Origin of the sequence: Paenarthrobacter sp. PH39-S1 (assembly GCF_030063245.1) — a bacterium.
GTDB lineage: Bacteria > Actinomycetota > Actinomycetes > Actinomycetales > Micrococcaceae > Arthrobacter_M.
In genome coordinates, this window is the sequence record NZ_JASISR010000010.1 from 1 (window position 1) to 57,671 (window position 57,671).

A 57,671-nucleotide genomic window follows, 5' to 3' on the forward strand; every position below is an offset into this window, starting at 1 on the left:
AGATCTGCGCAACTGGATCAAGGGGTGGAACGAGAATCCCAAACCGTTTATCTGGACGAAGACCGCCGAGGAGATCCTCGAATCACTGGGACGACTATTAAAACGAATTAACGGCGCGAGACACTAGAAGCATTCTCAACTCGGCAAATCTCGCGCAGGTGTCGATGTAGATGATCACCGCTCGTCACGTTCCGACGACACGAGGCCCGAGGCGTAGCCGGGAGCCGTCGCCCGCCAAGTACTGAAACCCTCACTCCTTGCACTCACTGCATAACTTGCACCGAGTGCACCTTTGCCTTATCGTGGAGACGTGACAATCGTAGCGGAAGCCGCCATCCCGTCCCGGCGCGAGTTGAACAAGGCCGCCACCCGGGAGGCCATAGCGACGGCCGCGCTGGAGCTGCTGCGGGCCAAAGGCATGAACGGCTTCACCGCCGATGACGTCGCCAATGCGGCAGGTGTTTCGCGCCGCACTTTCTTCAATTACTTCTCCAGCCCGGAAGCGGCCATCGCCAGCTTCACGCAGAAATATCTGGACACCGTCATCGAGCAGCTCCTCCTGCGTCCGCGGGACGAGGCATTGCTGGAATCCGCGCAACATGCGCTGACCGCCGTCGAACCCAAGGATCTGGCCACTCTGGCCGAAACCTTCGCGCTCACCCAAGGCGACGCGCAACTCTCCCGCTTCCAACTCGAGGCCTGGGATAACTGCAGCAGCAAAATCATCACCGCAATCGGGAGCCGCCTCGGCGGACTCGACGCGGCGGGTGCCGCGCCAGGCTCCACCCCCCTGGATGCCAATGGCGAGCTCTACCTGCATGCCCTCGTCCAGTCGGTGATTGCCTGCGGTCGCGCGGCGGTCGAGGTTTGGTTCCGACGTCACGGTGAGGACATCAGCCCCGCCTCGCTCGCACAGCTTCGGGAGCTTCTCGTCAGCGCCATCGGCCACCTGCGGACCGGCTTCCACAGCTGACTTCTGCTTCAGTGCAGGCAACATCCACCGCAGCTGAACATCCACCCATCAAGAAACGGAACCATCATGGCCATGCTGCTCTACCGCCTCGGCAAATTCTCTGCCCGACGCCACTGGTGGGTGATATCCGCATGGGCGCTTATTGTGGTGCTGGTGGGCGGTTCCGCACTGCTTTTCCACGGCCAGACGTCCAACAGCTTCAAGATCCCCGGCACCGAAACCCAACAGGTGGCCGACAAGCTCAAGGCAGATCTGCCCCAGTCCTCCGGCGGCAGCGGCAGCGTTGTCTTCGCCAGTGCCGGCGGAACTCCCTTCACGCAGGCGCAGAAGGACGCCATCAGCGTCGCCCTGAAAAAGGCCGCGACGGTCCAGGACATCCGCGGCGTCACGGATCCCTTCAGCACGCAGGCCACCCTCGACGGCGCCGCCGGACAGATTGCCGACGGCGAAGCGAAGCTCACCGATGCCCAGGCCAAGCTTGATGCCGGCAAACCGCAGCTTGACGCCGCCGCGGCCCAGCTGACCGCCACGGCGCAGAAGCTGGACGCGACCCAGCAGCTGGTGGACCAGCAGAAGGCGGCCGCAGCAGCATCGGGCCTCCCCAGCACCGCCGCCCAGCAGGCCCAGCTGGCCGCCTCGCAGGCCCGGATCGACGCGGGCCGGCAGCAGCTGGCAGCGGGGCAGGCCAGCTACGACCAGAACAAAAAAGCGTACGACGACGGCGTGGCCGAAGTTTCGCGGCAGCGCGCCACCCTCGATTTGAGCAAGCAGCAGGCCACGGCCTCGCAGGCCATCCGTTTTGTCTCCGCCAACGGACAGGCCGCGATCGCCCAGATCCAGTTCACCGGTTCGATCGACGGCATAACCCCCGAAGTCCGCACCCAACTCCGGGCTGCCGTGCGGCAGGCCGCGGCATCGGGCGTACAGGTGTATCCGAGCAAGGAAATCACCCAGGACGTCTCGGAAATCTTCGGCACCGCCGAGGTCATTGGTATCGCCGTGGCCGCTGCCGTGCTGATCCTCATGCTGGGCACCATGGTCGCCGCCGGGCTGCCGCTCATCATGGCCATTATCGGAGTCGCCGTCGGGGTGGGCGGCGGCTTTGCCCTCAGCGGCGTGGTCGAGATGTCCTCCATCTCGCCCATCCTCGCGCTGATGCTCGGCTTGGCCGTCGGAATCGATTATTCGCTGTTTATCGTCAACCGGCACCGGCAACAACTGCTGACTGGAATGGCTCTTGAGGAGTCCGTGGCCAAGGCCACCGGCACCTCGGGTAACGCCGTGCTGTTTGCCGGACTGACGGTGGTCATTGCACTCTCCGCCCTGACCGTCTCCGGGCTGCCGTTCCTGGGCGTGATGGGCGTCGCAGCCGCGGCCACCGTCGCCGTTGCGGTCATTGTGGCCTTGACCCTTACCCCGGCACTGCTGGGCCTGATCGGGACCAAACTGATCTCCAAACGTGCCTGGGCCAAAGCCACGGCGCAGCATGGAAGACACGTCGCGGCGGACGACGCCACTGCGGACACGGCCAAGAGCGGCAAGGGCTGGGGCGGGTTCGTTACCCGGCACCCCGTGCTCACCCTCGTCACGGCCGTCGTCGCGCTCGGCATTGTCGCCCTCCCGGCAGCCGGCCTGCGGCTGGCCCTGCCGGATGGCGGCTCGGAGCCCGTGGATTCCAGCGCCTATCAGGCCTACCAGCTGACCGGGAAGAACTTCGGCGAGGGCGTTAACGGGCCCATCATCGTCGTTGGCTCGCTGCCTGCAGGGCTGAATGCCACCGACGCCCAGGCACTGGAGCTGAAGGTGGCCGACGAACTGCGCTCGGTCCCTAATGTCGTTGCGGCGGTACCGGCTGCCCTCAGCGAGAACCGCCGGACCGCGGTGTTCCAGGTCGTCCCCACCGAGGGGCCGGCCAGCGCCAGCACCGTCCAGGTCATCGCCGATCTGCGGGCCAAGGGCGCTCAGATCAGCAAAGATACAGGTGTCACCATCGGGCTGACCGGACAGACGGCTGCCAACGTGGACGTCTCCAACAAGCTCGGTGACGCCCTTCCGCTGTACCTGGTCGTCGTCGTCGGCCTCTCGCTGGTGCTGCTGCTGCTGGTCTTCCGCTCCATCCTGGTGCCGATCCTGGCCACCGCCGGCTTCCTGCTGTCCCTCGCGGCGGCGTTCGGAGGCGTGGTGGCGGTGTATCAGTGGGGCTGGCTCAGTGCCATCTTCGACGTTCCGAACCCGGGGGCGGTGCTCAGCTTCCTGCCCATCATTCTGATTGGCGTGCTCTTCGGCCTGGCGATGGATTATCAGGTGTTCATTGTCTCCGGCATGCGTGAGGCGTACGTCCACGGTCAGAGCGCCAAGGCGGCGGTGCGGACCGGTTTCAGCCACGCCGCCCGGGTGGTGGTGGCCGCCGCCATCATCATGACCAGCGTCTTCGCCGGTTTCATCTTCAGCCACCTGACCATGGTCCGGCCGCTGGGCTTCGCGATGGCCTTCGGTGTGCTGCTGGATGCCTTCGTGGTCCGGATGACCATCATCCCGGCGGCCATGCACCTGCTGGACAAGAGCGCCTGGTGGATCCCGCGCTGGCTGGACAGGATTCTGCCGGACGTGGATGTTGAGGGCGCCAAGCTGGAGAAATCCACGGTCCGCACCGCCGGGACACGCCCGGGCGACGCCGCCGATGGGGCGGCCGAGAGGGCGCCCGGCGAGTTGGTGGACACCACGTCCTGAGCCGTCCTCTCCACACTCACCCGCCCGCTGGGGCGAGTGTGGAGACCCGCCGCTAAAATCCTCCGTGGAGGGGCAGATCTCCACACTGGATTAGGTGTCTGAGGATGGGCGAGTCCTAGCCAGGCGGACAACGACGGCGGATACTGAGGACATGTCCGAAACTCAGGCGGGCGCGAATCCGTCCGCAACCACCCCTGCAGCCGTCCCCGCCCCGAATGTCTGGCCGGCCCTGCAGGCCCGCGACGCCGTCGCCCTGATCGATTACCTCGTGGACTGCTTCGGTTTCCTCCGAACGGCCGTCTATATGGACGGGGAGGCCGTGGCCCACGCCCAGCTGGACTGGCCCGAGGGCGGGGGCATCATGCTGGGCAGCTATAAGCCGGCGGGCCCCTTCACCCTGGAACCGGGCACCTTTGCCGCCTATGTGGTGTGCTCGGATATCCCTTCCCTGCATCGGCGGGTGCTGGACCACGGCGGCCTGGCGGTGACGGAACCGGTGCAAACGGACTATGGCAGCCTGGATTTCTCGGCCAGTGACACCGAGGGAAACCACTGGACCTTTGGCACCTACCGGGGCGAACCTCGGACTCCGCCGGCAGAGTCCTGAAGCCGCGGATGGAATCACAGCGCCGCCCGTTCACATGGGCTGCCATTGAGCCCGGTGCGTTCGCCGCGCACGAGAACTTCCCGGCGGCCATCGGTGACCAGCACGGCAGGCTGCTGTGGGTGCAAGGCGACCAGGATTCACGGGCCAAGGCGACCCGGATCAACTTCGTCGAAGGGGCGGACTGGTCCGAGGCCGCCGTCGGCACCAGTGCGCCGGCCGCGACAGCCTCCACATCCTCGGCCGGGACCAAGGTGTGCTCAACCTCAACGGGCGCCCGGTCAAGCTCAGTGAACGGCACACGGAAATCCTTACGGTCCTGGCCCTGAACCCGGCCGGTCTTCCCGCGGACGAGCTGGCCGCCATGGTTTACCCGCAGGGTACGCCCGTGACCACGGTCCGCGCCGAGCTGGTGCCACATCGGGGGCAGCCCGGAGTCACTGAGCCTACTGAGCAGCAGCCGCTCCGCCAACACCCTGAGCAGCGGCCCCGCGCAGCATGCCGGTGCCGACCTGCGGCTACGCTTGAACGCGTGACTGAACTTCGCCTCATTCTGGCCTCCGCGTCCCCCGCCCGCACCAAGCTTCTCCGTGAAGCCGGCATCTCCCACGAGGTGCTGATTTCGGATGTCGATGAGGACGCGGTGACGGCCCGCTACGGCATCACCGATCCGCACGACACGGCCCTGCTCCTGGCCCGGGCCAAGGCGGAGGCCGTCGCGGCGCTCCCGGAGGCCGCGGGCGCGCTGGTGCTCGGCTGCGATTCGGTCTTCGAACTCGACGGTCAGGCGTACGGAAAGCCATACGAGGCCCACGTTGCGCGCGAGCGGCTGACGCTCATGAGCGGCAATTCGGGCGTCCTGCACACCGGCCACTGGTTGGTGGACAACAGGGAGACCGCTGCCGGCGGAGGCTCGGGCGCCACGATCGGGGCGGTCGCCTCCGCTGAGGTTCACTTCGCGGCGATGACGGAGAAGGAAATGGACGCCTATATCGCCACCGGAGAGCCACTGCAGGTGGCTGGCTCCTTCACCATCGACAGCCTGGGCGGCGCTTTTATCACCCGCATCGACGGTGACCCGCACGCCGTCGTCGGGCTGTCTGTGTCCACGCTGCGAAGCCTGCTCGCCAGCGCCGGCGTCGGCATCACCGAACTCTGGCGGTAACGCCGCCACACCGCAGGGGCGGCGCGGAACGAGTCGTCACAGTCTACGCATGGGCTATCGGCCCGGAGTGGTTTATAGTCCTCCTATCTTTGGCTCTGCCGCTCCGCACCCGGCACTGAGACTGTCAGAGTGATTTAGGGGAGAAACGATGCTCAATCTATGGATTGCCGCCGCTGCCGACATTGCAGCCATTAGTGTTTTGGTTTTCGCTGTCTACTTCCGCCGGCACTTCCGCCGCGACCTGGTCCTGGCGTATGTGTCCTTGAATGTGGGCATCATGGCGGTGACCATGCTGCTCTCCGGCAACGATGCCGGACTTGGATTGGGCTTGGGGCTGTTCGGTATCCTGTCCATCATCCGGCTCCGCTCGGACACGCTCACCCAGGAAGAGGTCGCGTACTACTTTATGTCGCTCGCGATCGGGCTGATCAACGGACTGCATCCGGATCCCTTCTGGTTCTCACCGTCGGTATCGTTCGCTCTGGTGATGATCATGTTCTTCGCCGATCATCCCCGGTTCGCTGCCAACACCCGGCGCCAGACAGTGACGTTGGATGCGGCGTATCCGGTGGAACAGCAGCTGCACGCTGCCCTCGGGAGGCTGCTGAACGCCAAAATCCTTCGCACCGTGGTGCTCGAGCTGGACACCGTCCGTGACCTCACGGTGGTGGACGTCCGGTTCAGGTCAGCCCCGTCCTGCGCCGTCGATCTGGCCGCCGGTCCGCGTCCGCTGTCCACCCAACTTCTTCTGGAGCCGGACAGGATCCGGCAGTGACGGCCGATCTCGGTTCCCCGACCGTCACCGCGGTGGAGGCCTACCCAATCGGGCAGGCCGCCACGACGGCGCAGTCCGACCTGACGGTGCTGCCCGACCTGACGGTGCTGTCCGACCTGACGGTGCTGCCCGACCTGACGGCACAGCCCGACCTGACGGTGCAGCCCGACAGTTCCAGGTCGCTCCTTGTTCTGGCCGCGGTGACGGCAGAGCGCGACCCGATCCTTTTGAACGAGGTGATGAGCGAGGCGGCTCTGCAGACCCGGGTGGACCGCAAGTTCCTGCTCGCCCCCGACGAGCTCGCCCGGCTGGCGGCCTCGCTCGGTCAGGACTTCCGGGCCCTGGAGATCGGCACGCGACGGGTGTTCGAATACGAATCGGTGTATTTTGACACCCCGGAGTTGGAGCAATTTCGGGCTCATCGGCAGGGACGACGCCGGCGCTTCAAGGTGCGCACCCGAACCTATGTGAACAGCGGCCTGTGCATGTTCGAAGTGAAATTCAAAGGTCACCGGGGCGAAACCGTCAAGCACCGGATGCCCTATCGGATGCAGGACAGTTCCGGACTGACGGAAGCGGCGGAGGAATTTTTGGCCGCGCAACTCGAGGCCGACTACGGGCTGACGCTGCCCATCCTTGAACCGTCGCTGAGCACCGACTACACCCGGGGAACCCTGGTAAACCCGCTGACCCGGGAGCGTCTGACCTGCGACGTGGATCTGGTTTTCGGCAACCTGGAACGGACGGTACGGGCTCCCGACCTGGTGGTGGTGGAAACCAAAACGATGGATGGCTTCGGTGTGGCGGATCAGGCGCTGGCCGCCATGGGAATCCGGCCGGTGAGCATGAGTAAATACTGTCTGGGCATCGCCCTGCTGCACCCAGATCTGCCTGCCAACCGGTGGAACCGCCTGCTTCGGGACAGCTTCGGCTGGTGCCGGGAACTGCCAGGGCAAGCGGACCAGGGTCACTGACGGCAGCAAGTAGTTAATTCTGCTCCTTGGTCAAAGCAGGTTCAGCCCGGCCCCATGATGCCCTGCCTTGACGCCCGAGCGACCGCCACTTTGTAGGATACCTACAAACAACACGCCACTCGTGCGCAGAAACGGCATGGTGCTTGGGCGAAAACCTCAAAACCGCGCTAGGCTCCCAAGAGAATAGAAGGAGTCCTGTGTGAGCATTTCACCACCCCCCACCGCTATCGGTCCAGTTACCAAGGTCATGACCAAAGTATTGGTCGCCAACCGCGGCGAGATCGCCGTCCGCATCGTCCGCGCCGCCCGTGACGAAGGAATCGCCTCCGTCGCCGTGTATGCAGAACCGGATCGCGAGGCCCTGCATGTACGGCTCGCGGATGAGGCCTACGCATTGGGCGGCAGCACGGGCGCGGAGTCCTACCTGGTCATCGAGAAGATTCTCGACGCTGCGGCCCGCTCCGGGGCGGACTCCATCCATCCCGGCTACGGCTTCCTCGCCGAGAACGCCAATTTTGCCCGCAAGGTGATCGACGCCGGTCTCATCTGGATCGGCCCGTCACCGGAAGCCATCGCGGCTTTGGGGGACAAGGTGCAGGCGCGGCACATTGCGGAAAAGGTCGGCGCACCGCTGGTCCCGGGGACGAAGGATCCCATCGGTTCGGCCCAGGAAGTGCTGGATTTTGCTGACGAGTTCGGCCTACCGCTGGCCATCAAGGCCGCCTATGGGGGCGGTGGCCGCGGCATCAAGGTGATACGGGACCGCGGGGAAATCCCGGAGGCCTATGACTCCGCCGTCCGGGAGGCCATCGCGGCATTCGGGCGCGGCGAATGCTTCGTGGAACGGTTCCTGGACTCCCCCCGCCATGTCGAAACCCAGTGCCTCGCGGACGCCGCGGGCAACGTCGTCGTCATTTCCACCCGTGACTGCTCACTGCAGCGCCGCAACCAAAAACTGGTCGAGGAGGCGCCCGCGCCCTTCCTGAGCAAGGACCAGAACGCTCGTCTGTACGAGGCATCCAAGGCCATCCTCAAGGAAGCGCGGTATCAGGGCGCCGGCACGTGCGAATTCCTGGTCGGCACCGACGGCACCATCTCGTTCCTGGAGGTCAACACGCGCCTGCAGGTGGAGCACCCGGTATCCGAGGAGGTGTCCGGTATTGACCTGGTCCGCGAGCAATTCCGGCTGGCCCGCGGCGAGGACCTCGGCTACCCGGATCCGGAAATCCGCGGCCACGCCTTCGAATTCCGCATCAACGGCGAGGATCCCGGCCGCAATTTCATGCCCGCGCCCGGCCGGGTTGAGACGATGACGCTTCCCACCGGCCCCGGCGTGCGCGTCGATTCGGGCATCGAGGCCGGCGAGGTGATCGGCGGCAACTTCGATTCGCTGCTGGCCAAGCTGATCATCACCGGCGCCAGCCGGGAGCAGGCCCTGCAGCGTGCCGGCCGCGCGCTGGCCGAGATGCACATCACGGGCATGCCCACCGTGCTCCCGTTCCATCGTGCCGTCGTCGCGGACCCGGCCTTCGCGCCGTCGGACGGTTCGCCGTTCACCGTGCACACGCGCTGGATCGAAACCGAATACAACAACACCATTCCCGCGTTCATCCCTGGCGGTTCCGCGGGCACAAGGTCAGCTGCCGGCACGGGAACGGACGACGACGGCGGCAACCGCCAGCGGGTCACCGTCGAGGTCGGCGGGAAGCGCCTTGAGGTCGTGCTCCCCGCATCCCTGGTGGGCAGCTCCCGGTCCTCGGGTGCCGGGTCATCGGCTGCCAACGGCAAGTCGAAGAAGAAGTCCGCCCGCCGCAGCTCCGCCGCCCCGGCCGCCAACGGAAATTCGCTGACCTCACCGATGCAGGGCACCATCGTCAAGGTGGCCGTTGCGGACGGTGACGTGGTCTCCGAAGGAGATCTGATGGTGGTCCTGGAGGCGATGAAGATGGAACAGCCGCTCACCGCGCACCGCGCCGGCACCGTCACCGGGCTGGCCGCCCTCCCCGGAGATACCGTCTCCGCCGGCGCCGTACTGGCCACCATCGAGGACTGACCCGGGACAATGACCCAAAATGACGGCGATCCCGCAAAATGACGTTACTAAGCCCTCGTCATTTTGCGGGATCGCCGTCATTTTCGCGCAGCGGAGCACGGCCATCGCACTGAGGTAGACGCCCGCCAGGAACGTGCTGCCGTGCGCGGCTTGCCAAAGGGCAACGGCAATGAACGGCGCCATCGCTGCGCCCAGGACACTGGACATGTTGTAGCTGACGGCCGAGCCGGTGCAGCGGACATTGTTTGGAAACAACTCCGGCAGCAGCGCACCCATGGGCCCGAGGGTAAGACCACTTGCCGTCTTGGCGGTACTCATAGGACCGGCTTTCAGGCAGGCCGGACACGCCCGAAGCGGCCCGACGATGCGTGAGGATCAGATGAACAATCGTAGGACTGACCGGCCGTTCAGTGGACGAACGTCTCAGCATGCGGGCTTCTTCAGTGGCGCCGGAGCGTGCCTCACCGGGGGAACGCAACGGCGGACAGGTGGATGTCACAGCCCGTTTACGCCCGGCGTCCGTGCCGGAAACGCACCCTCGGTAACTTGGAGGCGTACCGGAAAGCACCGATAGTGGAGGCCCTTGTGACTGTTGACCGCGTTGACCATCCTACGGCGGCTGCCCCGATGGCTGCCTTTCCCGCCCTCGTCTCACGCCCCGGCCGCTGGATCGACAATTGGAGTCCCGAGGACTCCGCCCAATGGGCCGGCCCCGGCCGTGGTATTGCCCGACGGAACCTGAACTGGTCCATCGGATGCGAGTTCCTTGGCTTTGTGATCTGGCAGCTGTGGTCGATCGTCGTCGTCTTTCTGCCCGCCGCCGGCTTCCGCTTCAGCTCCTCCGAGCTGTTCTGGCTGATCTCCATGCCGTCCCTGGTCGGCGCCACCCTGCGGATCCCCTACACATTTATGGTGGCCCGGTTCGGTGGCCGCAACTGGACGGTCGTTTCCGCTCTATTGCTGCTGCTGCCCGCCACCGGACTGGCATGGTGCGTTGCCGATCCGCGGACACCGTTCGCCGTGATGCTCGGCGTCGCGGCCCTGGCGGGGCTTGGCGGCGGGAACTTTGCCAGTTCGATGGCCAACATTACGTATTTCTTCCCTGTCCGGGAAAAAGGCTGGGCGCTGGGGCTCAACGCTGCCGGCGGGAACCTGGGGGCCGCCGTCGCCCAACTGGCCGTGCCGGTGGTGGTCACCGCCGGCGCCGCAGCCGCCGGCGCCGCCGGCAGCCTCCCGCTGGCCGGCCTGATCTGGATTCCGCTGATCCTGCTCGCGGCGTTCGGTGCATGGAAGTTCATGAACAATATCTCCAGTGCCACTTCCGACATTGCCGGCTCGCTGGCGTGCCTGCGGGAACCGCACCTGTGGATACTGGCCTTGCTGTACATCGGCACCTTCGGCTCGTTTATCGGCTTCTCCGGCGTGTTCCCCAGGCTGCTGGCCGACACGTTCGGTCCCTCCACAGGGTTCACGCTGGGTGCGGCGACCATTTCGCTGGCCTTCCTGGGCGCCCTGGTCGGCTCCCTGGTCCGGCCCTACGGTGGCCGGCTGGCTGACCGCTGGGGCGGCGCCCGCATCACGATGGTCTGCTTCGCCGCCTTGGCCGTCATCACGCTGGTCCAGGTCTGGACCCTTCCCTTGCACAGTTTCGGCATCTTCCTGGGCCTGTTCCTGCTGCTCTTCGCCGCTGCCGGGGCCGGGAACGGATCAACGTACCGTATGATTCCCGTGGTCTTTGCCCTCCGTTCCCGGGACCGTTGCCAGGGCCATGGGACGGACGACGGCGCCGAGGTAAGTTCCGCGCGGAAGGCTTCCGCCGCGCTGGGCATCATTTCCGCCATCGGCGCCTCTGGCGGATTCCTGGTCCCGCAGGTGCTCAATGCTTCGCGTACCGCTTCGGGCGGTTACGAGTCCGCATTCTATGGTTTCGTGGCCGGCTACCTGCTGCTGATGGTTGTCACCTGGTTCTGCTATCTGCGGCGGTCCTCGCGCGCCGGTTTGGCCGGTGCCTGATGGGGAGAACAGGCGATCTGCTGCGCAGTACGGACACGCACTGCCCCTACTGTGCTTTGCAGTGTGCCATGACGCTGACGCCGGGCGCGGCCGTTGAAACGACAGCCGCGGAGTCACCCCCCAACGTTGCCGGACGCGAGTTCCCCACCAATCGCGGCGGCCTGTGCCGCAAGGGCTGGACCTCAACCACACTGCTGCAGCATCCGGGGCGGGTCACCGAACCGCTGCTGCGCGGCGCGGACGGCGTGCACCGGCCGGTCAGCTGGGACGAGGCGCTGGGCCGGATTGCGGATGCCGTCCGCAGCACGCGCCGGCTGCACGGGCCCGACGGGGTGGGCGTGTTCGGCGGAGGCGGGCTGACCAATGAAAAGGCGTACCAGCTCGGCAAATTCGCCCGCCTGGCCCTGGGAACCTCCCGGATCGATTACAACGGCCGGTTCTGCATGTCCTCCGCCGCGGCCGCGGGTAACCGATCCTTCGGCCTGGACCGTGGGCTGCCGTTCCCTGTCGCGGATCTGGACACCGCCGCCACCATCATGCTGCTCGGCTCCAATGTGGCAGACACCATGCCCCCATTCATGGTGCACCTGCAGGGCGCCCGCGACGCCGGGGGCCTGATCGTGGTGGATCCGCGCCGATCGGCCACCGCGGCGTTCACCGCGGACGGCGCAGGCATCCACCTCCAGCCGGTCCCCGCGACGGACCTCACGCTGCTGCTGGGGCTGACCCACATCGTCATCCATGAGGGCCTGGCGGACCACGCCTTCATCAATGCCCGCACCAGCGGCTTCGAGGAAATTTCCCGTAGCGTCGCCGGCTGGTGGCCCGAACGTGCGCAGTCCGTGACTGGCGTCCCCGCAGCCACGCTGCGGAAAACGGCACGGCTGCTCGCGGCGGGGGCTGCCGGAGCCGGCTGCTACATTCTGACCGGGCGCGGCGTGGAGCAGCATGTGGACGGAACGGACACGGCCACGTCTGCCATCAATCTGAGTCTGCTGCTGGGGCTGCCCGGCAGCGCCCGGAGCGGCTACGGAACACTCACCGGACAAGGCAACGGGCAGGGCGGCCGCGAGCACGGCCAAAAGGCCGACCAGCTCCCGGGCTACCGCAAAATCACCGATCCGGCCGCCCGGAAGCACGTCGCCGGGGTCTGGGGCGTCGACGAGTCCCTCATTCCCTGGGCCCGGCCTGCCCGCCGTCGAACTCCTCATGAACTTGGGCCAGCCAGGCGGCGTGCGCTGCCTGTTCGTGCACGGCGCCAATGTGGCAGTCTCCGCCCCGGACGCGTCCGCCGTCATCGCCGGGCTGCGCCGGCTGGATTTCCTGGTCCTCTGTGATTTCTTCGTCTCCGAGACGGCTGCCGAGGCGGATCTGATCCTACCGGTGACGCAGTGGGCGGAGGAGGAAGGGACGATGACCAATCTTGAGGGACGCGTGCTGCGCCGCCGCGCCGCAGTGACCCCGCCGCCGGGGGTCCGCACCGAATTGTGGATCATGGCTCGGCTGACCGAGGCGCTCGCTGCACCGGCGGCGTGGTGATCGGAGAGGATTGTGCCACCACGGTGTCCAACGTCTGGGCGATCGGGGAGGTCGCGAACTTCGGCGGCATGTGCCTGGGCCTGGTGGCCCCGGCCACTACGATGGCCGAGATCGTCGCGGACCGACTGCACGGCGGCGCCGCAACTTTCCCAGGCTTCGACACCGCAACCAAGCTCAAGCTTTCCGGCGTCGACGTCGCCAGCTTCGGCGACGCCTTTGGCCGCACCGAAAGCAGCCTGGAAATCGTCTACGCCGACCCCGCGCGCGGCATCTACCAGAAGATCGTCACCACCGATGATGCCAAGACGCTGCTGGGCGGCATCTTCGTCGGCGATGCCACCCCGTACACCAGTCTGCGCCCGCTGCTGGGCCGCGCCCTTCCCGCCGAGCCCGGAGCGTATCTTTTCGCCGCCGGCGGCGATGCCCCGGAAACGGAGTTGCCCTACGATGCGATCCTTTGCTCGTGCAACAACGTCCCGGCCGGCACCATCCGGGACGCCGTGCACGGGACCGGCTGCTGCGAGGGAAACGGACCGGTCCAGGACGTGCCGGGTTTGAAGGCCTGCACCCGGGCCGGCACCCAGTGCGGTTCCTGTGTACCGCTGTTGAAGAAGCTGCTGGAGAGCGAGTTGACCAAGTCCGGCGTCGCCGTCTCCAAAGCGCTCTGCGAGCACTTTGGCATGTCCCGGGCGGGGCTGTTCGAGGCCGTGCGCGCCCTGGAGCTGACCTCTTTCGAGCAGATCCTGGCCCGCTTCGGCACGGTCGAGCCGGCCGCCGGCAGCGCCGGCTGCGACATCTGCAAGCCCACGGTGGCCTCCATCCTGGCCAGCCAGCACAGCGCCTACGTGCTCGACGACGGCCGCGGTGCGCTGCAGGACACCAATGACCGGGCGCTGGCGAATATGCAAAAGGACGGCACCTACTCGGTGGTCCCGCGCATCCCCGGCGGTGAAATCACGCCCGAGAAACTCGGCGTGATCGCCCAGGTGGCACAGGATTACGGCCCCTACACCAAGATCACCGGCGGCCAGCGGATCGATCTCTTCGGTGCCCGGCTGGAGCAGCTGCCGGATATCTGGAAGATCCTGGTGGAGGCCGGCTTCGAATCCGGCCAGGCCTACGGCAAGTCCCTGCGCACGGTGAAGTCCTGCGTCGGGTCTACCTGGTGCCGCTTCGGTGTGCAGGACGCGGTGTCCATGGCGATCAACCTGGAGCTGCGTTACCGCGGGCTGCGCAGCCCGCACAAACTCAAGATGGGCGTCTCCGGTTGTGCCCGCGAGTGCGCGGAGGCGCGCGGCAAGGACGTCGGCGTGATCGCCACGGCGGACGGCTGGAACCTTTATGTCGGCGGCAACGGCGGCGCACAGCCCGCGCATGCGCAGCTGCTCGCCAAGGACCTCGATGACGCCACCTTGATCAGTTACATCGACCGCTACCTGATGTACTACATCCGCGTCGCGGACCGGCTGCAGCGCACGGCACGCTGGCAGGAAGAGCTCGACGGCGGCCTCGCCCATGTGGTCGACGTGGTGATCAACGATTCGCTGGGCATCGCCGCAGACCTGGAAACCGCGATGGAACGGCATGTGGGCAACTACGAGGATGAATGGGACGCCACACTGGCGGACCCGGATCGGCTGCGCCGCTTCCGCTCCTTCGTCAATGCCCCCACCACCGCCGATGACTCCATCGCCTTCGTCCCCGAGCGCGGCCAGATCCGGGCCGCCACGGCGGCAGAGAAGCAGAGCGTGCTGATCGCCACCAGCATCGGCATCCGCCCCGGCGGCTTCGCAACCTCCCCGGACGGAGCCTGACATGGACCTGGACGCCGATCTCACTGGACATCCGTGCTGATCACCGGTTCCGCCGTCGCAGCGCGGCGTGCCGTGCGGCGCTACCGAGCGGCTGCCGCGGACGTGCGCACCGTCGACTGCCCGGCGAATTTCCGCACCTCGGTCTTGGACGAGGTGCTTCTCGTCGTGGCCGTGGACGACGGCGATCCCGGCTGGGCTCCGTTGGTGCAAGCCTGCCGGCTGCACAGCGTCCTGCTGGTCCGTGAGCAGGCCGCCAGTCCCGGCCGCCACATCGCCTTGGTGGGTGGTGGACCCGGGCCGGCCGATCTGCTCACGGTGCGCGGCCGCGGCGCCCTGCGCGAGGCCGACGTGGTCTTTTACGACCGGCTGGAACCGGTCGCCGACCTGGCCCAGCTGGCCCCCGGCGCGCAGCTCATCGATGTCGGCAAAACGCCCGGCCACCACCCCGTCAGCCAGACCGAGATCCAGGCGCAGATGATCGCGAGCGCCCGGATGGGCAACCGCGTGGTCCGGCTCAAGGGCGGCGATCCGTACGTCTTCGGCCGCGGCGGAGAGGAAGTCGCGGCCTGCGCGGAGGCCGGCATCCCCGTCACCGTGGTGCCCGGTGTCAGCAGCGCCATCTCCGTCCCCGGCGCCGCCGGTATCCCGGTCACGCACCGCACGGTCAGCCACCTGTTCACCGTCGTCTCCGGCCACGCACCGCTGACCGACCCCGAACTGGAACACCTGGCGGGACTGGGCGGGACCATCGTGGTGCTGATGGGCATCGGCACGCTGCCGCAGCTCACGAACGGTCTGCTCCAGGCGGGCCTGCGCCGGGACATGCCAGTCGCCGTCGTCGAACGCGGTTTCAGCCCGCACCAGCGCACCACCATCTCAGATTTGAGTAACATTGTCAGTGCAGCATCAAAGTGCAGCAACCCGGCCGTGGTGGTGATCGGTGAGGTGGTTGCCGTGGGGCGGGCCGCCGGCGTGCAGAGCGAAATCGCCGATTTAACGGCCGCCATGCTGCGGTCATGAGGGAGATGCAATTGTCCAAACACGACGATCCGGCAGCCGGCGAATCAAGCCCGGTCGGGTCAACAGCAGGGTCAATGCTGGGGCCAACACTGACCGATCCTGGACCGACCGCTTCAGCAGCGCCCGACGTAGATCACTCGGCGGGCGCCGCGGAACTGGCGTTGACCGGATTCCGCGTCGGCGTGACCTCGCACCGGCGGTCCCGGGACCTGATCGAGGCGCTGGAGCGGCGCGGCGCCGACGTTTTGTACGCCCCGGCCCTGAAAATCGCACCAGTGGAGGAAGACCTGCCGCTGGCCGAGGACACCCTGGCCATCATCGCCGCCCGGCCGGATATCCTGATCGTGACCACCGCCTACGGCATGCGGCGCTGGTGCGAGGCCGCGGACGCCTCGGGCATCGGGGAAGAGCTGCTCGGCACCCTGGGGAATTGCCGGATCTTCGTCCGCGGCCCCAAGGCCCGGGGAGCCGTACGCGCGGCCGGCCTTAATGACGTCGGCATCAGCAGCGACGAAACCACGGCCACCCTGGTCGATCTGGTGTACGCCGAGGGGGTCAGAGACGTCGGGCCCCCACTGGCCGGGAAGACCATAGCCGTGCAGCTGCACGGCTACACCGATGTGAAGCAGCTCGACCGGCTGCGCGCTGCCGGGGCCACCGTGCTGACGGTTACGCCCTACCGCTGGGTCCGGCCGGAAGGCGAGGACCTGCTGCCCAAACTCATCGACGCGGTCTGCCAGCAGGAATTGGATGTTGTCACCTTCACCAGCGCCCCGGCCGTGGACGCCCTCTGGAGCACAGCGCACGAGATGGGCAGGTACCATGCGCTCATCGACAGTTTCAAGACCTCGGTGGTGGCCGCCGCCGTTGGGCCCGTCACTGCCAAACCCCTGCTGGACGCCGGCATCACTGCGCTGATTCCGGAGCGGTTCCGGATGGGTGCCCTGATCCGTCTGGTCTGCGAGCATTTGGAACGGACCGGTGTCCGGACGCTGCAGACCCAGGCCGGCCAGCTGGAATTGCGCGGGCGTGCGCTGCGCGTCAACGGCATGCCGGTGGAGCTGGCGCCCGCTCCGCTGCTCCTTATTCGTGCCCTGCTGGAGGCCGGCGGTTCGGTGCTCCCGCGTGACACTCTGGTCAGACTGTTGGATCAGCGTGGTGCCGAGCACGCGTTGGACATGACGGTCAGCCGGCTGCGGGCCGCTCTCCCGGACGCCGCCATGATCGAAACTGTTCTCAAGCGCGGCTACCGGCTCCGCGTCTGACCCGTGCCGCGTCTTCGCTTCCCGTCACTACTGCCGGGCGTCGTCGCCCGTGGACGTCGTCGTGGTCGGGCCGCCGTCAACATCGTCGTCCTCCCCTTCCGCCGCAATCTGTGAATGCCGGCGGTCATCCGTGTCTTGGTCGTCCCCTTCCTCACCTTCCGCGGGCGCCTGCCCGTGCACCCGGTCCGCATCTTGTCCCGCTTCATTCCGTTTCATCACATTCTCCTTGCGCATCACGATTCTTCACGGCCGGAAGTTGCTGTTGAGCCTTCATCAGCGCTGTTAATTTCCGGTCCGCAGCGCCTTAACAAGCATACTTAGTGTTAGCGTTGAATGACCGCTTTCGCCTACGGGTTTCAGCTCCGGGCTTGTTCGAAACTCCGGGACCCCGGCTGAGCATGATGAGGAGGAATCTGCCATGGCCGAACGAGGCAGCAGCAAACACGGCGCCAGGCTCGACGACGAGATGAAGCAGGAAGCCCAGAGTATGACGAAGGGTCATCGGGCGGCCCATGTCGAAGAGGGCCGGGAATCCGAGCCGTTCCCGGACAGCACAGACGGCGCCGAGGTTCAGGAAGCCATTGGCCTGACCGCAGATCCGGAGGAGGAAGAGGAAGCGTGAGCCGGTATGACCAGACGGACCGCCGCGCAGTGGGCACTGCCGCAGGATAATCCGGACCCGGAACTTGAGGTCTTGATCCCCACCCGGGGCCGGCCCGCCGAGTTGGCCGTGGTCTTAGCCGGCTTGGCTGCCCAGGACGAGCCGGACTTTTCTGTGATCATCAACGACCAAAGCGACGCGACGGTGGACTGGGGGCACCCCGCTGTCGCCGCAATGATCCGCGTCCTGCGAGCCCAGGGCCGCGCAGTGCGAACCAGCAGGCACCTGCCGAGCCGCGGCCTGGCAGAACACCGCCAGTACCTGCTGGCTCTGGCCGTGGCACGCCGCGTACTCTTTCTGGACAACGACGTTTGGCTTGAACCCGACTCCATGAACCGTAGGAATGAGGCGCTGCAGGATCTGGGTTGCGGTTTCGTCGGCGTGGCGGTTCAGGGCCTGAGCCACTTGGCGGACATCCGGCCCGATGAGCAGACCGCTTTTGAACCATGGGAGGGTCGGGTGCAAGCGGAGCGGATCCGCCGCGCGGAACCGTCCTTCCGGCGATGGCCCCTGCATAATGCTGCCAACCCCGCCCACATGGCCGCCTCCCTGAAGCTTGGTCCGGATCAGTGGCTTGCCTACCGGATCGCGTGGGTGGGTGGCTGTGTGCTCTTTGACCGCCTGGCGCTGGTGGCCTGGAGGCTTTGACTTCTGGCCGCTACTGCCCCTGGACCATTCAGGCGAAGACGTTGCGGCGCAGTGGAAAGTCATGGATGTATGCGGCGGCGCGGCGATGCTGCCATCCGGTGCCGTGCATCTGGAATCCCCGACCACTGTCCCGGAACGGCGGGTGGAAGCCTTCGACGTGGTCTTCCCTCCCGATGGATCTTCTCCAGGCAAGCCCTCTTCAAACATCCCAACCCGGGACAGCACCCATGCAGCCGAACACCTCTGAAAGGCAAATATCATGTCCAATTCACCCAATCCGATTCAGATCCAGAAGTTCCTCGGCGGCATGGACTACCCGGCGAGCCGCGCCCAACTGGTCAGCAAGGCCGAGGACTCCGGTGCAGACGAGCCCGTCCTTGAAGCCCTGCGCAATATACCGGACCGGGAGTTCATCGGCCCCAATGCGGTCAGCCAGGCCGTGTCAGAAGGCTCAAAAGATGTTTGAGAAACTGACCACCGCCCACGAATTGTTCATTTTCAAGCTGGGCTCGGCTCTCAGCATGGAGCAGGACTCGCTGCAGATGCTCGAGGACCTGACCAGCAGGGCGCAGCGGGTGGAACTCAAGGAACTGCTGGAGGAACACACCGCAGAAACCCGCCAGCAACTCGCCAACCTGCAACGCGCCTTTGAGCTCCTCGGCGAAGATATTGATGATTCCCCGTCGCCAACCACTGCGGGACTTGCCAAGGAGGGAAAGACCACCCTGCGGAAAACCATTCCGCAACTGGCGGACCAGGTAATCCTGGCCGGCGCGCTGGAGACCGAACACTATGAGATCGCGGTGTACGAGACCCTGGTTGCCGCAGCGCTGGCGGAAGGCAGGACCGAGCTGGTCTCTATCTTTGAGCAGAATCTCGGCCAGGAGAAAGCCGCGGCGGAAAAGCTTCGTGCCGCCTCCCGCGAAGTCGCGGCCCAGGGGCCGGTGCATTCGCCGGAAGACGAGACGATCTGACCGGAAGGGAACCCGCCTCATCTGCCCCGAGGCTCACGGCCGTATCTCGCAGGGAGTCTGCGGTGTCATCTGGGCGGAGTCGGCAGTGTTCTGGGGCCGTCGATTGTGTGCCGTGGATATGGATGAGTGCCACGGGAATTCCCATGGCACTCATCCATATCCACGGCATCCGGCTGAAAACAGCGGTATGTCTAGTGCTCAAACGCCGTGACGCGCTACATATGGACGTGCAGGCGCCGCGCAGCCTCGGAAATCGACCCGCTGAGCGACGGGTAGACGGTGAACGTGCTGGCCACGTCGTCCACGTGCAGCTTCTGCGTCACGGCGAGCGCGATCGGGAAGATCAATTCGGAAGCGCCGGGACCCACCACGACACCGCCAATCACGGTGCCGGAGCCCTTTCGCGCAATGATCTTGACGAACCCGTCCTTGAAATTACGCATCTTGGCGCGGGCGTTGGTGCGCAGCGACAGCTTAACCACGTCGCCCTGGTACTTACCGGAGGCCAGATCCGCCTCGGACACCCCCACTGAAGCAATTTCCGGCGAGGTGAAGATATTGGAGGACACCTGCAGCAGTTTCAGCGGCCGTACGCCGTCACCGAGCAGATGCGCCACGGCAATCCGGCCCTGCATGGCCGCCACCGAGGCCAGCGCGAACACTCCCGTGCAGTCGCCCGCCGCGTAAACGTTGGACGCCGTCGTCCGGGAGACGCCGTCGACCTTAATATGGCCGCCCTCGGTGAGCGCAACGCCGGCCTCTTCGAGCCCGATTCCCGCGGTATTGGGGATGGAGCCGACGCAGACCAGGCAGTGGCTGCCGGTCACCCTCCGGCCGTCGCCGAGGGTCACGACGACGCCGTCCTCGGTCCGGTCGACGGCGGCGGCTCTGGAGCGGGAGAGCACGGTCATCCCGCGGCGCTCGAAGACATTTTCCAGCACCTGCGCGGCATCCGAGTCCTCCCCCGGCAGCACCTGGTCGCGGCTGGAAATCAGTGTGACCTTGGAGCCCAGCCCATTGTAGGCGGAAGCAAATTCCGCCCCTGTCACCCCGGATCCCACCACGATCAGCTCCGGCGGTACCTCCTGCAGGTGGTACAGCTGAGTCCAGTTAAGGATCCGCTCGCCGTCCGGCTTGGCCGTGGGCAGCTCGCGCGGGTGCGCCCCGACGGAGACCAGAATCGCGTCCGCCGTGATCGTTTCGGTGCTGGCGTCAGCCCCCTCGCCGGTTGTCGCTTCGATCGTATTGTTGTCCAGTATCCTGCCGGTGCCCGGAATAATCCGCACCCCGACCCGCTCCAGGCCAGCATGGATGTCCGCGGATTGTTCGCCGGCCAGGCGCAGCACGCGCTCGTTGACCGCCTTGAGGTCAGCGCGCATCAGGGGCACGTAATCGCCCTCGTCATCGACGTCGAAGCGCACGCCCAGCGCGGCCGCGTCGGTCATCCGGGTCATCGTGTCCGCCGTCGCGATCAGCGTCTTGGATGGGACGACGTCGGTCAGCACCGCGGAGCCGCCGAGGCCGGCCCGCTCCACGATGGTCACCTGCGCGCCCAGGGAGGCGGCAACGATCGCGGCCTCGTACCCGCCGGGGCCGCCGCCCAGAATCGCGATGCTCGGAGCGGACTGGGTGGAAAAAAGATTATGTTGGCTGGTCACAGTAGTTCATTCTCGCCTATCGCGGCCATCCTCACCAAGCCGGTAGGTTATTCTAATGCACACATTTGAATCCTCCGCTGCCCCTGAACCCGCCGCCGATGCCCGCGACGCTGACGCATTAAGGCCGACGACGGCGGCTCCCGGCGCTGCTGCGGCAGAGCCGTTCGCTGCGGTCCCGACCGGCACGGATCCCTTCGAGCTGGCGCGGGCGGCGGCGGACTACATTTCGGAGCATACCGGGGTTGCCACGCACGACATCGCTTTGGTGCTCGGCTCCGGCTGGGGCGAGGCCGCCGGATTGATCGGCGAAACCACCGCCACCCTCAACGCGACGGACATCCCGGGCTTCTCCGCGACTGCGGTGGCAGGCCATGTGGGGACCGTCCGCTCCATCCTGACACCGACCGGCAAACGTGCCCTGGTGCTGGGTGCGCGCACCCACTTTTACGAGGGCAAGGGCGTGCGTGCCGTGGTGCACGGCGTCCGGACCGCCGCTGCCGCCGGGGCCGCCACCCTGGTGCTGACCAACGGCTGCGGCGGTCTCAACGAGGCCTGGGACCCGGGCACTCCCGTGCTGATCAGCGACCACATCAACCTCACGGCCGCGTCCCCGCTGGAAGGCGCCACCTTCGTGGACCTCACCGATCTCTATTCCGCCCGGCTGCGTGCACTGGCTCGCGAAGTGGACCCGAAGCTGGATGAAGGTGTCTACGCGCAATTCACCGGTCCGCATTACGAGACCCCTGCAGAGGTCCAGTACGCCAAGCGGATCGGGGCGGATCTGGTGGGAATGTCCACCGCTCTGGAGGCGATCGCCGCCCGGCACGCGGGGATGGAGGTCTTCGGGATTTCGCTCGTCACCAACCTCGCGGCCGGGATCAGCCCGGTCCCCCTCGACCATCAGGAAGTGCTGGCAGCGGGCCACGCCGCCGGGCCGCGGATCTCCCGGCTGCTGGCGGACATCATCGCCCGGCTGTAGCGCGGCTTCCGCCGTGCCCCCGTACGCCGGCGGACCGTTCTGCGCACCTCCCGGTGCCAGCCCGCGCAGGACGCCCTCCTGCGCAAGGTTCACACCCTAGTCCGCGCAGCTTCCGCCGTATACCCGCTTACGGGCTGAGCCGTTCCCCGGGCCACGATAGGTTGGATCCATGACGCTTCCGGACACCGAACTCCAGCCGCTGCTGCACGCCGCCCGGGCGTGGGCGGATCAGGACCCGGATCCGGTGACCGCCGCGCAGCTGAGGGCACTGATGGTCTGTGCCGGCGGCGCCGACGCCGGGGGCACCGATGCCGGGGGTGCCGACGCAGGGGGCGCCCAGGCAGGGGGCGCCGACGCGGAAGCTGCCCGCCAGGAAGCCGCGCAGCAGGAACTCGCCGACAGCTTCAGCGGCAATCTGCAGTTCGGCACCGCCGGCCTGCGGGCCGCCATGGGGCCCGGACCCAACCGAATGAACCGCGTCGTCGTCCGCCGTGCAGCGGCGGGGCTTGCTGCGTTTCTGCTGAAACGGGCATCCACGGATCCGGCTGCTGCCTCCAAGGGCCAGGACAGCACCACCACCGACAGCACCCTGACCAGAAGCACAGTCCCTGCAACCCCTGCAACCCCGCCCACCACTGCAACCCCTGTAACCCCTGCAACCACAACGATCCACGCCACGACGGACCGCACGCCGTCCTATACCCCCCGCGCCGTCGTCGGCTTCGATGCACGGCACAACTCCGATATTTTTGCGACCGAAAGCGCCGCCATCTTCACCGCGGCCGGCATTGAAACCTTCCTGCTGCCGTGCGCCCTGCCCACACCCTTGCTGGCTTACGCAGTCCGGGCGCTGGACTGCGACGGCGGCGTCATGGTCACGGCCAGCCACAATCACGCCCAAGACAACGGCTACAAGGTGTACCTGGGCGGACGCACCGTGACGGACGCCGGTCAGGGTGCGCAGATCGTTGCACCCTTCGACGAGCTGATCGCCGCGGAAATTGCCGCAATCGGCCCGTTGGCAAGCATCGAACTCGCGGACTCGGGCTGGACCGTTGTGGACGCCGGCTTCACCACCGGGTACCAGGGCGAGGTGCGCTCCCTCGCCGATTCCAAGGCGTTTCCCGCCCGGGATCTGAAGATTGTCTACACCCCGATGCACGGCGTCGGGGGCATGACCGCCGTCGAGGTCCTGAACGGTGCCGGCTTTGAGGATATATCCGTGGTGGCCGCCCAGGCGTTGCCGGATCCGGATTTCCCCACCGTGGCCTTCCCGAACCCGGAGGAGCCCGGTGCACTGGATCTGGCCTTGGAACTGGCGCGGGAGAGCGGCGCGGACATCGTACTGGCGAACGATCCGGATGCGGACCGTGCCGCCGTCGCCGCATTGGATCCCGCCACCGGGTCCTGGCGGATGCTGCGCGGTGACGAAGTGGGAGCCCTGCTCGGGGCCCATATCGCGGCGCGGCTTTCCACCGGGCATTCCGTCTCAAATCAGGCCGACGACGGCGGAACGCGGGCCGGCGGCTCGGGGGCTGGCGACTCGCGGGCAGGCGGCTCGGGGGCCGACGACTCGGGGGCTGGGGGCTGGCCGGTCACCGCTGGCGTCGACTCGAACGTCGGCGCGGACTTCGCCACGCCCGTCTTCGCCAACTCCATCGTTTCCTCCCGGCTGCTGGCCAGGATTTCCGCCGCCCATGGTCTTGCCCACACAGAAACGCTGACGGGTTTCAAATGGATCTCCCGGGTACCGGGCCTTGTCTACGGTTATGAAGAAGCACTGGGATACTGCATCGCGCCGAAACTGGTCCGGGACAAGGATGGCATCTCCGCGGCGCTCCTCATCGCGGAACTTGCGGCGGAGGAGAAAGCACGGGGCCGGACAATCTTCGACACGCTCGATGACCTTGCACTGGAGCACGGCCTGCATGCGGGCGACCAGCTCAGCCTCCGGGTTCCGGATCTGGCGCAGCTGGCAACGATGATGACGGCGCTCCGCCGGGAGCCGCCGGCACAACTGGGCGGATCCGCCGTCGAACATTTAATTGATCTGGCTCAGGGCTCCGACGCGCTGCCGCCCACGGACGGTCTGCTCTTCCTGACGGCTGACGGCAGACGCGTGATCATCCGGCCCAGCGGGACCGAACCCAAGCTCAAGTGTTATCTGGAGGTCATCATCGCGGTGGACGCCGCAGCGGATCTCCCCGAAGCGCGGCGCCGGGCACGTTCGGCCCTGGACTCCACACTCGCGGACCTGCGCGGAATCTTGGCGCCCTGATTCCAAAAATGACGCCCATCCCGCAAAATGACGTGCGCGCCCCGCGTCATTTTGCGGGATGGGCGTCATAAATCTCGGCGTCCACATCAGGACGTCCGCTTCGGGTGCGGCAAGGATTCCGGACGGGGTTATCCACATTCTCTCAGGGTGCTGTTCCCTTGGGCAGCGGCGAAATCCATGCTGGAAAGATGGATTATCACGGATTGATCTTTTGCTCCGAGGTGGCCGCCGTCGGGCAGGATCCGAGGAACCTCGCGCGTCGCGCCAAGGCCGGGCAACTGGTCCGCGTCCGGCGCGGAGTGTATGTGGACGGCGGGACTTGGAAAGGCGCCGATACCTGGCAGCGCTATGGCCTGCGAGCCGAGGCCTTCAACCGCACTGTGGCGGTAGCACCGACGTTTTCCCTGCAGACGTCCGGGCTGCTCTGGGGCCTGGCTCTCCTGGGCTGCCCGAAGGACCTCCATGTGCTGACGTCATTCCAGCAGGGCGGGCGGTCCCTTGCCGGCGTTAAACGTCACTTCGGGTCCATGGACGCTCGGTTGACCGAGCTTGGCGAGTTCCGCACCACGGATAAGGCACGGACAGCGGTTGAACTGATGGCGCGGTTGCCTTTCGCCCAAGCAGTTGCAGTCGCGGATTCCTGCCGCAGGATCCGCGTCGCCCCTGCCCCGTGGGCCGATTCAGTGGCGGGGCCAGAACGCCGAGCGCTGATCGTTGATTGGAAGCGCGATACGCCGCTGGGCCCACCGGTGAGCCTCGATGAGCTCCGGGCAGCCGCGTTGGAGCTCCCCAGCCGGGCCAAGACCGAGCGGGCAACGGCGGTCCTGGAGTTCAGTTCGGACTTGTCGGAATCGGCCGGGGAATCAATGAGTCGGGCGAACATTCACATCCTCGGTTTCCGTGCGCCGGAACTGCAGCACGCGTTCTCCATCCGCGGCGACGTCACAGCGCGAACGGACTTCTACTGGCCCAGAGAACGGGTGGTGGGCGAGTTTGACGGACGGGCGAAGTACACGCGTACAGACTGGGCGAGCGGTAGTTCCGTCGAGGAACGCGTCCTGGCTGAGAAGGACCGGGAGAATAAGAGTCGCGCTTTGGGCATGGGGTTCGCCCGGTGGAACTGGGCCGAAATGATGGATCTGGCCCGACTGGAGAGAATTCTCAGTGATGCTGGGCTACGTCGAACGTCAAAAACGTAAGCGCCAAGAGAAAATGACGCCCATCCCGCAAAATGACGTGCGCCTCGCGCGTCATTTTGCGGGATGGGCGTCATTTCGGCGCTCCCGGCTTACGCCCGCCGCGTTCCCGGCGGGCGGCCGCTGTCACCAGGTCTCCGGCCGGTCCTTCCAGCATCCGGGGTCCCTTCCATACGGCGTGCATCCGCCGTTCCAGGGACAACCCCGGTACCGGCACTTCCACCAGGGCGCCGCTCTCGAGCCATGGGCGGACGGCGAAGATGCTGAGCACGGCCGCGCCGGCGCCGGCAGCAACACTGAGCCGCACGGCCGCGTTGCTGCTCAGCTCCATGGTGGGCGGAACCGGCCCATAGGCCTTCAGCGCGCGATCGAGCGTATTCCGTGTGCCGGACCCGGGTTCGCGCACCACCAAGGCGGTAGAGGCCAACTCCTGAGGCGTCACTCCATTCCGTGCGGACGCCCAAGGATGATCCGGTGCCACCACGACCACCAAGCGGTCTGTGGCCACGATCAACCGATGCAGGCCGGTGGCCAGACGCGGCGACTCCACGAATCCCACGTCCGCCGCTCCCTGGGCAATCAGCTCGAATACCCGGCTCGAGTTCTGGACGGACAAGGTCACGCTGAGGTCGGGATCAGAGCGCTTGAGTGTCGCCAGCCAGCCCGGCATCAGGTATTCGGCAACGGTCATACTTGCCGCTACCTTCAGCCGGGAGAGGCGTTGCGTCTGCAGCGCCTCCGCCGCGGACATCAACTCGCGTGCGCTGTCCAGCGCCGGCCGCGCCCAATCAACAACGACGGCGCCTTCAACCGTCAGCCGCGATCCGCCGGGGCGCCGATCGATCAGAATCACGCCCAGCGAGCGCTCCAGCCGTGCCAGCGACCGGCTCGCGTTCGGCTGCGCCATACCCACGGCGCGCGCCGCCGAGCTCAGGCTGCCGCATTCGGAAACCGCCACCAGAAGTTCAAGGACGGCGAGATCGGGCCAGTTCATGCTCATATCAAAATGATATATTTCCATGCGTCATTGCCGGCTACCGGGTCGGCCCGGGCGCTGGCAGCATCGAAGATATGGATACGACAGAAACAACAACCACCCCCGCGACCTTTGACACTTCGCTTTCGGATCCGCTGCCTTCGGATCCACTACGAGGCCAGGTTTCCGATCCGCCTTCGGATCCACTACGAGGCCAGGTTTCCGATCCGCCTTCGGGTGCGGTTACCGATCCCCGTGCAGATTCGGTTTCCCGCCGGACTACCTTCACGGACGCCGGCTACCGCTGGTTCCGCGCTGTGGCACCTGGCCTAGGCGCCTGCGCGGCCGCCGTGCTGGCCGCGATGGGAATCGGCTGGTTCGTCCCGACCGTGAGCCTGCTGCTGATCGCCATCGTTCTGGGCGCGGTGCTGCGGAATGTGGTCCGGTTACCGGCCGTACTGGACCCGGGATTCAGGTTTGCGGCCAGAACTCTCCTGCGGGCCGGCGTGGTCCTGTTGGGCCTGCAGCTCCTGCTCGGGGACATCCTCGGGCTCGGTGCAGGAATGATCCTGGTGGTCGTCGGTATTGTCGGCATCGGCATTTTGGGTACCCTGCTGCTCGGCAAATGGATGGGCATCAGCCCCACACAGCGCCTGCTGATTGCCTGCGGATTTTCCATCTGCGGTGCGGCGGCCGTGGCGGCGGTGGACGGGGTGATCGAAACCGAGGATGAGCAGGAGGTGGTGACAGCCATTGCCCTGGTGGTGATTTTCGGAACGCTGATGATCCCGTTTATTCCCTTCGCCGCCGGATTCCTGGGCCTTTCCGATCAACAAGGCGGCATGTGGGCCGGTGGTTCCATCCACGAAGTGGCGCAGGTGGTGGCGGCGGGTGGAGCGATCGGCGGCGCCGCACTCGGTGTGGCGGTGATCGTCAAGCTGGCACGCATTCTCATGCTGGCGCCGGTTATGGCCGTGGTCAGCATGCGCTGCCGCCGGTCCATGAGCCAGACGGACAGCACCTCGCGCCGCCCCCCGATCATGCCGCTCTTCGTCCTGGGCTTCATCGTGATGATGCTGATCCGATCCACCGGACTTGTTCCGTCCGCGGTGCTGACTATTGCCGGCGCGGGCCAAACCTCGCTGCTGGCGGCTGCCATGTTCGCTCTTGGAACCGGCGTTCACCTTAAATCACTCCGGGCCGTGGGGTTCAAACCGTTCGTCCTCGCGGCCGCTTCCACTGTGCTTGTGGCGGCCACGTCCCTGACCGGCATCCTGCTGGTCAGCTGAGCCGGAACTGTCGGTCCGCCGTGGGAGCATTGAGCTAACGAACTCCTACAGGAAGGCCGCACCATGACCTCTCTCCCCGGCACCCCGGCCAGCGCCCCCACCTCGGAACTGGCCAGGTACATCGACCACACGCTGCTGAAGCCGGAGGCCAGCGAGGCGGATGTGCTCAAAATCTGCGCGGAGGCTGTCACACACAGGTTCAAGTCCGTCTGCGTGAACCCGATCTGGGTCAAGACCGTGCACAACGCGCTCAAGGGCACCGGTGTGCTCACCTGTTCGGTGATTGGGTTCCCGCTTGGCGCCACGCCGACCGATGTCAAGAGGTTCGAGGCCCGCGGCGCCGTCCTGGACGGTGCCGATGAAATCGACATGGTCATCAACATCGCCTCGGCGCGCGCGTTGGACAAGGGCGCCCTGGTGGAGGACATCTCCGCCGTCGCCGAAGAGGTGCATGCCGGCGAGTCGATCCTGAAAGTCATTATTGAAACTTCCCTCCTCACCGACCAGGCGAAGGTGGTGGCCTGCCGCGCCGCCGTCGAAGCCGCGGCGGACTACGTCAAGACGTCAACCGGTTTCAACGGAGGCGGCGCCACCGTCGCGGACGTGGCTCTGATGCGTGCCACCGTTGGGCCGGGGCCGGGGGTCAAGGCCTCCGGCGGGATCCGTACGCTTGCCGACGCACGCGCCATGATCAACGCGGGCGCAACCCGAATCGGCGCCAGCGCCGGCGTCGCCATTGTCCGTGAAGAAGCCTACGGCCTGAGCCATGTCGCTGCCGGTGCGGGCGGCACGGCAGCGGATCCAGTGACCGATGACGGGCATCCCGCGGGATCGTACTAAGCTTTTAGGCAGAACCGTTAGCCGGTGCAGTCGGCGCCCAATTACACCCCCTAGGGGGCCAGGAGGAACTATGTCCAACCGTGCGCAAGAGCGTGAGAACAGTCTCGTTCAGAGCGTTATTCTCTTCGCCATCTTCTTCGTGCTCTTCCTCGGCGGCATCTTCGCAATGTCCTTTCTGTCGTTGGAGAACGCCCTGCCCATGGCAATCGCGCTGGGGCTGTGTTTCGTGGCATTGGTCATCCCCCTGACCTGGCTGAATAAATCCGACTCGGGTGCCAACCAGTAGCCGTCCGGCCCAACCAGTAGCCGTCCGGCAGAACCGCGACGTCCGGCAGAACGACGACGGCGCCACCACCAACCGCAGCGCCGGTCCCGGTCCGCTCGGGTCGGCCGCGCTTCAGTAATGGTGCGGCCGCCGGGTTGCCATCGGGCAATGCATTGCCGGCCCGATGAGGGAGAAACCGACGCCACTATTGCGTGAAGATCGCCTCCAGCACACCCTGCGCCCAGGCCAGCACCTCGGCGTCGGCCAGGTCCCGACCGCCGATCCGCGCGGTTTTCGGCTTGGGAATCAGCACGGCGTCCAGCGCATTCTTCACCATCGATCCCGGGTACATCCGCTGCAGCCGCATCAGCTTGGACTCGGGCAGTTGCGCGGGCGCAAATTTGATGAAATTGCCCTGCAGCGCCACGTCGGTCAGCCCCGCAGCGCGCGCGGCGACGCGGAATCGGGCGACGGCGATCAGGTTCAGTGCCGCTGCCGGCGGCTCCCCGTACCGGTCGGTCAGTTCGGCCAGTACTTCCTGGATGGCCTCCTCCGTCGCCGCCGCTGCCAGCTTGCGGTAGGCCTCCAGCCGCAGCCGCTCCCCCGGCACGTAATCGTGCGGCAGGTGCGCGTTGACGGGCAGCTCAATCTTCATTTCTGCCGGACGTTCCTCGGACTCGCCGCGGTAGTCCGCCACGGCCTCGCCCACCAGCCGGATGTACAGGTCAAAGCCCACACCCTGAATATGCCCGGACTGCTCCCCACCCAGCAGGTTACCGGCGCCGCGGATTTCCAGGTCCTTGAGGGCCAGCTGCATCCCGGCACCGAGCTCGTTGTGCGCCGCCACGGCCTTGAGCCGCTCCAGCGCCACCTCGCCCAGCGGCTTGTCGAACGGGTACAGGAAGTAGGCGTACGCGCGTTCGCGTCCGCGTCCCACCCGGCCGCGGAGCTGATGCAGCTGCGAGAGGCCGAAGTTATCCGCCCGGTCCACAATCAGCGTGTTGGCGTTGGAGATATCCAACCCGGTCTCAACGATCGTGGTGCAGACCAGCACGTCGAAGCGCTTCTCCCAAAAATCGACAATGATCTGCTCCAGCCGGGACTCGCTCATCTGCCCGTGGGCCACCGCCACCCGCGCCTCCGGCACCAGCTCACGGATATGCGCGGCGGTCCGGTCTATCGAAGACACCCGGTTATGCACAAAGAACACCTGTCCCTCGCGCATCAGCTCGCGCCGTATCGCCGCTGAGGCCTGCTTGTCCGTATATGGCCCCACATAGGTCAGCACCGGATGCCGTTCCTCGGGCGGCGTGGCCAGCGTGGAGGTCTCCCGGATTCCGGTCAGCGACATCTCCAACGTGCGGGGAATCGGCGTTGCGCTCATCGCCAGCACATCCACATTGGTGCGCATCTTCTTGAGCTCTTCCTTGTGCTCCACCCCGAAGCGCTGTTCCTCATCAACAATCACCAGCCCCAGATCCTTGAACTGGACCTCCTTGGAGAGCAGCCGGTGCGTGCCGATCACCACGTCCACGGCTCCGCTGCGCAGACCTTCGACGGTTTCCTTGGTTTCCTTCGCCGTCTGGAACCGGGACAGCGGCTTAATCCGCACCGGAAAGCCGGAAAACCGCTCGCCGAAAGTCTCCAGGTGCTGCTGTGCCAGCAGCGTCGTCGGCACCAGCATCGCCACCTGCTTGCCGTCCTGCACGGCCTTGAACGCCGCGCGAACCGCGATCTCGGTCTTCCCGTAGCCCACGTCGCCGGAGACCAGCCGGTCCATCGGGACTTCCTTCTCCATGTCCGCCTTGACCTCGTTGATCGTGGTCAGCTGGTCCGGGGTCTCCACGTAGGGAAACGCCTCCTCCAGCTCGCGCTGCCAGGGCGTGTCCGGACCGAAGGCATGCCCCCGGGTCGCCATCCGGGCCGAATACAGCCGGATCAGCTCGCCGGCGATCTCCTTGACGGCCTTGCGCGCCTTGTTCTTGGTGCTGGCCCAGTCCGAGCCACCCATCTTGCTCAGCGCGGGGGCATCGCCGCCAACATAGGCAGTGATCTGGTCCAGCTGATCGGTCGGCACGAAGAGCCTGTCCCCCGGTGCACTGCGCTTGGACGGCGCGTATTCGAGCACCAGGTACTCCCGCAGCCCCGCGCCCCCGCTGGCACTGGTCGAGACCTTCCGCTGGATCAGCTCCACGAATTTGCCCACACCGTGCTGCTCATGGACAACAAAATCACCCGCGCGCAGCTGCAGCGGATCCACAGCATTGCGGCGCTTGGACGGCAGCTTGCGCATGTCGCGGGTCGAACTGACCGAGTTCTTCCCCAGCAGGTCTGCCTCGGTCAGCAGCCCCAGCTTCAATCCGTCAAAGACAAAACCGCGCCCGACGGCGGCAGTAGTGATCTCGATAATGCCTGCCTGCGGCGGCCGGTCCAGACTGTCCACCCGGGCCGCGGGGATGTTGGCGTCGTGGAACAATTCGGCCAGCCGCTGAGCCGGTCCCGGGGCGCCCGTCGCCACTACCACACGCCACTGATCGCGGACCCTGGAGCCGATGAACTCCATCATCTCTGCCACGTCCCCCTGGTATCCGCGCGGTTCGCGGGCCGGCAGGTTCAGCACATCGATGTCCGGCAGCAGATCCTCATCCGTGCTGAAAGAGGTGATGGACCACCAGCTCACGCCGGCGGCGAGCGCACTGGCCCGGGTTTGGGCAAGGGATTTGAAACTTGCCGCCGCCAGATCCAATCCTTCTTGCGAGCCGAGGTCCAGCGGAGCAACACCACCCTCGGACGCCGTGGACCAGGCAGCCTCCAGGAACTCCTCGTTCGTGGATTCCAGATCGTGAGCGCGCGCCCTGACCTTCTCCGGCTCCACTACCACGGCCACGGACCCGGCCGGGAACAGCGACGTCAGCGGCACCATGCCGTCCACCAGTGCCGGAGCCAGGGACTCCATCCCTTCCACGGCAATACCGCCGGCAATCTTTTCCAGCATGGCCGCGGCAGCGGGCATCTTGTCCTTGAGGAGTGCGGCCCGGGACATCACCGAGGGTGTGATCAGGATTTCCCGACACGGCGGCGCGTATAGCGTCGTCGGGTGCACCATGCCCTCCGCTGCGAGTGAGCGTTGGTCCGCCACGGCGAACCAACGCATCTGCTCCACCTCATCCCCAAAGAATTCCACCCGAATCGGATGGTCCTCGGTGGGCGGGAAAACGTCCAGAATGCCGCCCCGGACCGCAAACTCACCTCGGTGAGTGACCATGTCCACCCGGGCATAGGCGGCACCGGCAAGGCGCGTAATCAGATCCGTGAAGGAGACCTCATCACCCACCGACACCGTGACCGGTAACAGGTCGCCGAGCCCTGCCACCAGCGGCTGCACTACGGCCCGGACCGGAGCCACCACAACTTGCAGGTTTTCACCCGGCTGCGGGTGGCTGAGCCGGCGCAGCACAGCCAATCTGCGGCCCACCGTGTCCGAGCGCGGCGAAAGACGCTCGTGCGGCAGCGTTTCCCAACTGGGAAATTCCGCCACCGCATCCGCGGGCAGAAACGCACGCAGCGCCGCCGCGACATCCTCGGTTTCGCGTCCGGTCGCGGTCACCGCCAGCACAACGCCGGGTCGTCCCTCCGGCCCGGGGACGTCCGCCAGCCCCTCGGCCACCTCAGCCAGCAGCGCGGCGCGCAGACCCGACGGCGCGCCGAACTGGAGATCCTGGCTGCGGTCGGCGTGCGGCCTGGCCGCATATTGACGGACCCGCGCGAAGGCGGGATCGTCGGCAAGGGCAGTTCGCAGACCGTTCAGGCTCATGGATGTTTTCTCCTCGGCAGGCACAACACAACAACCCGACGTTCGTAAAGAACCCCGGGGACGCCTCAAGCTTACGCGTCGGAGGGCGCAGCCGCCCGGCCTGTATCCTGAAATCTGCCCAACCACCGCTCAGCCATCCCGGAGGAAACATGGCGCTCCGCGCAACGACCAACCTGCCCCACCCGGTCCACCGGGTCACGGAAGTCTTCACGGACGAGGATTTCATCCGCAGCAGCAGTGAATCAGTGGGCGGGAAATTGGTTTCCTTTGAGCGGAACGGCGCGTTGGATTCCGCGTTCAGTACGAAAACCGTCCGGACCCTGCCCACAAACCGGCTGCCGGATCTGGCCAAAAAATTTGTCGGCGCGTCCATTACCGTCACCCAGCTTGAGGATTGGTCGGTCCCGGAAGCCGACGGCTCCCGCACGGTAGACCTCACGCTGACCGTTTCCGGCGCACCCCTGACGGTCACCGCCGTCGAACGTCTGGTAACAGAAGGCGCAGGCAGCCGGGTGGACCTGGAAGGGACCGTCACCTCGACCATGCCTTTCCTCGGCGCCAAAATTGCCGAAGCCGCCGAACCAATGATCGGCAAGGCCCTGAACCTGCAGTCCACCCATGCGCGGAGCTGGCTGGAAAACCACCCCGCCTAAGACCATCCCGTCCCCCGGATTTTGGAGAACCCCCTCGTGCAACTCCCCATACCCCTGTCCATTGTGCTGATCGTTGCCGGTCTCTGGTCTTTGATCGTCTGGCCGCAGTTCATGCGCCGCGTGCTCAAGGATCCGAAGGCGCGCGATGAAGCGGGCAAGGCCACGCGCTTTTTGACGGTGCACCTGATGCTCGTCTCCACGTCCATGGTGCTGGGCCTGGCCACGGCCGTGATCGGTATCCGCGCGCTGGTCAGCTGACCCCCGCTACCCGTCCCAACTAGGTCGCAGCAGGTGCACCCAAATCTCGTTTTGAGTGCACCTGCTGCGACCTAGTTGGGGGAGGCGACGGCAGGCGGACGGGTATGGTGGTTCCGCGCCCCAGCACCGAGTCCGCTATCACCCCTCCCCCAGTCAGACTCGGCACAGCCGTCAGGCCGGCCAGCATAGGTTCCGACGCCACCGTCCGCCGCGCAGCAGCGTTCGGGTGAATCAGGAGCACATGGCGTTGGACGTCACTGACATTGGCCGGCTCTGTCTCCACCGTGGGCCATTTCTCCCCGGAAATGGGTGTTCGCGTGTGCTCAGCATTACCTTCCGGTAGGTTAGTCCGGGGCGCGCCCACCTTACGGTCGTCCCCGGAGTCCTGCTTCGTCTCCCGCCATCTCACTTCGGTCTCCGCAGCCTCACTTCGGTCTCCGGTAGCATGGAACCAGGTGCGCCGGGAAGTCTGGTCGGCAATCGATTTGCCGTACCCTCCCTCCGATTGTGAGAAACCGCTGATGTCAGCATCCATTCCTCCCGCCCATTCCCGCCGGAAACGTCCCGCGGCCCGCATTTTCAGCCGGTCCAGCTACCCCGAACAACTGCGGATCACCGCCATCCTGCGCAAGGAGACCGTTGGCGGAGCGCTGCTGCTCATCGCCACGGTGTCCGCCCTCGTCTGGGCGAACTCCGCCGCCTCGCACAGCTACTTCGCTCTCCGCGACACCGTCGTTGGCGTGGATTTCCTGCATCTGAACCTGCCACTGGGGAACTGGGCGGCGGACGGCCTGCTGGCCATCTTCTTCTTCGTTGCCGGGCTGGAGCTCAAGCGCGAATTTGTGGCCGGGGACCTGCGGAACCCAAGCCGTGCCGCCGTACCGGTTGCCGCCGCCGCCGGCGGGGTGGCCCTTCCCGCGGTGCTCTACACCGTGGTCAACCTCACCGCCGGACCGGAGGCGCTCCGCGGCTGGGCCATCCCCACCGCCACGGACATCGCCTTCGCGCTGGCCGTACTGGCGGTCATCAGCACCCACCTTCCGGCCGCCTTGCGCACCTTCCTGCTGACCCTGGCCGTGGTGGACGATCTGATGGCGATCGCCATCATCGCCGTGTTCTACCCCGGAGAGCTCCACCTTGAAATGCTGGCCTTCGCGCTGATCCCCCTCGCTGCCTTCACCTATCTGGTGCAGAAACGTATCCGCAGCTGGTACCTGCTGGTGCCTTTGGCGCTGGCGGTCTGGGTCCTGATTCATGCCTCCGGCATCCACGCCACGGTGGCCGGCGTTCTGCTCGGGTTCGCCGTGCCGGTGCTGCGCTCACGCAAAAACGGTGGTCCCGAGGCCGGCCCCGGGTTGGCGGAACACTTTGAACACCGGATCCGTCCTCTGTCCGCGGGGATAGCCGTGCCCGTGTTCGCTTTTTTCTCCGCCGGCGTCGCGATCGGAGGCGCGGATGGACTGAAGTCCGCCGTTACCGACCCGGTGGCTGTCGGCATCGTGGTGGCGCTGGTTGCAGGGAAAGCACTGGGGGTTTTCGGCGCTACCTTAATCGTCACCAAAACCACCAAGGCAGAGCTCGACGACGGCCTGGCCTGGATCGATGTGGCCGGCCTGGCGCTGCTGGCCGGCGTCGGGTTCACTGTCTCGCTGCTGATCAGCGAGCTGAGCTTCGGTGTGGACTCCGCCCACAACGACCATGCCAAGGTGGCGATTCTGATCGGTTCGCTGGTCTCGGCGCTGCTCGCCGCCGTCGTACTGCGCATCCGGAACCGGCACTACCGCACCATCGCGCTGCTGGAGGCTGCGGATCAGGACGGCGACGGCGTCCCGGACGTTTTCGATAAAGTGTGACTCAAGAAAGTGTGACCCAAGGCAGGAGCCGGGAGCCGGCCGTTCCGCCTGTCCACCCACCGTTCTCTCAAAGGTTGCAGGCATGAGCTCCATGGTCCCTATGTCAGAGGTGGATGTGCCGCTGGCTATGTTGCTGGTGGGCGGCCGTGGACGGTATTCCTCGCTGATCCGCCTGCTGCCACTGGCCGTCCCGATGATACTGACCGGTGCAGTCTTCGGCACCTTCTATCCCCAGCTCTTTGACGATCCCTTTTTTGCAACCGGCTACCTCGTGCTCTTCGCCACCATGGTCCTGGCTGCCCTGCTGCCCTGGAAGCGGCTCCCACGGAACGCTCCACTGCTGCTGCCGATGCTGGGACTGCTGGCCATTGGACTGGCCCGGGCAGGGTCCCAATCGGTGCTGGATGTGCTCGGCCTGATGGCTGTTTTTCCTGCCATCTGGTTGGCGACGTCGGATAGGTACCGTGGCGTTGCGGTGAGCACAGCTGGCACCGCCGCCATCGTCGTTGTTCCGCTTCTGCTGGCCGGATCGCCGGTCACCTCGCAGCAGTGGGCCCGTCTGGTGCTTCTCCCGGTGGTGGTGGGCGGCGTCGGCCTGACCGTCAGCGTGATTACCGGCCGGCTCGAAGCCCAGACCCGGGGGCTGCGCGCCGCGACCTCCCGGTTGATGGCTGCCCTTGCACGCACCGGCGAACAGCGCCAGCTGCTGCAGTCCATCCTCGACGCCGTGGAGGTCGGCGTCGTAGCCGTGGACGCCGAAGGCAACACGGTGCTGACCAACAACGCCGGGCTTGCAGCGGAACTGCAGGCAGCACAGCTGGCACAGCAGCGCGGCGCACCACGGGTGGAATGGGAGGCGATGGGCGAGGGAACGAAAGTCATGTTCGAATCGGACAGGCTGACCCCGATACCGCCGGAGCGCCGCCCAATCGCCAGGGCCAACCGCGGCGAGGTCTACAGCAACTACCTCTTTTGGACCGAGGAACAAGGCCGCCGGCTCGCCTATTATGCGACATCGCGTCCGGTCCGGAACGCCGATGCGGGGACCACGGGGTTCGTTGTCGCCTTCGCCAACGTGACGGCTTTGATGGAGGCCACCGCGGCCCAGACCGGGTTCGTCGCCTCCGTATCCCACGAACTGCGGACCCCGCTGACCTCCATCCTGGGCTATACGGATCTGCTGCGTGAACGGCTGGAGGAATCGGTGGTCGACCCCGGCCCGGAACTGGACATCATCGAACGCAACGCCGAAAGGCTCCGCACCCGCGTGCAGGATCTGATGTCGGCGGCGGAGTCCACGCTCAGCATTACTCCGGTCCGGATGGATCTCACCGCCGTCCTGGACAACGCCGTCGAGTCCATTTCCCCCACCGCACAGGCCCGGTCCATAGACATTGTCAACCAGGCTCACCAGCCGCTGGTGGCGCTGCTGGATCCGGAGCGCATCTGCCAGGTGCTGGACAACCTGTTCTCCAATGCCGTCAAATACAGCCGCCCGGGAACGACCATCACCGTCCGCTGCTATCCGGACGAAGCCGCTGGTCAGGCAGTCATCGAGATCGAAGATCAGGGAATCGGCATCGCCGCAGAGGATCAGGAGCATGTGTTCACACAGTTCTTCCGCGCACCCACCGTCCGCGATTCCGAGGCCAAGGGCTTTGGTCTAGGGCTCAACGTGGTCAAATCCATCGTGGACCGCCACGGCGGGTCCATTCGGTTGCTCAGCGCGCCGGGAGAAGGCACGACGGCGGTCCTGCGGCTGCCGCTGGGAGCCGCCCCGGTGGTGTCGGGCGCGAACCCGGCCGGACCGGCTAAGTCCTGAGGTCGAAGTCCGTCGGAGTCCTGAGATCAATGCCCGGCTAGGCTAAGGTCAGCGTCCGGCCGGGATATCGGGGTTGGCACGATTGAAGCCGCGGGCGATCCGTTCCCGAAGTTCCTTGGGACGGAAAGGTTTGGTCAGATACTCGTCGGCCCCCGTTTCCAGTCCCCGCAGCACGTCCAACTCATCGGAACGCGCCGTGAGCAGGACAATGAACGCATCGCTGAACTCCCGGATCCCGCGGGTTACTTCCAACCCGTCAATATCCGGCAGACCCACGTCCACCGTAACCACCGATGGTCGATGCGCCCGCACGATGGCCAGGCCGGCGGCGCCGGTCGCCGCCGTGTGGACCACGAAACCGGCCTTCGTCAGAATGACCGAGATAAGGTCGCGGATATCCTGCTCGTCCTCGATGACGACGGCGGTCTCAGGTTCGTTCACGGAGCTCCTGCGGTAGTTCTGTTATCGGCTAGCGCTGATATCGCGTGGCGCTGTTATCTGTGACGCCGTTGTCGGCGGGCCGGGGGCTGCGCGCGGCGCCCTACTTATTGCCGGCCACCCGTTGGGTTGCAGTGAAGGAAAATCCAATGGTGCTGGTCTTCCCTGCAGTGTATTGTCAGCCTCCAGTACTGCGGGCAGCGTGCCCGTGAAACGCAGGGCGTCTGTGCCGCCCGGGACCAGCGAGGTGAGGTTCTCCAGCGCTCGGTCGGGACCGATGATCGGCGCGGAAGCCTGCACCCGCGTAATCGCGCCTGGACATGAGTAGGTGAAGCCCGGCGCTTTGCCCGCCTCGACCCATCCGGCCGGGCAGCTGTCCACCGCAATCTGAAGGCCCCGGGTCGCGTCGGTGTTAAGCTTCGAGGACGTCAGCGCCGTCGTCGTCAGCGCGACCTCGGCCAAGGACTGGCTGCCCGAGTTCTTCATAGTGGCCAGCCGCTGGACCGTATCGCCGGGAACCAGACCGCCGGCCTCCAGATTGAAACTGGTCCAGGTTCCTGCGGCGCCCAGGTCGATTTTCACCGTCCCGGCTTCAACCTTGGCGCCGGCCAACGTCGAGTCGGTAAATGCACCGTAGGTTCCCAGCCCTGCCACGCCGGCCGCTGCTCCAACCAGCGTCAACGACGTGAGAACTTTCCCAGCGGCGGTTTTGAGAGTGATACCCATGATGATGGACTTCCGTTTCCCGGGTGTGGCCGGCCTGTACGTGTTCGGCGAGGACGGTCGTTGGCTGTCGGCTCCCAAGGCCGACAAGACCAACATTGCCGTGCCAACCTCAAGCCGCGACGGTAGATACGATCAAGGATTCCGCAAGATTGGCCCAACCCCGTCGCTTTTCACGACAATGCCAACGACGACGTCCGGATCAGCGGCAGGTGAACCGTCCGCTCAAGGGCAGTCCGGACCATACATTGGCGGTCCCACCCACCGGGTAAAGTCCGCGGATCTCGTAGGTCCAGGAGCCGACGGCGGGAAATTTTTCCTCGTACGATCCTCCGTTTTCTTTGCTCAACGCGACCTTGGCTGTGGTTCCACTCGGGCGAACCACCGTGAGTTGAAAAGATGAAGCCCTCGGCACCGAGCCGACTGACGTCACGTTGATGCTCACCCGGTTCCCTGAGCAGGTGGCACTCACAGGCGTGTCAGCCGCGGGCGGGGCAGTCATAATAAGCGTGGAGGCGGCCATCTGGGCCGGTGCCTTGCCGACAAACGCCGCCTGCGCGATCCCGGGAGCCAGGACCAGCCCCACGGTGAGCGCCAGGACCGCGGCCACCCGGGTCCCCGGGCCCGTACGGCTCCGCGGGCGCCTGCTGCGCACTGCCTTGCTCATGATCAGCGTTTCCTCTTCACGTCGGTTGCAATACACTTCAGTTTCCAGCACCATCCGCAAGGGACCGGATGGAACGGCTCAAGATCGTCCCAAGATTCATCCCGAAACCAACTACGTGGCCATAGACAGCAGTCTGCCGTGCCCGAAACGGCCAGGCAATGATGTGTCCAAAGCGAGGACCAGCGCGCTGGTATGCTGTTCGACGCCGACGCCGGCACCTTCCGCCGCGTCATAGTCTCCGCCGACCAGTGCATTTTCCACACAGTGGCAGAGCTGCTCCATCCGCAATGCGCCAATCATGGAGGAGGTGACCTTCAGAGACAAAACGGCATCCATGGCCAGGTCCACGTCGCGTGCCCGAAGGGCATCGAGTATCCGACTGACGCGGCCCGGCAGCAGGTTCAGGAAGGTGGACACGAAGCGGTGCACAGCGGCGTCGTTCTGCGTTTCCTCGCAAAGGCTTGCCAAGCTGGACAGCTCGAAGACGGGTTGAGCGACATCAGGCATTTTTGGCTTCGCGGCCCCGACGACGCGGTGCAACGGCTTTCGGTGCAGCGGCTTTCCCCGCAGGGTCTTTCTTCCACAGGGCGGTAAGCGCGCCGACCAGCAGTACGGCCGGCGCCCCGTACATCAGAATCTTCAAAATGACCGGATCCCGCAGGGCCCGAATCGCGGTGCCCAGAAACGGAACGGTGAACGCGTGGCGGTACACCTTGTCTCCGGCGAGCGTGGCGGTCCACGGGTCAACACCGTTGTTTGCGTCGCCCTTGGTGCGCACGGCAGTGCTGCCCTGTGCATTTCGGCTCAAGTCGACCACCCGGTGCGTCTCCACCTGCTGCTCGCCGACCGGAATGTGGTAGGTGATGATGTCGCCGACCTTGATGTCGCCGACCGGGACCGGAACGGAGACCACAACGTCTCCCGGGTTGATCAACGGCGACATTGATCCTGTGAGCATCGTGCTGGTCTGATAGCCCAAAACCCGAGGCCCGAGGGCGAGGAACAGAAACGCTGCCACCGCAGTTGCGACCAGCAGGGCCAGGAGCACTCGGACGGCGGCCCGGCCAATGCGGGTGGCGACACCCCCTGCCGCAACAGTTTGATCCGTCCGTGGCGCATGGGCTCTGCCTGTCACGGCAGCGGGAGTCCCCGTGCCGGCAGGACCGTGCGTTGCGGGGGTCGCCACTGCATGGATATCCAGAGCGGTGCCGGGGCGGGTCAGTATGGCAGTCATGGGGATCTCTCCTGTCCGGGGCGTTTAGTGAAGCGGGACCGCTGGGGTGCTACTTGTTGGCCCCCACGCGAGCAGTACCCGTGAAGGAGAAACCGATGGTGCTGGTTTGTCCTTGGAACCCGTTGCCGGCAGTGGTAGGCAGTGTCATGGTGACGCGCAGGTTGTCGGTGCTTCCGCTGTTCAGCGAGGTGAGATTGATCAGCGCGACATCAGCACCCACCACGGCGCGGGAGGCCAGGACCTGAGTGATTGTGCCTGTGGTGGGGCAGGTGTAGTTGTAGGCGGCAGCCCCGCCGGCGGCCGCCACATTCGTTTCGGCCCAGGCCACCGAACACTTGTCGATGGTGACCTGCAGTCCGTTGATGGGATCCGAGTCCAGGACCGACGACGGCGCAGCGGCAGCGGTCAACGTGATGGCCGAGAGGCCCTGGTTCGAGGCCGCATTGGTCAGCGTGGCAACGCGCTGAATGCTGTCGCCGGGCACCAGCCCGGCAGCGCCGATGCTCAGGCGGTTTGCGGCCGTACCCGTGGCGCCGAGCGCGATGCCGACGGTTCCGGCCGAGACCACGGCGCTGGCGGCCGTCGAGCTGGTGAACGCACCATAGGTGCCCAGGCCGGCGACGCTCGCGGCGACTCCGACCAGGGTCAGGGAGGCGAGGACTTTACCGGTGGTGGTCTTGAGGCTGATACCCATGGTGGCGGATTCCGTTTCTGTGCCGGACCGCGGCTGTGGCGGTCGTTGCTTGTCAGCCGCACCGGCTGACAAGAACAACAATGCAGGTCCAACCTCAAGCCCGGGCCATGAAGTGCGGCAGGAACGCCGCAGGATTTCCACAACTTTTTACCGGCGGGAAGCCGTCTACCGGCGAACGCGGCAGAGCAGGGGTCGGGCTTGCGGAATACCCGCGGCTACGGTGCCAACCGGTAACCGACCCCGCGCACGGTTTTGACCCAGCGCGGGGACTTGGAGTTGTCGCCCAGCTTCCGGCGCAGGTTCGCCATGTGCACCTCGATGGTGCGCTCATCCGCGTCGCTGATATATCCGCCGGCGTCGTATTCGTCGTTGCGCAGCCGCCGCACCAGGTCGGCCTTAGTGCGCACCAGCTTGCCGCTCTCCATCAGGGCGTGCAGCAGGTCGAACTCGGTGCGCGTCAGGGCCAGTTCGGAGCCGTGCACCGCGGCGGTGCGGGTTGATCCGTTAACGAGCAGACCGTTGTGGATCAGGCTCCCCGACTCCGGCGCTTCCGAAGCCCCGCCGTGGGTCGCCGGTCCGGCGGCTGGAGGTTCGACGGCGGGGGAACCCGCCGCGGGTGGGGGCGGGGTCCCGCTTCCCGCCGGCCCGCTTCCCGCCGGCCCGCTTCCCGCCAACCCGCTTCCCGCCGGGCCGGCCGGCGGTGCAGCCGGCCCGTTCAGCGGAACCGCCGCCGCTGCAGCGTGGCTGGGGGACGCCGTCATCGGCCGTTCGCTTGACGACGCGTCAACAGAAGACGCGCCTTCAGCGGACCCGCCGGCCCGCGGGCGGCGCAGCATGGCGGAAACGCGCGCCCGCAGCTCGCGCGGGCGGAAGGGCTTGGTGAGGTAATCGTCGGCACCGGATTCGAGCCCGAGGAGGGTGTCCAGTTCATCCGCGCGCGCCGTGAGCATAATGATGTAGCTGTCACTGAAGAGGCGGATCCGGCGGGCCACTTCAAAGCCGTCGATGTCCGGCAGTCCCAGGTCCAATGTCACAATGCTGGGCTTGTGCCGGCGTACCGCGGTCACTCCCGCAGCGCCGTCACGGACCGAATGGACTTCAAAACCGGACTGGGCCAAAATCATTTCGATCAGGTCCCGGATGTCCGAATCGTCCTCGATGACCACGGCTATCCGAGGACTGTCCATTCTGTTTCCCCTATTGACGCTTAGACCGACACTGCCGAGCGCCGCAGGCCCTACGGCCCACGGTGTTTACTCGTCTTATACTGACATAACGTCAATGAACTCTCCATTCGCGGACCTATATATGGCACTTCTATAGTGCACTTCATCCGGAGTGCCGTCCTGGGAAGGTCGAACCGTATGTCAATCGGTGCGGGAAAGAAATCCAGCATGAGCAAGACCAGTCCCAACGCACTGATTACCCGGTACTTCTACCAGCGCTCGCTGCGTATGCGTGTGGTCCTCAGCCAGCTCCCGCTGACCATCACGGTGCTGTTGATCGTAGGACTTTCCGCGGCATTCCAACCGGAGGTCCTGCGGGACCCGCTGTTCCAGATCGGGCTGTGGGGACAGGGCATCGTGCTGTTCGCATGTCTGCTGATTCCATGGGGCAGGCTGCCGTACCCCAGCTTCCTGGTCATTCCGTACTTGGATTTCATCGCGGTGGGCTTCTCCCGGCAGGGCAGCGCCACGACGCTCTCCGGTCTTGGCCTCTTGGCCTTGTTTCCGGTGTTCTGGCTGGCGGCCTCCGGTCTGGCGCGCAGGTGCGCCGTTATCGGTGGCACCCTTGCGACGCTGCTGATGGTCTGGGTCCCGATATTCCTGGCCCCTGGACCCATCACGACGCAGCAGCTGAGCCGGCCGGTGGTCCTACCGTTGATGATGCTGGCATTCGCCATCACCGTCGCCGTCATCACCACCAGCATGGATGCCCAGCGGGTTGAGCTGGAGGCGAAGGATGCCGAGCTGCGGTCCGCTCTCGAAGCGAGCCACGACCGCGAGCGCCTGCTGGACGATGTGGTTAATACCGTAAGCGTCGGCCTAGTGGCCGTGGACGCCGACGGGCACGACGTGCTGCTAAACCGCAAACAGCGGACGTTCCACGGTCTGGCGGCACCCGACGGCAACGCCGATCCGGCGGAGGCCGAACTCCTCATCTTTGCGGCCGACGGTTCCACCCCGCTGGCACCTCAGGACCGGCCGGTCTTCCGGGCAGTTCAGGGGGAATCATTTTCCCAGCAGCTGATCTGGGTCGGCCAGAATGGCGGCGCCCGGGCCCTCTCTGCAACGGCCCGGCCACGCCGGGACATAAACGGCGGGTTCGCCGGATCCGTGGTGGCTTTCTATGACGTCACCGAGCTGGTTTCCGCGCTGGCCACCAAGGATGATTTCGTCTCCAATATTTCCCATGAACTCCGCACTCCCCTGACCTCCATCCTGGGCTATCTGGGCCTGGCCCTTGACGATCCCAGCGTCCTGACCAAGGAGGTGGTGCAGTACCTTCAGGTGGCCGAACGCAATGCCGACCGGCTGCTGAGCCTGGTGACGGATCTGCTCTCCACTGCGTCCAGGACCATGGAGATCAAACCGCGATTGACGAACCTCTCCGACATCATCGAGGACAGTCTTGACTCGGCTGGTCCGCCAGCCGCGGAGAACGGCGTCACCCTGCTCAACGACGGTCGGCAGCCGCTGATGGCGATGCTCGACGTCGGCCGGATCGGCCAGGTGCTGGACAATCTGATCTCCAACGCCATCAAATATTCGCCCGACGGCGGTACTGTCACCGTCCGGGCCCGCACGGTGGATGGTTCGGCGGTGTGCGAGGTGCAGGATACCGGCATCGGGATGGACAGCGACGAGCAGGCGGGCGCGTTCAGCCGATTCTTCCGCGCCGGAGGGGCACGAAGCCGGGCGATTCCCGGGGTGGGGCTCGGCCTGCTGATCAGCAAGACCATCGTCGAAAACCACGGGGGCCGAATGCACCTGCAGAGCGAGCGGGATGTCGGAACCACCATCGGCTTCACCATCCCGCTCCATGGACCGGGATCAGCAGTCGGGCCGGACCCGGCGGCGGAGCTCACCCCGCTGGCCGTGCTGCCCGGTTAGGTTGTACTGCCGGTGAGGCTGTACTGCCGGTGAGGCGGGATCTGGCTGGTGGAATTAACCAACGGGAGATGCGCTGACAATCACGTTCCTGCCCCAGAGATCCTCCGTGTAGCAGCTGATCAGAATCAGTCTGCCCGGAACGACATCCCAAATGTCGCTGTCTTTGAGGGTGTCCTTGTCATGGGTGATGACAGAGTCAACACGATAGGCCAACGAACCGGTGGCCGTAACGACCGTAAAGACATCGCCGGCCTTCGCCTGAGCGCTGAGGTGGTTGAACGGAGCGTCCCTGCCCTCCCAACTATGCCCCACGATGTACGTGCTGTTCGTTGAACCGGTGCCCGGCATCCCGTAGGAGGTCAACCAGTACGCATTTTCGGTCAGCGGTGGATCCAGCTCCTGACCATTGGTTTCGGCGTCCGTGGGAGTCAACGGCAGAACAGCCAGATCGATGCCGGTTGCCGGATACACGAGCCGCTCCGGCGGAGCGGCGGCCAGACCAGGCGGTAGCACAGCCGGCGCCGCTGAAGGATCCGCCAGCGTCGCCGGAACCGGCGAAGGAACGGGAGCCGTTGAAAACGCCGTGGAAGGCGCGGTGGCGGCGACATCCGCGGAAAGCTGGGGAAGAAAAAGGGCGCCAAGCAGGGTTACGAGTATTAACAGCACAACGACGGCCAGCCGACGCCGCTTGCGGCGTGCACTCAGTTGCGCGGGCCGGTCCGCAGCGTGCGCTTCCTCTTCAGGCATGAACGTGATGGTCCTTAATGATGCCGTGGCAAACGTAGTAGGTGTCTCAGGGGCGCCTGCTGCAATGATCCAGCCGGCGCCCCTGAGGCCATGGAGAGACTAGCTATCGTTTCGTGACTTGCGGCGCATGCCGACGGCCACCAGGACCGGGACTCCGAGGCCTGCAGCGAGCAGACCGCCCAGAGCAAAGATGTTAGCCGGTTCGTCCGCGGACGCACGGGCAGCGGTCTGCACATTCATGCCCTTGTTCGTCGCGACGGGTGCAGCGGCTCTTTCCTTCCCTGCGACGACGGTGGTCCCTGTACCCGCACCGGCGACCCTCGGTGTCACGACCGTCCCGGTTGCCCCGCCGGAGCAGGCAGCGATGGAGGCCTCGAACGCCCGGTGCAGTTCCGCCGTGTCGATCCTCAGGTCCCCCATATCAGCATTCAAGGCGTCGACGGCGGCCATCGCCTGCTGCACAGCAGCTACTGCTGCCGCAATCCCAGCCGCATTTTCTGCAGCCACGTACGCAGCTTCGGTCGTGACTGCGGCCGCGGCAGCCGCGGCCTCGGCCTTCTGCGCCGTTTGCAGATTGAGCACAGCCGTCACAGCCACAGCCGCAGGAGTTCCGGGCGTTGCGGGATCCAGCGGCAGCCGAGCCTTCGCGACGTTGGCGTCGGTGGCCTCCAGCGCCGCAGCGGCCACCTGGGCATTCCCTTGCGCCGTCGTCAGGTTGTTCTGAGCGGCCACGCTGGCCGCGACGGCGAGCGCGAGCTTCTGCGCCGCGGCGTCCTTGGGGGCAGCGGGATCGGCCTGCAGGGCGTCGAAGGCGGCCTGCGCCTCGACGACGGCGACGGCGGCAGATTTGGCTGCAGCGTCCGCCGTTGCCAGCTCGGCACCGGCGTTCGCAGCCGCGGCCGCGGCTTTCGTCTGGGCGGTGAGTGCGATGGCCAGGTCAGCCTGCGCCGCGTCTAGGGCCGGCTGCGCTGCCGCGGCCGCCGTCTGGGCAGTCAGCAGATCCGCCGATGCCTTGACCAGGTCCGCCTTGGCAGCCTCCCATGCAGCCCCCGCCGGAGGGGTGTTCGCGAAGGCAGCGGCAACCACAGCCACGCCCGCTTTCTGCGCGTCAAGCACCGCCTGTAAGGCGGTGGCCAGCTGGGCCGTGCGTTCCGATTTCACGCCGGCGTTGGTCAGCGCCGTGGTGAAGCCAGCTTGGGCAGTCGTGCAGGCGCTGGCAGACGGAGCTGCCATGACGGGGGAACCGGTCAAAAAGAGACCGCCGCCCACAAGTGCGGCGGTGGCAGAAACGGATACGATCGCCACGGCGGGGGAATTACCGGTTTCCAAGTAGGAGTGAGGAAAAACGGGTAAAAAGACAAGTAGCAGACCTCGCCGAGAACCTGTCCTGAACCCCGGTGTGCCGGTCAGCTGGTCGTTACCGCTTGCTGGAGCGCGTCCTCGGCCGCTACCCAGGAGAGCATGGCGCATTTGACCCGCGCGGGGTATTTGGAAACGCCGGACAAAGCCGCGGCGTCACCGAGGACCTCTTCGTCGGCCTCCATCCGGCCGCGGGAACGCATCAGCTCGCGGAAGTTCTCGATGAGCCCCTGCAGTTCCTTCGGGACCAGCCCCTCGGCCAACTCGCTGAGCACCGAGGCGGAGGCCATCGAGATGGCGCAGCCGGCCCCGTTCCAGCGCACTGCGGTGACCTTACCGCCGTCGACCTCCACGCGCAGGGTGATCTCATCCCCGCAGACCGGGTTCAGTTGGTGGGATTGCCCGGTGCCCGGGAGACCGGGGGCGGCAGCCGTCTGGCTTTCCGGCAGATCTCCCCCGCTGCGCGCCCTGGCATGGTCCAAAATGGTCTGCTGATACAGCGCGTCCAAGTCGCTCATACGCCGGCTCCCCTCGTGGTGACGCCGAAGTAGCCGCGGATCCGGCCGGCGGCGTCCAGCAGCTGATCCACCTCGTCGGTGGTGTTGTACAGATACGCGCTGGCCCGGGTGGTGGCCGTCAGCCCGAGCCGGCGGTGCAGCGGCTGCGCGCAGTGGTGACCAACGCGGACGGCGATGCCGCGGTCATCCAGGAACTGGCCGACGTCGTGCGCGTGCACGCCCTGCACGTCAAAGGCCGCCAGCCCGGTGCGTTCCCGCCCGGGCTTCGGACCCAGCACCCGGACGCCGTCAATCGCATCGAGCCCGGCAACCAGGCGCTGGCCAAGTTCCGTCTCCCACCGGTGGATCCGGTCCATGCCGGTTTCGCGCAGATAGTTCACCGCGGCGGCCAGAGCCACCGCCTGGGAAATGGGCTGGGTGCCGGCCTCAAACCGCTGGGGGGCGGGCAGGTACCGGGCTTCGGACATGGTGACCGTGGTGATCATGGACCCGCCGGTCAGGAACGGAGGCAAGGCGTCGAGCAGCTCCGCCCGCCCGTACAGCGCGCCGATCCCCGTGGGACCGAGCATTTTATGCCCGGAGAAGACGGCGAAGTCCACGTCCAGCGCCTTCAGATCCAGGGGCAGGTGCGGGGCGCTTTGGCAGGCATCGAGCACCACCAGCGCGCCGGCGTTGTGCGCCAGCGCGGTGAGCTCCCGCACCGGGTTGATGACGCCGAGCACATTGGAGACATGGGTGAAGGCCAGAATCCTGGTCCGGCCGGTGATCAGCCGCTCCGCCTCCTCAAGCCGCAGCGCGCCGTCGTCGTCGACCGGAATGAACTTAAGCGTGGCGCCGGTACGCCGGCACAGCTCCTGCCACGGAATCAGATTCGCGTGGTGCTCCATCTCGGTCACCAGCACCTCGTCGCCGGGCGCCAACGCAAACCGCTGCGCCTGGGAGGGTTGGTTGCCTGCGCCGGAGCGGCTGGCATTCGAGAACGAATACGCCAGCAGGTTCAGCCCTGCGGTGGCGTTGGCCGTCCACACGAGTTCGTTGTCCTTCGCGCCGACAAACCCTGCCACGGTGGCGCGGGCGTGCTCAAAGGCGTCCGTGGCGGCCACGGCCAGTTGGTGCGCGCCCCGGTGGACCGCGGCGTTGCGCTGTTCATAGAATTCCTGCTCCGCTTCCAGCACGCTGAGCGGGTTCTGCGACGTGGCGCCTGAGTCCAGGTAGATCAGCGGCTTGCCGCTGACCTGCTGGCTCAGGATGGGGAAATCGTTGCGGATCCGGCGCACCTCAACGTCATCCAGCGCGGACGCGTCGTGCTGCTGTGTGTCGTGCTGCTGTGTGTCGTGCTGCTGCGTACCGGCGGCGGAAACCAGGGCCAAGAGAGTAGCTCCTCGTCGAATAGGGCATGTTAATGATTCCTAATTGTCGCACCTTCCGGGCACACCGACGGGTTTGGCGGGGGGCACAGGTGGATGTGATTTGATGACCTCACGTTCTGCTCCTGTTTCGGGCTGATCGGGTTTCACGCCAGCCGCCCCACCGGAAGGGTCTCCCATGCCAGTCGCCGCGCCCGCCGGAGCCACGCCGGCCGAAGCCACGCGGGCCGACCCTGTTTTGGTTCCGGCCCCGTGACCGCGCACAGGAAGGCCCTCTGCGTCCTGGCCGTCTATCTGGTTCTCCTCGCCCTGATCGCTTTCTGGCCCACCCCCGTGGACCGCCCCGTGGATGGAACGCTCGAGGCATTCCTGCGGTACCTGAACCGACATGGGGTACCGGCCTGGGTCGACTACGGGTTCGTCGAGAAGTCGGCCAACGTCGCGCTCTTTTTCCCGTTAGGCCTGCTCGTCGCGCTGATTCTCCCCCGCCGCCGTTGGTGGCTGGCCATCCTCATCGGCATATGCGCCTCGTGCTGCATCGAACTCGGTCAGCTGCTGTTCCTCAGCGCACGCGTTGCCAGTGTCACCGACATCCTGGTGAACTCCCTGGGTGCCGCCCTGGGAGCGGTATGCGCACACATCTGCGGGCACCGGCTGCGGGTCCGACGGTTGCGCCGGGCCCGGCACCGGAGCCTCAGCGGGAGGTGAGCGTGGCCGAGAGGTCAAACCCCAGGTCTGCCGTTGCGTGGTAATTGAGGTGCGTCTCGGCGGCTATCACGTTGGTGCCGCGGACCAGCAACGACACCGGCACGTCAAAGACCACAGGTGCGGCGTCCGCCGTCGATGTTCGAACGGAGCTTGACGCGTAGGTGTTGATGCTCACCGGCCCGGCGGGCATATTGCGCCGGCCCACTTCCGTGCCGTTGACGTAGACCACGACGCCGTCGTTGGCCACGGTGCTCACCTTCAGCTTGACGACTTTGGCCGGGTCGCTGACGTTGAACTGCCGGACAAAGTATGCCGTTAGCGGGCGCGTACCGGCCGCCCCGGTGACGTCGATATTGGTGCCGGGTCCGCTGCCGCCGAACCCGAGCGGCCCCGACCCCGACTTCCAAGCCGTGGCGTCAAAGCCGTTGTCCTTCCACGCGGCGGGCGGCGCCTCCCGCTCGAACCGCCAGTTCCAGGAGGATCTGGCGGGTACGACGGCGGTGTCCACAGGTTGCGGTTCCGGGGCAGGACCGGTGGAGGTCACCGCCACGGCCTTGGCCGCCGTGCCGGTGGCGCCCTGGTCATCGGTGACGGTGAGGCGCACCTGATACGAACCTTGTGCCGCATAGGCATGGCTTGGGGACAGCCCGGATCCCGCAGCGCCGTCACCGAAGTCCCAGGCATACCCCGCAATCGTCCCGTCCGGATCCGCCGACCCGGCCGCGTTGAACTGCACAGCCAACCCGGCGCCAGCCCAGCTGAACCCGGCGGTAGGCGACGCGTTCGGCGGAGCGGGCGGGGCGCCGTCGCCCTGTGCCTGCAGCACGGGGGCGCTGGACGAGAGGTTGCCCGCGGCGTCAACGGCGCGGACGAAGAAGCGGTTCTCTCCGCTCTTAGGCACCATGGCGGTCAGTGCGGATGTGGTGGCCACCACCCTGTCATCTCGGAGAATCTGATAGGACACACTTGAGCTGCCGTCCGTGGCGGACGCCCAGCCAAGGGTGACCGACGCCGTGGTATCGGCCGAGGCAATCACCCGCGACGGGGTGCTGGGCGCTGCGGCATCCGTCTGCGGAAAGCGGGCCAGCCCGCCGGCCCATTTCCGCTCTGAACTTGAGGTCGCTACAAGGCTCAGGTCACCACCGGCCCACAGGGCACCGTTGCTGTCCACGGTTGACGCCCAGACGCCACGGCCCAGCCGCGAGGTCATCCGGGGAGTAAACGACGGCACCACGTCGCCGCTGACGGCATCCCAGGCGCCGATCCAGCCAAATGAATCCGCTTCGGTCCAGTCGGTGCCCAGATTGGCACAAGTGAGCCCGAGCTGGCAGTTGAAGGCATTGGAGTACAACCACTGGTTTCCATGCGACCCCGCGTACACCATTCCCGCCTTGCCGGTGCTGATGGTCTGGAAGTCCCCGTGGTCCACCCCGATGAACCCGGAGAGCCGCGCAAAGGTGGCAGGCGAGTAGGTAAACAGCGAGTGCTGGCCGCCGCCCACCCAGATGCGGCCACCGACCTCCGCGATGGCGTTCTGGTAGTCGCTGCCGGCCTTGTCGCTCCAGACGGGTTTCCAGCTGGGCGTGGCCAGGGGTGCGCCCGCCGACGACCGCACGGCGGCCGCGTGATTGGCCGGGACCGTTCCGGAGCTGGAGAAGTAACCCGCGGCGTAGAGTCTGCTGCCGTCTTCGGCTGTGTCAACGGCCATGACCGTGCCGTTGAACTCCGGGTTCCAGCCGGCGTCGGGCGTTCCGTCCGCTATCGATACCCGCGCGGCATTCTTCAGATACACCGTTTGACCGGGCCTGCTGCCCCCGGACATATGCGTGAAAGCGCCGCCCAGATACAACCAATTGCCGCGCACGGACAGCGCGCCGACGGACAACGTGCCGGAGGACATCCGGTTCACGGGTTTGACCGACCAGTTGGGCACCGTTGCCCCGGTCACCGGGTCCAAGGCAACGATCGCCGTGGCGGCGGCTCCATTGGCCGATGAGAAGGTGCCGGCCGCCACGATGTTTCCGTTCGGCAGCGCGGTCAGATCCATCACGGAACCATTGAGTACAGGCGTAAAGCCTCGGATCAGCTCGCCGGTTGCTACGTCAAAGGCGGCCAGGAACGCCTGGGGCACCCTGTCCGTGCCGGCTGAGTTCGCCGCACGCTGGACGGAACTGAAATTGCCGCCCACATACATCCGGTTACCGCTTTGCACGAAGGCCTGAACCTCAATATCGCCCTCCCGGCTGCTCGCCTTGGGGCCGGCCACTCCCCACGGGCTGTCCAGGGCGGTTGAGCTGGCCACCGGAATGTTGGTTTTTGCCGCCGTACCGGTGTCCGGAATGCGGGTAAACCCCGGATCCGTGGACCGCAGCTGCGGGCGGAGGAACATTTCCGTGTACGGTCGGGCCGAACCGGTCCCGTTGCTGGCGGACCACAGATACGTCGAGCCGCTGTTCGTTCCGGCGACGCCGGTTCCGTAGGCGAACCCGGCCGTGTCGCTCTGCGCCTCCGACGCGGACGTGTTGATGTGCCGGTAGGCATTGTCCGGGCCGAAATCGGACGTCAGCCCCCCGCTGCCGCGCACGCCGGTGAAGGAGAACCACGCCACCTTGTGCGCCGCGCCAAAGGTCCACACCCATCTGTCGCCCTTGTCGGTATTGAACCGGGATTCCTGCCACTGCGTACCGGCCGCGTTCATGGCCCTCTTGAGCCGGATTCCGTCGCTCAGGGCGTCGACCCGGCCGTTGTTCAGCAGCGAGTCGATGATCTGTGCAGGGTACTGGGCCGTGGTCCTGGACATCGGGCTCAGGCCGGCGGTCCGCAACGCCGCGGGCGATCCGGTCCCCTCATTGTGGTCGGTCCAGCCCTCGCGGCCTTTACCCACCAGAACCCAGCCCCCGCCGTCGGTGGTCATGTCGCAGTAGAACTGGTCCGGGGCTGCCATGGCGGGCGTCAGCAACCAGTAGGTTCCGTCAGCAGCCGACGGCTTGTCGGTCTTGATTTCCCAGCACGACGACGCCGCAACCGCCGCCGCCGAACCGTCACGTACCACCGCGGCCGCCGGCACGACGGACGGGGCGGCAGTCAGAGCGGCAGCCCGGGTCGACGGCGCTGCCGCCACGCCCGACGGGGCGGCAGCGAGGGCGGACGGAGCTGTAGCCACACCGCCGGCCAGCACGAGTGAGGCCGTGGCCAGCCATCCGACGATTCCGGTAAAGACACGCGCCCTGAACACAGAGAAACCCCTCGCAAATTACGCGGATCCACGGAATATGCGTTCCCCCGATCCGGGCCGGACCTCTGGCCCAGCGGCAGAGTTTCTTCAACGGTAAGTGACGCGCGCGCCGCGGGAAAGCGAATATCGCCGGCGGGACCCCCCGTTTCCGCGCGGCGGTTACCTGCTTCGGTACCCGCCACCACTTGCCGCGTTCAGCCAGACGCCTGGGGATCCGCTGTCTGGCGGTCCCCTGCCTTGAGACGCACTGCCTTCAGACGCACTGCCTTCAGATCCCCTGCCCTCAACCCCAGAGTGGGGACCGTCCGAGGTATTCCGCCAGCTCCGCGTTGTGCGGAGCATAAAAGGCGCCCAGCTCCCGTCGGATCCCCTCCGGGATTTTTGACTGCGTGATGGCGTTGAAGGTTTTGGTGTTGGGCAGGGCAAACCGGGGAATCTCGAGGTAATCGGTTACTTTGTCAAAGGTCCCCTGGACGTCAAGATACATATCTTCGCTGCGCAGAACGAGCATCCGCTCCGCTGGGAATGATGCGCGCCAGTTCTGCAGCTGAGGCAGGTAAACTCCCCTGCCCCGGTAGGCGTAGAAATCGTGCGCCGAACTGTAATAGTCCGGGTCGGCCAACATTTTCTCTTCTTCACCGGCCAGCCGGTTGTCCTCCGCGGCCAGGGCGGCTTCAAAGCTCAGCGGCTCCACGCCGTTATGCACCCGCTCCTGATAATGGGACCAGGCGCGCTCCACCGGATCCCGCAGCAGCGCAATCGCCTTGACTCCGCTGCAGAGCTGCTGGACCTGCGGTGCAACCCGGGGGTCCCACAGATAATAGGGGGAAGCCTCGCCGCTGACCGGGCCGTACCCCAGCCGTCGCTCGATCATTTTACGGTACATCCCGGTATGAAAATGCGACCGGTACCAATGATCGCCCCGTCCGCGCTCTTTAAAGAAATAGTCCGTGCTCTTGCGTCCGCGCAGCTGTGGAAACAGGCCGAGCACACCGGGATGCATCAAAAGATAATTGAACATTGATGTGGTGCCGCCACGTTTGGTTCCCACGATCAGGAAGTCCGGCACGGGCCGCGAGCCGGCCGTCCGCAGCGCGTAGGCACGCGTCAGCGAGTCCGATGCGTCCTTCAACCATCGCGGTGATGAATCTTTAAGCTGCGACAGGGTTGTCATAATGCCCTCCGGGTTGGTGCCTGGTTTAGAATCAAATGTTGCAAACGGTGTCCCGAAAAAACGGGTGACCTGAAACGACTGTCTCAGACGACGGCGGTGGCGTTGGCCGTCGTGGTCTTACCGCGGCGGGACAGCAATGCCAGGTCGTTCATCCGCAGCCTCTTTCTGTCGATTGAGCACCACAGTACAAGCAGCACGACGGTCATCACCCCGGCGACAAGGCAGGAGACGGTGGTGTTGCCAAGGAGAACTATGGCCAGCACGCTGGCGGGGACCACACAGACGGCGGCGACAAACAGTGCGTAAAACACGCGTTTGGCATCGAAGCGGATCCCAATGAATATCCGCGTCTCGATGGAGGCCATGGCCGCGTCCAGCAGCAGGCTGAAGGCCCACGTTGCAGCCGCCCCGACGATGCCCCAGACCGGCACCAGCACGACGTTTCCTGCAATGTTGATCGCCAGGACCACGGACTTGTTGGCGGCCATCCAGCCGCTGCGCCCGCTCATCATCAGCACGGAGTCGACATTGCCTGCCAACAGGGATGTAATGGCGCCAACGCAGAGGATAATCAGCGCCAGGGCGCCGGATTGGAAGCCTTTCCCCAGCCACCCCAAGGCTGTGGGCGCGAAGAACATGAATAGGCCGTAGATCGGGGCTCCCAGGAGGACGATCCAGGTCACCGTTGTTGAGTAGAGCTCCTGGACTGCCCGTGTCTTGTTTTCGCTGAGCAGGGCGCTGAACCGTGGTGAAATGACCATCCGCATCGCCGTGGAGATGATCAGGCCGGCACTGACGAACCTGCTGGCGGCGCCGTAAACGCCCGCCGCGCCTGCCCCGGCAATGGCACCCACCAGGATGACGTCGAACCACACGATGGATTGTTCGATACCCGAGGAGAACCATCGGGGCAGGGCGAATTTCCAGATCCGGGCGAAAACCCCGCGGTCCGGCAGCCAGCTGCCCTTGACCCCGCCGCGCTGCTCGTGCCTGCGCAGCCGCATCCACAGTGCCCAGAGTGCGGCGATCATGGCCAGCGGCAACGGCATCGCCCACGCCAGCGCTGCCCACACGGCCGGGCCACCGACGGCGACAACCAGAAGAACGGCCACCGGTCTGGACATCGGCAAGGCGATCGCACCGACCACCGTATACGGCACCACATTCCCCAGCCCGCGTGTCGCGGCCAAGGCCACCATCATGATGGCGGCGAACGGCAGGAACCAGGTCACATCGGAAAGCGCGGTAAGGACCTCCCCCTCGTTCCCCTCACCGGAAAGACCAAGCTGCGGCAGGACACCCACCAGCAGCAGGGCCATGACGATCCCCACGCCGGCGGTTGGAACGAGCAGCGCCATGACAGCGCCGCGGATTTTGGAAACATCCGACAACGCCAGCCGGGGGAGGATCCAGATGCCGGCCGTATCCATGCCTGTCCTGGCGATACCCAATGCAATGGAAAACACCGCGATTACCTGCAGGACCACACCGGAGCCGGCGGTGCCGAACGACCGGGCCAGCACCAGGGTCAGGACAAATCCCATGACCGCGCTGGTGCCCGCGCCAACCATGCTGACGAGCCCCCCGCGGGCGGCCTGCCTCGCCTCGTCCGCGTGGTCGTGCTTCACGGTACCGCCCTGCTGGATCACCTGATCGCTCATCGTTCCCCCTGTAGTGCCCGCGCCTGTCATGCCCGCGCCTGTCATGCCCGCGGGTGAGCACGGTGTGTCGTCACCGGCACCCACCGTGTACGATACTGGATCATTGCCATTACCTCTAGCAGATCCGGTGCCGCCACGGAAACGGGCGGAATTGAAGGAGACAGTTCATGTCCGTGACGGATCAACCAGCCGGTAACCGTAAGCGCTTTTGGACCATACTGACAATCGCAGCGCTGTTGGTCGTGCTGGTCGCCGTGGTGGTGGCCGTGCAGCTGGGCCGCGGGCCGGACGGCGCCCAGACCACATCCAATACGGGGACCGCGGCTGCCGGTGGAACCGGCACTGCCGTACCCAGCCCGGCCGGAGCTTCCCCTGACCCATCGGCTCCGGCCGGCACGGCTCCAACCGGCGCGGCTCCAACCGGCGCGGCTGCCGCCCCCGTCAGTGCTGCCCCCGGCATCGCCATTCCGCCGGCCGATCAGCAAGCGGCGGTGCAGGACATGGACGCCTTCGTCAGCGGCTCGGCAGCAATCATGGCGGCCCAAACGCAGCCGTCGGACGCAGAACTCGCCGCACTGGCCACGGGTTCCGCGTTGGGTTCCCTGCAGGCCGACACGGCGGAGTTCGCCAAGAACGGCTGGCATCAGGAAGGCCAGCCCACCGTGGTATCGACCAACGTGGTGGCCTACGATCCCGCGGCCGCTCCGCCGCAGCTGACCCTGAATGTCTGCATTGACTCCTCCAAGGTCAACATTCTCACGGCGGCCGGAGACGCTGTCCGCACGGGAACGGACAAGGACCGCTCGCTGAATATCCTGACCCTGAACCGTTCTGACGATGGAAAGTGGCTGGTCAGCAGGGTCAGCTTCCCCGACGACCCGACGTGCTGACCCGTCCCGTACCGGGTCAGCACGGGTCGGCTCAGCCAAGGGACGCAGCCGCCGTCAGGTCAAAGCTGAGGTCCTTGGTGGCCCGGTAGTTCAGGTGCGTCTCCACCGCGATCGTATTCGTCCCGTTGACCAGCAGTGACACGGGCACGTCTATGGTTACCGGATTCAGATTGGCCGCCGGGGTTCCCACGGCGGTCAGCGCGTACGTGCCGAAGCCAATGGTCCCGGCAGGCATATTGTTGCGTCCCACTTCGGTTCCGTTCACGTACACGACCACACCGTCGTCGGGCACAGTGCTCAGCCTCAGCTTCAGCACGCTGGCGGCCGAATTGACAGTGAACTGGCGCAGGAAATAGGCCGCCAGGGGACGCCCTGTGGGAGTGTTGACAACGTCTATGTTGGTCCCCAGTCCGGTCGAACCAAAGCCAAGGACCGCGTTACCCGATTTCCAGGTGGAGGCGTCAAAGCCGGGGTTCTTCCAGGTCGCCGCGGGGGCCACCGCGTCGTACCGCCAAGCCCAGGACGATTTGGCCGCGACCACCACGGTATCCGGCGCTGCCGTCGCGGTCACCGGAACCGTTTTCACCCCGGTGGCGCCCTTGTCGTCCGTCACCGTGAGCGTCACGTTGTACGTGCCGGCCGCCGCGTAGGCATGGGTCGCGGAGACACCCGCGGCAGTTCCGCCGTCGCCAAAGTCCCAGGCCCAGGCCGTCACGGTCCCGTCCGGATCCGCGGAACCGGATCCGTCAACCGTAACGCCCATATCCTTCGCCGTGGCCGTGAACGCGGCCACCGGTGCCTGGTTGACCGGCGGGGGCGGAGTCGTGACGGTCACCGGAGTTGTTTTCGTGGCCGTACTGCCCTGATCGTCCGTGACAGTCAGCGTGACCGGATAACTGCCGGCCGCCGCATAGGTGTGCGTCGCCGTGGCACCTTGCGCCGTGCCGCCGTCGCCAAAATTCCAGGCCCAGGTAGCCACTGACCCGTCCGGGTCAGTGGAACCGGAGCCGTCCACGGCCACGCCCAGATCCTTGGCGGTGGCGGTGAAGGCCGCCACCGGCGGCTGGTTGGCAGTGGGACCGGCCGAGCCCAGCTGGTAATGCCGGGCGACTTGGGCCGCCGTCAACGGAACCTGGTAGACGGCCGCCTCATCGAGTGTTCCGGCAAAATAGGGGCTGGTGGATCCCCAGGTGCTGTCTCCGCCGATCCGCCAGAAGCCGGTGTAGGACTGCGCCCCCGCCTGCGCGTTCGTTCCCACCTGGACGCCATCCACGTACAGAACCATTCCGGCGGCGGACTGCACGGCCGTGGCGGAATGCCACTTCCCGTCGTTGTAGGGAAGCGCCGACGTGATGATATTTTTGGCGGTCGTATAGGTTCCGAAAACCAGCTTTCCGTCATTTTGCATGTAGACATGACGGTCGTAGCTGCTGGACAGTCCGGTGGCCTTGTCGCCAAAGCCGATCAGTTTCCCGCCACGGGTGGTGGTCGTGTTGAACCAAACCTCCAGCGAGTAGGTGGTGGGGTTGACGTAACTCTGCCGGCTGACCGCCACGGCAGAGCTTCCGTTGAACCGTCCCGCCGTATCGGTCACGCCGTAGAGCGCGCCCGGTGCCCCCAGCACCACGCCCCCCGAGTAGTCCCCCGGCAGACCGGCGGCGCTGGAATCCTGCGCCACCAGTGACGATGCTTCACCCATACGGTAATAGAATGCCGGGCTGTCCGCATACACCGCGGCCCCGTACGCGTCCGCGGGCGCCGCCCGCGTGAGGACAGCGGACCGGGTGGTGCTGGATTTCTCGCCGCCGTTATCCGTCAGGCTCAGCCGGACCGTGTAGGTTCCGGGTGTGGCGTAAGTGTGCACGGCAGTGACCCCCGAGCCCGTGGCGCCGTCCCCGAAGTCCCAGGCGTAGTCGGCAATGGTACCGTCGTCCGTGGATGCGGACGCGTCAAACGTCCCGGTCAGCCCGGTCGCAGCGGTGGTGAAGGACGCCACCGGAGGCGCATTCGCCCCGCTTGCCGTGATGACCGGCGAGCTGGCGGAGAGATTCCCG

The 57,671-nt window shown here is 66.0% G+C and carries 46 protein-coding genes and 4 pseudogenes (1 of these 50 running past the window's edge); 30 read left to right on the plus strand and 20 right to left on the minus strand.

Annotated elements, in window-relative coordinates; genetic code table 11:
- Positions 1 to 310 precede the first annotated feature (310 nt).
- From QMG52_RS08145 to QMG52_RS08180, 8 genes are all read left to right on the plus strand, one after another.
- Positions 311 to 973, plus strand: coding sequence for a TetR/AcrR family transcriptional regulator (locus tag QMG52_RS08145; protein WP_283559925.1), 663 nt, complete (start codon positions 311 to 313; stop codon positions 971 to 973).
- Between the two features lie 66 nt (positions 974 to 1,039).
- Positions 1,040 to 3,703, plus strand: coding sequence for an MMPL family transporter (locus tag QMG52_RS08150; RefSeq protein ID WP_283559926.1), 2,664 nt, complete (start codon positions 1,040 to 1,042; stop codon positions 3,701 to 3,703).
- A gap of 151 nt (positions 3,704 to 3,854) precedes the next feature.
- Complete coding sequence (locus QMG52_RS08155; RefSeq protein WP_283559927.1) at positions 3,855 to 4,310, plus strand: VOC family protein; 456 nt, start codon at positions 3,855 to 3,857, stop codon at positions 4,308 to 4,310.
- Between the two features lie 8 nt (positions 4,311 to 4,318).
- Positions 4,319 to 4,636 (plus strand): hypothetical protein, encoded by a 318-nt coding sequence (locus QMG52_RS08160; protein ID WP_283559928.1) that lies wholly within the window; start codon positions 4,319 to 4,321, stop codon positions 4,634 to 4,636.
- Positions 4,637 to 4,839: 203 nt separating this feature from the next.
- On the plus strand, positions 4,840 to 5,472 hold the full coding sequence (locus QMG52_RS08165; RefSeq protein ID WP_283559929.1) for a Maf family protein: 633 nt from the start codon (positions 4,840 to 4,842) through the stop codon (positions 5,470 to 5,472).
- A 148-nt stretch (positions 5,473 to 5,620) separates the two neighbouring features.
- Entirely contained in the window at positions 5,621 to 6,247 is a 627-nt protein-coding gene (locus QMG52_RS08170; protein ID WP_283559930.1) for a DUF4956 domain-containing protein, read from the plus strand.
- Complete coding sequence (locus QMG52_RS08175; RefSeq protein ID WP_283559931.1) at positions 6,244 to 7,221, plus strand: polyphosphate polymerase domain-containing protein; 978 nt, start codon at positions 6,244 to 6,246, stop codon at positions 7,219 to 7,221. Before QMG52_RS08170 ends, QMG52_RS08175 begins: the two co-directional genes overlap by 4 nt.
- A gap of 247 nt (positions 7,222 to 7,468) precedes the next feature.
- On the plus strand, positions 7,469 to 9,274 hold the full coding sequence (locus tag QMG52_RS08180; protein WP_283560013.1) for an acetyl/propionyl/methylcrotonyl-CoA carboxylase subunit alpha: 1,806 nt from the start codon (positions 7,469 to 7,471) through the stop codon (positions 9,272 to 9,274).
- 93 nt (positions 9,275 to 9,367) lie between these two features.
- Here QMG52_RS08180 and QMG52_RS08185 read toward each other — a convergent pair.
- Positions 9,368 to 9,577, minus strand: a pseudogene (locus QMG52_RS08185) (MFS transporter); the annotation flags it as partial.
- 324 nt (positions 9,578 to 9,901) lie between these two features.
- Between QMG52_RS08185 and QMG52_RS08190 the strand changes: the two are divergent.
- From QMG52_RS08190 to QMG52_RS08210, 5 genes and pseudogenes are all read left to right on the plus strand, one after another.
- A complete protein-coding gene (locus QMG52_RS08190; protein WP_283560014.1) occupies positions 9,902 to 11,287 on the plus strand; it encodes an MFS transporter in 1,386 nt (461 codons plus the stop codon).
- A gap of 68 nt (positions 11,288 to 11,355) precedes the next feature.
- Positions 11,356 to 12,823, plus strand: a pseudogene (locus tag QMG52_RS08195) (molybdopterin oxidoreductase family protein); the annotation flags it as partial.
- A pseudogene (gene nirB / locus QMG52_RS08200) lies at positions 12,814 to 14,640 on the plus strand (nitrite reductase large subunit NirB); the annotation flags it as partial. The pseudogenes QMG52_RS08195 and nirB, both read left to right, overlap by 10 nt.
- Before the next feature lies 1 nt (position 14,641).
- Positions 14,642 to 15,660 (plus strand): annotated as a pseudogene (gene cobA, locus QMG52_RS08205) (uroporphyrinogen-III C-methyltransferase).
- A gap of 74 nt (positions 15,661 to 15,734) precedes the next feature.
- Positions 15,735 to 16,925 (plus strand): uroporphyrinogen-III synthase, encoded by a 1,191-nt coding sequence (locus tag QMG52_RS08210; RefSeq protein ID WP_502920470.1) that lies wholly within the window; start codon positions 15,735 to 15,737, stop codon positions 16,923 to 16,925.
- Positions 16,926 to 16,952: 27 nt separating this feature from the next.
- On the opposite strand, the gene QMG52_RS08215 is transcribed toward QMG52_RS08210, so the two are convergent.
- Positions 16,953 to 17,141 (minus strand): hypothetical protein, encoded by a 189-nt coding sequence (locus QMG52_RS08215; RefSeq protein ID WP_283559933.1) that lies wholly within the window; start codon positions 17,139 to 17,141, stop codon positions 16,953 to 16,955.
- Positions 17,142 to 17,343: 202 nt separating this feature from the next.
- On the opposite strand from QMG52_RS08215, the gene QMG52_RS08220 reads away from it, so the two are divergent.
- The 4 genes from QMG52_RS08220 to QMG52_RS08235 all read left to right on the plus strand — a co-directional run bounded on the left by QMG52_RS08220 (position 17,344) and on the right by QMG52_RS08235 (position 19,208).
- Positions 17,344 to 17,547 (plus strand): hypothetical protein, encoded by a 204-nt coding sequence (locus QMG52_RS08220; protein ID WP_283559934.1) that lies wholly within the window; start codon positions 17,344 to 17,346, stop codon positions 17,545 to 17,547.
- Between the two features lie 6 nt (positions 17,548 to 17,553).
- Positions 17,554 to 18,234, plus strand: coding sequence for a glycosyltransferase family A protein (locus tag QMG52_RS08225; protein ID WP_283559935.1), 681 nt, complete (start codon positions 17,554 to 17,556; stop codon positions 18,232 to 18,234).
- Positions 18,235 to 18,493: 259 nt separating this feature from the next.
- Entirely contained in the window at positions 18,494 to 18,700 is a 207-nt protein-coding gene (locus QMG52_RS08230; protein WP_283559936.1) for a DUF2795 domain-containing protein, read from the plus strand.
- Positions 18,693 to 19,208, plus strand: a complete 516-nt coding sequence (locus QMG52_RS08235; protein ID WP_283559937.1) for a YciE/YciF ferroxidase family protein — start codon at positions 18,693 to 18,695, stop codon at positions 19,206 to 19,208. The genes QMG52_RS08230 and QMG52_RS08235 overlap by 8 nt, the downstream gene beginning before the upstream one ends.
- Positions 19,209 to 19,423: 215 nt before the next feature.
- On the opposite strand, the gene QMG52_RS08240 is transcribed toward QMG52_RS08235, so the two are convergent.
- A complete protein-coding gene (locus QMG52_RS08240; RefSeq protein ID WP_502920471.1) occupies positions 19,424 to 20,779 on the minus strand; it encodes an NAD(P)H-quinone dehydrogenase in 1,356 nt (451 codons plus the stop codon).
- A 142-nt stretch (positions 20,780 to 20,921) separates the two neighbouring features.
- Between QMG52_RS08240 and QMG52_RS08245 the strand changes: the two genes are divergently transcribed.
- The 3 genes from QMG52_RS08245 (at position 20,922) to QMG52_RS08255 (ending at position 25,322) form a co-directional block, all read left to right on the plus strand.
- Complete coding sequence (locus tag QMG52_RS08245; protein ID WP_283559939.1) at positions 20,922 to 21,845, plus strand: purine-nucleoside phosphorylase; 924 nt, start codon at positions 20,922 to 20,924, stop codon at positions 21,843 to 21,845.
- 169 nt (positions 21,846 to 22,014) lie between these two features.
- Positions 22,015 to 24,123 carry a phospho-sugar mutase gene (locus tag QMG52_RS08250; protein ID WP_283559940.1) on the plus strand — a complete coding sequence of 703 codons (2,109 nt, stop codon included), beginning with the start codon at positions 22,015 to 22,017 and terminating at the stop codon, positions 24,121 to 24,123.
- A 188-nt stretch (positions 24,124 to 24,311) separates the two neighbouring features.
- A complete protein-coding gene (locus tag QMG52_RS08255; protein ID WP_283559941.1) occupies positions 24,312 to 25,322 on the plus strand; it encodes a type IV toxin-antitoxin system AbiEi family antitoxin domain-containing protein in 1,011 nt (336 codons plus the stop codon).
- 70 nt (positions 25,323 to 25,392) lie between these two features.
- On the opposite strand, the gene QMG52_RS08260 is transcribed toward QMG52_RS08255, so the two are convergent.
- Positions 25,393 to 26,319: a LysR family transcriptional regulator gene (locus QMG52_RS08260; RefSeq protein WP_283559942.1), complete on the minus strand. Its 927-nt coding sequence runs from the start codon at positions 26,317 to 26,319 to the stop codon at positions 25,393 to 25,395.
- 71 nt (positions 26,320 to 26,390) lie between these two features.
- On the opposite strand from QMG52_RS08260, the gene QMG52_RS08265 reads away from it, so the two are divergent.
- The 3 genes from QMG52_RS08265 (at position 26,391) to QMG52_RS08275 (ending at position 28,710) form a co-directional block, all read left to right on the plus strand.
- Entirely contained in the window at positions 26,391 to 27,584 is a 1,194-nt protein-coding gene (locus QMG52_RS08265; protein ID WP_283559943.1) for a YeiH family protein, read from the plus strand.
- A 63-nt stretch (positions 27,585 to 27,647) separates the two neighbouring features.
- The gene (deoC, locus tag QMG52_RS08270) at positions 27,648 to 28,424 is read left to right on the plus strand and encodes a deoxyribose-phosphate aldolase (protein ID WP_283559944.1); all 777 of its coding nucleotides are present in this window, start codon (positions 27,648 to 27,650) and stop codon (positions 28,422 to 28,424) included.
- A gap of 70 nt (positions 28,425 to 28,494) precedes the next feature.
- Positions 28,495 to 28,710, plus strand: coding sequence for a hypothetical protein (locus tag QMG52_RS08275; RefSeq protein ID WP_283559945.1), 216 nt, complete (start codon positions 28,495 to 28,497; stop codon positions 28,708 to 28,710).
- 184 nt (positions 28,711 to 28,894) lie between these two features.
- Here the strand turns inward: QMG52_RS08275 and mfd are convergent, their stop codons facing one another.
- On the minus strand, positions 28,895 to 32,503 hold the full coding sequence (gene mfd / locus QMG52_RS08280; RefSeq protein WP_283559946.1) for a transcription-repair coupling factor: 3,609 nt from the start codon (positions 32,501 to 32,503) through the stop codon (positions 28,895 to 28,897).
- A 149-nt stretch (positions 32,504 to 32,652) separates the two neighbouring features.
- On the opposite strand from mfd, the gene QMG52_RS08285 reads away from it, so the two are divergent.
- The 4 genes from QMG52_RS08285 (at position 32,653) to QMG52_RS08300 (ending at position 37,089) form a co-directional block, all read left to right on the plus strand.
- The gene (locus tag QMG52_RS08285; RefSeq protein WP_283559947.1) at positions 32,653 to 33,156 is read left to right on the plus strand and encodes a DUF2505 domain-containing protein; all 504 of its coding nucleotides are present in this window, start codon (positions 32,653 to 32,655) and stop codon (positions 33,154 to 33,156) included.
- A 36-nt stretch (positions 33,157 to 33,192) separates the two neighbouring features.
- Positions 33,193 to 33,414, plus strand: a complete 222-nt coding sequence (locus tag QMG52_RS08290; RefSeq protein WP_283559948.1) for an SCO4848 family membrane protein — start codon at positions 33,193 to 33,195, stop codon at positions 33,412 to 33,414.
- Positions 33,415 to 33,935: 521 nt separating this feature from the next.
- Complete coding sequence (gene nhaA / locus QMG52_RS08295; RefSeq protein WP_283559949.1) at positions 33,936 to 35,267, plus strand: Na+/H+ antiporter NhaA; 1,332 nt, start codon at positions 33,936 to 33,938, stop codon at positions 35,265 to 35,267.
- Positions 35,268 to 35,349: 82 nt separating this feature from the next.
- Positions 35,350 to 37,089, plus strand: a complete 1,740-nt coding sequence (locus tag QMG52_RS08300; RefSeq protein ID WP_283559950.1) for a sensor histidine kinase — start codon at positions 35,350 to 35,352, stop codon at positions 37,087 to 37,089.
- 48 nt (positions 37,090 to 37,137) lie between these two features.
- Here the strand turns inward: QMG52_RS08300 and QMG52_RS08305 are convergent, their stop codons facing one another.
- The 7 genes from QMG52_RS08305 to QMG52_RS08335 form a co-directional block, all read right to left on the minus strand.
- A complete protein-coding gene (locus tag QMG52_RS08305; protein ID WP_349361676.1) occupies positions 37,138 to 37,530 on the minus strand; it encodes a response regulator transcription factor in 393 nt (130 codons plus the stop codon).
- Positions 37,531 to 37,551: 21 nt separating this feature from the next.
- Positions 37,552 to 38,253 carry a TasA family protein gene (locus QMG52_RS08310; protein WP_283559951.1) on the minus strand — a complete coding sequence of 234 codons (702 nt, stop codon included), beginning with the start codon at positions 38,251 to 38,253 and terminating at the stop codon, positions 37,552 to 37,554.
- Between the two features lie 199 nt (positions 38,254 to 38,452).
- Positions 38,453 to 38,917: a hypothetical protein gene (locus QMG52_RS08315; RefSeq protein ID WP_283559952.1), complete on the minus strand. Its 465-nt coding sequence runs from the start codon at positions 38,915 to 38,917 to the stop codon at positions 38,453 to 38,455.
- A 111-nt stretch (positions 38,918 to 39,028) separates the two neighbouring features.
- Positions 39,029 to 39,424 (minus strand): Hpt domain-containing protein, encoded by a 396-nt coding sequence (locus tag QMG52_RS08320; protein ID WP_283559953.1) that lies wholly within the window; start codon positions 39,422 to 39,424, stop codon positions 39,029 to 39,031.
- Entirely contained in the window at positions 39,417 to 40,151 is a 735-nt protein-coding gene (locus QMG52_RS08325) for a signal peptidase I (RefSeq protein ID WP_283559954.1), read from the minus strand. Before QMG52_RS08325 ends, QMG52_RS08320 begins: the two co-directional genes overlap by 8 nt.
- 49 nt (positions 40,152 to 40,200) lie before the next feature.
- Positions 40,201 to 40,845, minus strand: a complete 645-nt coding sequence (locus QMG52_RS08330; protein ID WP_283559955.1) for a hypothetical protein — start codon at positions 40,843 to 40,845, stop codon at positions 40,201 to 40,203.
- Positions 40,846 to 41,060: 215 nt separating this feature from the next.
- Positions 41,061 to 42,032 (minus strand): response regulator transcription factor, encoded by a 972-nt coding sequence (locus tag QMG52_RS08335; RefSeq protein WP_283559956.1) that lies wholly within the window; start codon positions 42,030 to 42,032, stop codon positions 41,061 to 41,063.
- A 207-nt stretch (positions 42,033 to 42,239) separates the two neighbouring features.
- On the opposite strand from QMG52_RS08335, the gene QMG52_RS08340 reads away from it, so the two are divergent.
- The gene (locus QMG52_RS08340; protein ID WP_283559957.1) at positions 42,240 to 43,958 is read left to right on the plus strand and encodes a sensor histidine kinase; all 1,719 of its coding nucleotides are present in this window, start codon (positions 42,240 to 42,242) and stop codon (positions 43,956 to 43,958) included.
- 54 nt (positions 43,959 to 44,012) lie between these two features.
- On the opposite strand, the gene QMG52_RS08345 is transcribed toward QMG52_RS08340, so the two are convergent.
- The 4 genes from QMG52_RS08345 to QMG52_RS08360 all read right to left on the minus strand — a co-directional run bounded on the left by QMG52_RS08345 (position 44,013) and on the right by QMG52_RS08360 (position 47,874).
- Positions 44,013 to 44,705, minus strand: a complete 693-nt coding sequence (locus QMG52_RS08345) for a class F sortase (protein WP_283559958.1) — start codon at positions 44,703 to 44,705, stop codon at positions 44,013 to 44,015.
- Positions 44,706 to 44,804: 99 nt separating this feature from the next.
- Complete coding sequence (locus QMG52_RS08350; protein ID WP_283559959.1) at positions 44,805 to 46,010, minus strand: hypothetical protein; 1,206 nt, start codon at positions 46,008 to 46,010, stop codon at positions 44,805 to 44,807.
- A 101-nt stretch (positions 46,011 to 46,111) separates the two neighbouring features.
- Positions 46,112 to 46,582, minus strand: a complete 471-nt coding sequence (gene sufU, locus QMG52_RS08355; RefSeq protein ID WP_283559960.1) for a Fe-S cluster assembly sulfur transfer protein SufU — start codon at positions 46,580 to 46,582, stop codon at positions 46,112 to 46,114.
- Positions 46,579 to 47,874 carry a cysteine desulfurase gene (locus QMG52_RS08360; RefSeq protein WP_283560015.1) on the minus strand — a complete coding sequence of 432 codons (1,296 nt, stop codon included), beginning with the start codon at positions 47,872 to 47,874 and terminating at the stop codon, positions 46,579 to 46,581. Before QMG52_RS08360 ends, sufU begins: the two co-directional genes overlap by 4 nt.
- 327 nt (positions 47,875 to 48,201) lie before the next feature.
- Here QMG52_RS08360 and QMG52_RS08365 point away from each other — a divergent pair, with 327 nt between their 5' ends.
- Complete coding sequence (locus QMG52_RS08365; protein ID WP_283559961.1) at positions 48,202 to 48,657, plus strand: VanZ family protein; 456 nt, start codon at positions 48,202 to 48,204, stop codon at positions 48,655 to 48,657.
- On the opposite strand, the gene QMG52_RS08370 is transcribed toward QMG52_RS08365, so the two are convergent.
- From QMG52_RS08370 to QMG52_RS08380, 3 genes are all read right to left on the minus strand, one after another.
- Positions 48,644 to 51,892: a PKD domain-containing protein gene (locus QMG52_RS08370; RefSeq protein ID WP_283559962.1), complete on the minus strand. Its 3,249-nt coding sequence runs from the start codon at positions 51,890 to 51,892 to the stop codon at positions 48,644 to 48,646. The two genes, QMG52_RS08365 and QMG52_RS08370, sit on opposite strands and share 14 nt — an antisense overlap.
- A gap of 283 nt (positions 51,893 to 52,175) precedes the next feature.
- The gene (locus tag QMG52_RS08375) at positions 52,176 to 53,066 is read right to left on the minus strand and encodes a sulfotransferase domain-containing protein (RefSeq protein ID WP_283559963.1); all 891 of its coding nucleotides are present in this window, start codon (positions 53,064 to 53,066) and stop codon (positions 52,176 to 52,178) included.
- Between the two features lie 83 nt (positions 53,067 to 53,149).
- Complete coding sequence (locus tag QMG52_RS08380) at positions 53,150 to 54,727, minus strand: oligosaccharide flippase family protein (RefSeq protein ID WP_283559964.1); 1,578 nt, start codon at positions 54,725 to 54,727, stop codon at positions 53,150 to 53,152.
- 167 nt (positions 54,728 to 54,894) lie between these two features.
- On the opposite strand from QMG52_RS08380, the gene QMG52_RS08385 reads away from it, so the two are divergent.
- Positions 54,895 to 55,617 (plus strand): hypothetical protein, encoded by a 723-nt coding sequence (locus QMG52_RS08385; RefSeq protein ID WP_283559965.1) that lies wholly within the window; start codon positions 54,895 to 54,897, stop codon positions 55,615 to 55,617.
- 31 nt (positions 55,618 to 55,648) lie between these two features.
- Here the strand turns inward: QMG52_RS08385 and QMG52_RS08390 are convergent, their stop codons facing one another.
- On the minus strand, positions 55,649 to 57,671 hold the 3' end of the coding sequence (locus QMG52_RS08390) for a PKD domain-containing protein (protein WP_283559966.1). It continues 2,288 nt past the right edge of the window; 2,023 of the gene's 4,311 nt are visible here — the last part of the coding sequence; its start codon lies beyond the right edge, outside the window; it ends in the stop codon at positions 55,649 to 55,651.

Coding starts and splice junctions, on each gene's coding strand:
- QMG52_RS08150 (WP_283559926.1), top strand. CDS start 1,040: ATGGCCATGCTGCTCTACCGCCTCGGCAAATTCTCTGCCCGACGCCAC.
- QMG52_RS08155 (WP_283559927.1), top strand. CDS start 3,855: ATGTCCGAAACTCAGGCGGGCGCGAATCCGTCCGCAACCACCCCTGCA.
- QMG52_RS08160 (WP_283559928.1), top strand. CDS start 4,319: ATGGAATCACAGCGCCGCCCGTTCACATGGGCTGCCATTGAGCCCGGT.
- QMG52_RS08170 (WP_283559930.1), top strand. CDS start 5,621: ATGCTCAATCTATGGATTGCCGCCGCTGCCGACATTGCAGCCATTAGT.
- QMG52_RS08180 (WP_283560013.1), top strand. CDS start 7,469: ATGACCAAAGTATTGGTCGCCAACCGCGGCGAGATCGCCGTCCGCATC.
- QMG52_RS08190 (WP_283560014.1), top strand. CDS start 9,902: ATGGCTGCCTTTCCCGCCCTCGTCTCACGCCCCGGCCGCTGGATCGAC.
- QMG52_RS08210 (WP_502920470.1), top strand. CDS start 15,735: ATGCTGGGGCCAACACTGACCGATCCTGGACCGACCGCTTCAGCAGCG.
- QMG52_RS08215 (WP_283559933.1), bottom strand. CDS start 17,141: ATGAAACGGAATGAAGCGGGACAAGATGCGGACCGGGTGCACGGGCAG.
- QMG52_RS08220 (WP_283559934.1), top strand. CDS start 17,344: ATGGCCGAACGAGGCAGCAGCAAACACGGCGCCAGGCTCGACGACGAG.
- QMG52_RS08225 (WP_283559935.1), top strand. CDS start 17,554: ATGACCAGACGGACCGCCGCGCAGTGGGCACTGCCGCAGGATAATCCG.
- QMG52_RS08230 (WP_283559936.1), top strand. CDS start 18,494: ATGTCCAATTCACCCAATCCGATTCAGATCCAGAAGTTCCTCGGCGGC.
- QMG52_RS08235 (WP_283559937.1), top strand. CDS start 18,693: ATGTTTGAGAAACTGACCACCGCCCACGAATTGTTCATTTTCAAGCTG.
- QMG52_RS08245 (WP_283559939.1), top strand. CDS start 20,922: ATGCACACATTTGAATCCTCCGCTGCCCCTGAACCCGCCGCCGATGCC.
- QMG52_RS08250 (WP_283559940.1), top strand. CDS start 22,015: ATGACGCTTCCGGACACCGAACTCCAGCCGCTGCTGCACGCCGCCCGG.
- QMG52_RS08255 (WP_283559941.1), top strand. CDS start 24,312: ATGGATTATCACGGATTGATCTTTTGCTCCGAGGTGGCCGCCGTCGGG.
- QMG52_RS08260 (WP_283559942.1), bottom strand. CDS start 26,319: ATGAGCATGAACTGGCCCGATCTCGCCGTCCTTGAACTTCTGGTGGCG.
- QMG52_RS08265 (WP_283559943.1), top strand. CDS start 26,391: ATGGATACGACAGAAACAACAACCACCCCCGCGACCTTTGACACTTCG.
- deoC (WP_283559944.1), top strand. CDS start 27,648: ATGACCTCTCTCCCCGGCACCCCGGCCAGCGCCCCCACCTCGGAACTG.
- QMG52_RS08275 (WP_283559945.1), top strand. CDS start 28,495: ATGTCCAACCGTGCGCAAGAGCGTGAGAACAGTCTCGTTCAGAGCGTT.
- mfd (WP_283559946.1), bottom strand. CDS start 32,503: ATGAGCCTGAACGGTCTGCGAACTGCCCTTGCCGACGATCCCGCCTTC.
- QMG52_RS08285 (WP_283559947.1), top strand. CDS start 32,653: ATGGCGCTCCGCGCAACGACCAACCTGCCCCACCCGGTCCACCGGGTC.
- nhaA (WP_283559949.1), top strand. CDS start 33,936: ATGTCAGCATCCATTCCTCCCGCCCATTCCCGCCGGAAACGTCCCGCG.
- QMG52_RS08300 (WP_283559950.1), top strand. CDS start 35,350: ATGAGCTCCATGGTCCCTATGTCAGAGGTGGATGTGCCGCTGGCTATG.
- QMG52_RS08310 (WP_283559951.1), bottom strand. CDS start 38,253: ATGGGTATCACTCTCAAAACCGCCGCTGGGAAAGTTCTCACGTCGTTG.
- QMG52_RS08315 (WP_283559952.1), bottom strand. CDS start 38,917: ATGAGCAAGGCAGTGCGCAGCAGGCGCCCGCGGAGCCGTACGGGCCCG.
- QMG52_RS08320 (WP_283559953.1), bottom strand. CDS start 39,424: ATGCCTGATGTCGCTCAACCCGTCTTCGAGCTGTCCAGCTTGGCAAGC.
- QMG52_RS08325 (WP_283559954.1), bottom strand. CDS start 40,151: ATGACTGCCATACTGACCCGCCCCGGCACCGCTCTGGATATCCATGCA.
- QMG52_RS08330 (WP_283559955.1), bottom strand. CDS start 40,845: ATGGGTATCAGCCTCAAGACCACCACCGGTAAAGTCCTCGCCTCCCTG.
- QMG52_RS08335 (WP_283559956.1), bottom strand. CDS start 42,032: ATGGACAGTCCTCGGATAGCCGTGGTCATCGAGGACGATTCGGACATC.
- QMG52_RS08340 (WP_283559957.1), top strand. CDS start 42,240: ATGAGCAAGACCAGTCCCAACGCACTGATTACCCGGTACTTCTACCAG.
- QMG52_RS08345 (WP_283559958.1), bottom strand. CDS start 44,705: ATGCCTGAAGAGGAAGCGCACGCTGCGGACCGGCCCGCGCAACTGAGT.
- sufU (WP_283559960.1), bottom strand. CDS start 46,582: ATGAGCGACTTGGACGCGCTGTATCAGCAGACCATTTTGGACCATGCC.
- QMG52_RS08375 (WP_283559963.1), bottom strand. CDS start 53,066: ATGACAACCCTGTCGCAGCTTAAAGATTCATCACCGCGATGGTTGAAG.
- QMG52_RS08380 (WP_283559964.1), bottom strand. CDS start 54,727: ATGAGCGATCAGGTGATCCAGCAGGGCGGTACCGTGAAGCACGACCAC.
- QMG52_RS08385 (WP_283559965.1), top strand. CDS start 54,895: ATGTCCGTGACGGATCAACCAGCCGGTAACCGTAAGCGCTTTTGGACC.